Origin of the sequence: Sulfuritalea sp. (assembly GCF_017302275.1) — a bacterium.
Lineage (GTDB): Bacteria > Pseudomonadota > Gammaproteobacteria > Burkholderiales > Rhodocyclaceae > Sulfuritalea.
Genome location: NZ_JAFLDR010000012.1, coordinates 57,672 through 114,482, shown reverse-complemented (window position 1 = coordinate 114,482; position 56,811 = coordinate 57,672). Strand labels below are relative to the sequence as shown.

The window sequence follows — 56,811 nt, the reverse complement described above, 5'->3', positions numbered from 1 at the left end:
CCCACGATAGTAGCGTTCTACATCACGGACGCATTGCATGACTGTTCGCGGATCGACGCGAAACATGACCTTCAGTCCCTATCCATACCCGGCGAGTCGGTGGTTACCCTGATTCTAGGAACCGGCTCGCTGGGACGCTAGGCGCTTCGATAAACCGCGTCGAGCGGCATATGAAGGGCTCCTCTCACCGGACTATTTCAACCGTTCGCGTATGTCTATTGCATTCTTCCTGATTCTGCAGCGGTCCTGCCAATCCTTCATCCCCAAACGGTTAGCCAGAAAGGTCGAGAAATACAGGGGCATACCGTAAGCTCCGATCTGGTGCCTTGCTCTCCGCCATTTTCCAGTCAGATACAGTTCGCTCGCCAGTAGCGGACCGGGAATCTGGACCGGGTAGCCACTCAGTTCATATCCTCGATCCACGAGCATCTTTCCTATTTTGCCTTCGACCAGTCGCAACTCGTCTATAGCGTAAGACTTTCGCCACTGGTAACACAACTTCCGATCCGGGGGGCCATAGGTTGAGTTGGTCGAATAGTCCAGCATGCGCTCCGAGTAGGGAACCCCGAGAAACGTGCATATCGATCCAAGAACTCCTGGAATATCGTCAACCAAATGCTCATATCTGATTTCGATGAATTGTTCGCTAGCAAGCGAGGAACGCAGCCTTTCCCAAGATAGTTCCGCATCGCGCCAGATGTCTACCGTGTGATAGACATGGCCTCCCCATCCCATCCGAAGGCACGACATCGCCACGTCGCGAGGATCGCGCAACAAATGGATGAATCGTGCTGTCGGAAATACCGCCAACGCACGATGAAAATGACGATGCAAGTTCATGGTCAGCATGGCATTCTCGCGCCGCAGCTGATCTACAAACGATTTGACGAGGGCTTCGGAAGAAAGCCGCGCGTCAATCTTCAACTTCTTTGCGAGGTATATCCGGTTTGTGGACAACCAGCGAACATACGACTCCGTATCAGGAAACGCCCCATCGTCACCCAGCATGTCAAGTAGGAAATCACACTCCCCAGGGTTGGAAATGCCCGGATGAGAGTCGAGCATCAGCCTCAGCAAGGTACTGCCCGAACGAACTGGAGAAACCAGAAAAACGGGTGACGGGTTTCTCTCGGAGCTAGCTATTTCAATTTCCATATCGCAATTCCTCAAGTACGATCGCAACTGGGAAATCACAGCTTGTTTGCACAGCCATAGATTTCAGGCAAGGACAGAAAATCATAACGCCAAGCATAGTTACAAGAGAATTTTAAAAAAAAGCTATAAGAAAACCTTAAAAGCTCTCGACATCTGCGGTGGCCGAGACGAAAAAGCGGAACCATTTCCGATCTACTGACCCATCGCGGTAGAGGGGGTCAGCGTCGTTTATCTTGATAACCATTGGGATAACGCTGGTGCCACTTCCAGGCCGTTTCGATCACGGAGGAAATGTCGCGATACCTTGGCTTCCAACCAAGCCGCGTCACCAGCTTGTCAGGATTTGCCACCAGTGCAGGAGCGTCACCCGGACGGCGTTTCACGACCTCAAAAGGTATCCTTCGACCTGTCACGGCCTCACAGGCCGCGTGAATCTGTTTCACCGACTGGCCTTGTCCAGTGCCAATGTTGAATACCTCGGCGGTCCGTGCGGTAGTTGCCGCTATCGCCAGCAGATGCGCCGAAGCCAGATCATCGGTGTGCACGTAGTCGCGAATGCAGGTGCCGTCAGGCGTTGGATAGTCGTCGCCAAAAAGGTATATCTTGTCGCGCTTGCCCAGCGGCACCTGCAGCACCAACGGAATCAGATGCAGTTCCGGATCATGGTCCTCTCCAAACTCACCATCAGGGTCGGCACCGGCGGCATTGAAGTAGCGCAGCAGGGTAAACCCCAGGCCATAGGCTTGCGCAAAGTCCCTGATCATCCATTCCACGGCAAGCTTGGTTCGCGCATAGGGACTACAGGGAATCTGTGCCGCAGTTTCATCCATCGGCGGTTTTGGATTGTCGCCGTAGGTTGCGCAGGTACTGGAGAACAGCATACGCTGCACTCCGGCCTCGCGCATCGCGCGCAACAGACTGAGGGTCCCGCCAATATTGTTGCTGAAATGATAGTCCGGGTTGGTCACCGATTCGCCAACGTCGGTGGCAGCGGCAAAATGCATCACTGCCTCGGAACCATGGTTCTGCATTGCCTTGGTCAGGGCTACCGTGTCGTGGAGGTCACCTACGACCAGCCTCTCGGCAGGTATCGCCTCACGATGGCCTTTGTAGAGGTTGTCATAGGCTATCGCGTCATGGCCCTCCGCCAGCAACAATCGCAAGCAGGCGCTACCCACATACCCTGCACCGCCAGTCACAAATACTCTCATTGTTTCGTTCCTTTCAATTTGCCGCCACGACCGGCAAGCAGTACTACCTCCCTAGACGCGGCATTCAGTGCATCGATCGTGCCGATATCCCGATGGTAACCATCGTGGATGTATCCCCTCATGCGTCCCACGAACTTCGGCAGGACATCAAAGCCCAAATCAAATGCGTTCATTGCGGCCATTTCACGCCAGGCCGTTGCGGTGACCGCATACACGCCGGCATTGGCTAGGTCGGACTTGGGCTCCGCCGGTTTCTCCTCGAACCCGATCACGCACCCAACATCGTTCAGTTCGGCAATGCCACAGGCTTTCGGATTCGGTGCATGAAACAGCAACATCGTAAAGGCGTCGCCGTGGCCGCGATGAAAAGCCATGAAGTCCAGCAAATCGAGGTCCGAAAGATTGTCCGCGTAAATGATCAACACGTCATCCGCATCGTCCGCCCATCCCGGATTTGCGGCTACGGTGCCTGCCGAACCCAGCAACACCGGCTCGAAAAACTCGACCGTGCGAAATCCCCGTGATGTTTTTTTGGCAAGGAATCTACGCACCGGTTCGGGCAGATGGTGTGTGTTTATCAGGATGTCTCGAATGCCGGCCGTCGCCAGAGCATCAAACCAGTAATCCAGTAATGGACGGCCGGCTATTTCCACGAGGCACTTCGGTATTGCTGCAGTGATGGGACGCAAGCGGGAACCAATTCCACCGGCGAGCAACAGTGCCTTGGTTCGCTTCCGGGTTTCGCCGCCAGTCACGCCTTCGAAACCTCGCGCACAACATTCAAACTGACCATCTGCTGATTGCAGTAGTCGAGTATGCTGGCGGCGTTGTCTGCGGTGGCCAGCCATCCCTTGTAGGCCTCGACACTATTGATGATCGTTCGCGTCGGCTTCCAGCCGAGGCGTTTCAACTTGCTGACATCCGAACAGATATGACGAGTGTCGCCGAAGCGGAATTTTCCGCAGGGAATCGGTTGGTAGCCATCTACGCCAAAGACATTTGCAACGGCACCGGCGAATTCAGAAACCGTGTATGGCCGATCTCCACCAACATTGAACATTTCGTAATTTGCGCGCTCATCGCGCAAAACCAGCAGGTTGGCATCAACCACATCCTGAATATTCACGAAGTCTCGAATCTGCTGCCCATCCTCGTAAATCATTGGCTCGCGGCCGAGATGGAAACTCAGGGAAAACACCCGACACGCACCACTGTATGCATTATAGAAGCTCTGCCGCGGCCCCTGCACGATGGAATAGCGCATGGCAACGGTCGGCACCTCATACCTTTTGCCGAGCGAAAGGGCAACACGCTCCTCGGCGATCTTGCTCAGCCCATACTGGTTTTGAGGATTGGCGACGGACTCGTCCGTCGGTAGCCATTGCAACGGCCCGCTGTAGCCGGGCGGCGCCTCGAGTTCCCACCGACCCCGCTCCAGCTGGTGGGCTGGTCGTATGTCCGGCAACAATGTCCTGCCATTTGCGTCCTGGTAAAGTCCTTCGCCGAGAGTCGCCTGGCTCGACGCAACGATCACCTTCTTCACCGGCAGCCTTTCACGTACGATCAGTTCATAGATCAACGCCGTGCTCGTCACATTGACATCGAAGAAGCGGCTGAATGTCGGCAAATAGTCCTGAAACGCCGCAAGGTGATAGACGAAGTCGCAGCCACGCAAAGCATCGAGCAGGATCTTTTCGTCCCGAACATCCCCCCGCACGAACTCGATTTGCCCGTCCAGATACTCCGGTACCCGACGGCCGGGATGAACCGGTTCCTCAAGAGAATCCAGAACCCGCACGGCGTAACCTTCCTGTAGCAAGGCGTCGGCTGTGTGCGAACCTATGAAACCTGCTCCCCCAGTCAGCAATACCCTCATATCCAGTACTTTCAAGAAAATTGTTTTTCGATCTCCGCGATCGACAAAAAGTGTGGTTTGGATTCGTTCGCGACTATTGATTGTGCAAAAGGCGTTGATGATCGCTGATGAAGATCACCCGACCGCCACGACGATCGATGCCGAAGGTCAGCTCACGGGGATTACCCAGTGCATCCCGGATCAAGTCGTGACGTTCCGGCGGTGCGATCACCAACAGGAAACCACCACCGCCGGCGCCCAAAAGCTTCCCGCCCTGCGCTCCCAATTTCCTCGCCTGCTCGTACCAGGCATCGACCGACCCGGTACTGATGCCGAATCCGAGGGACCGCTTGAGCAACCACCCCTCGTGCAGCAGCCGCGCAAACTCGTCAAGGCCTCCACCTCCACCGAGCGCAAGCCGCATCTCGTGCGCCAAATCGCGCATTTCCCGCAGAACCGCCATGCGCTCGCGCGTTCCCTCGCTTTGCTTCTTCAGTATCTTGTCGGCGTCTCTCTGCTGTTCCGTGTAGAAAAGCAGCACTCGCTTCGTAAGTTCCTGCATGATCTCCGGAGTGGTCGGGACCGGCTCCACGTCCACACTGTCGTCAGGATTGAAACGGATATAGTTCATCCCGCCAAACGCGGCAGCATATTGATCCTGTTTTCCGATCGGCTTGCCGAGCTCATCAATCTCGATACGACATGCCTGCTTGGCCAGATTTTTCGCGCTGACAATTTGCCCCTTGTAGGCATACAAGGCCAACAAAACACCTACAGTAAGGGAACTGGACGAACCCATTCCGGTGCCGCCCGGAACGTCGCCTACCGTTGTAATCTCGAGGTGTCTTCCCAGGCCAGTCATCTTCAACGCCTCACGCACCAATTCATGCTGGAGGTCGACAGGATTGTCCACAATTTCTGTTCGCGTATACGCTACCCGTGTCGATGGCTCGAAACGCGGACTCACCGTCACATACATATGCTTGTCGATCGCCAGTGACAGCACTGCACCGTATTCGTGACGGTAATACGCCGGGAGGTCCGTGCCGCCGCCAGCAAAGCTCACGCGGTACGGTGTCTGGGAAATGATCATCGATGCTTCCGCCTAGGTAAAAAATCTAAAAGTCGGCGCTGACGCTACGTCAGCCAGCGGCAACACCGGCAAGTTTCAGCCGATAGCGCGCAATCAGTGGTTCCAGGCAGTTCTTGAGATTGAATCTTTCGATAACCCGAGCCCTGCCCGCTTCGGCGAGTCGCCCCGCAAGAACCTTGTCATTCATGAGCCTCGAGATCGCGTCGGCCAGCGCAACCGCGTCGTTTGGTTCGACCAGCAGCCCGGATACCTCGTGCCTGATCAGGTCGGGAATGCCGACCAATCGGGTCGATATCGCAGGAAGACCACAGGCCATTGCTTCCATCAACATTTGCGGCAAGCCATCGACGTCATCATCCGCTGCCCATACGCAAGGCAACACGTATACATCACCACCATGCATGAACTCGATAATCTTTTCCTGCACCAGCGTCTTGCCGGTAACGGTTACCTTGTCGCCCAATCCAAGTTCAATCACACGGACCTTCAACTCGGCTTCCAGTTCGCCGCTGCCTCCGATTATGCATTCGAATGCCTCGCCGCGATCGGCAAGTATCCGACATGCCTCAACAAGATACGAGAATCCCTTTTTTTCCACCAACCTGCCGGATGAAACTATGCGGTATGGCCTACTGCCGGCCACCTCGACCACCTGTCGGGGATAAAACCATTCAGGGTCGATGCCGCAGTAGGCAACGAATAACTGGTCTTGTCGCGCGCCATGTTCGAGGTAGAAATCGCGATGAAATTCCGAAATGCAAACGATGAATTCCGCGCGACGAATCTTGTCTTCCAATGCACAGCGGTCCCGAAACAAGTCCGTGGCGTGGCCAGTGAAGCTGAAAGACGCGTCGAGTAGCCAGGCACCATACATGGCTATGGTGCCGCAAGAATGGGCCCATTGCGAGTGAATGTGCGCCGGGCTCTCATACTTGGCGCGAACATTGCGGGCCCAGTGACAAGCAACAAGCAAATGCGCGATGCCGGCCACCCGGGCCCGAAGGTGTTCCCGCTGTCCGAACAATGCGTTGCCGAGGGCCGCAAAAAACCTGCCGCGAAACAATATTGGCGCCAACAGAACGGACAAGATCACCTGCAATGCCGGTAGCGGATAGATCACCATGGTTTGCTGGTTCATCCGCAGCGCCCATTCCGAACCATGCAGAAGTTTGTCCGGACTTCGCATTGCATGTAACACGAACGGGACCCGAGCAGCATCTATCCTGCTCAGTTCGTTGGCGACCCAGGCATTGCCGATCCCGTTCGAAGTTATGTAATGGATCATTGCGTGGTGCCCCGACCTCGGGATGCGCCGGATGGGAAGGTACCGGGCTCCACCTATTTTCGCTGCTTAAGGTAGAAGGCCAGGATAGAACCCGCGGCCATATGGAGATCCTCGATCACGCCATATTGATCGCTATCGATGTGCAGGCAGATGTCCACCAGTTTGCACAGCTTGCCGCCGGTGAATCCGGTCATCCCAACGGTAACGGCTCCGGTCTTCCTTGCGTATTCCGCCGCTTTGATGACATTGGGGGAATTGCCGGATCCCGTGATGATCACCACCACGTCTCCAGGATTGAGCAAATTCCGCAGTTGCCGGACAAATACTTCGTCATACCCAAGATCATTGGCTATCGCCGTCATGAACGGAACGTTGTCGTTGAGGGAGATGCAACGGATCAGCGGCTTTCCTACCCGCTCTGCGGTCTTTGACCAGTCGGTCGCAATATGCGACGCGGTAGCCGCGGATCCCCCATTGCCCATGACAAAAATCTGCTTGCCTTTCTTTTCGGCCTTCTCGATCGCTCCCGCGATGTCGGAGATAGCATTGAGATCCATTTCCTTCCACTTTTCGATCTCCAGGTCGCGGTACCACTCGGCAAACTTGCGGGCAGACAAACCACCCGGGCCGGTTCCGGTCATGTTCGAGGCTGCCAAGCCGGGTGTTTTTTTCTCCTTGATCATGCGCACTACTCCTTTTCCAACCATCAATTGATAGGCTCAACCACCAGAACGCTTCGTTGGCAATTCACCGGCGCCACCATCAATAAATCGGCGAACCACGTCCAACAGCTCCTCAGATGCGTACTGCCCCACCGACGCCTGCCCGACAAGACCGTCGATCTCATCCAGGCGCAACGCGAGTTCCTGCTCGTTCCAGGCCACCGTAACCGACGGAAACTTGCGGAACTGTTCCGCGGTGGCTACTTGATGGTCATTACGCGTTTCCATCAGGCTTGCGCGGCGCGGCATGATGATTATCGGCTTTCCCATTTGCAATGCCGTAATGATCGACCCGGTACCCGCATGCGCAACGATAGCCGACGCCGTCTTGTAGCGACTCCTAAATTCCTCCGGTTCGAGTAGCTGCCGGCATTCTATTCGTTGCGGACGATAGCCGGACTGCCCGATCTGGGCAAACACGTCGACGCGATTGCGTGTGGATGCCCATTGGTCAACGGCCTCGACCAGGCGATCAAACGGCATCTGGGCTCCAACGGTGACGAAAATCACAGCACGCTGCCCCTGTATAGCGGCCCATCCGGCTTGGCGAGGTGCTGCCACTGCGTAAGCCACAAATCCGCGTGGCGGCCAATCATCTTCCCCGACATCGACAACTCGTCGACGTTGGCAATGCTATCAAGCCAAATAGTTCTGGCACCAAACAACTTTGCGAGGCGCAATGCGAAGTAACCTGGCAACGCTCCGGTAGAAACGACTACGTCCGGTCGCTCGCGAAGCAGTATCCATAACAGTTTGAACAGCGTTTGCGGCCACCGCCACTTATCCCAGCGCGTCACGTCCCGGACCGTGTAGAACCTCGCTGATCCGGCGTCGCCACGGTACGCCCCATCAACGGTAACCAGCACCAAGTCATGGCCGGTGAATGCCGGAACCAATCTCACCAGTTCAACCCAGTGGCCGCCACCGCTGGAAACAGCCATGATTCGCCGCATTCGCCAAAGCGAACTGGACGGCTGCGTCCGTGTTTCAACCGAAACTGGCAATCAGACCACCTATCATCCCAACGATACCCGCAGCATAGAGCAAGCGAGATTCAGCGCTCCTGCGCGCGCGAATGCTTGCAACCGCAAGGAAAGCCGTGAGGATGCCACAAACAGGAAGTATCAGCTTGCTGCCGGGAATGACTGCAGCCAGTTGTCCCGGTATCTGCCAGCAGAGTCCAATAGCAAAAAGATAAAGGCCGGACCACAAGCCGATAACGCCTAAACCAAACCGATACTTGCCGAATCTTGGATAGCAATGTCCGAATTGCTCATCGTCTGTCGAAATCGGAAACGCGATAGGGCGAAACTGATTCTGAAAACCGAAATGTCTGACGAGCTTCTCGCCATTTTCGGAGACGAAATGTCGCAACATGGCCTTCTTCCGCGAATTGATAGCCTCACCGCAAACAATGTATGCACGGCTACCGCGAATGAAGCCCGGAAAGGCCACGTTGCTCATATCACCGCCCAAGCGCCAGACAAGGGGCAAGGCTTTCAAAAAATACTTGGCTACCTTTCCGGGCGAACGCACAAGACTCAGAGTCGGATTGTATTCAGGAGCCTCGAGGACGAGCAGATCACTGCGTCCGCTGTCGCTGATCGCCTTGATGCCAATTCGACGAATCATTCGGTGGTCGGCATGTATCTCGCCGGCGGCCGGCACCAACACGGCTGTTCCGGGCTCGGCGGTTAGCACGATATCTATTATTTTCGCGGTCGCCACGTCAAGGTCGGATGCACTAACGACGCAAGTTCCGTTCATTGGGGACTGGCCGTAACCAAGAAAGTGCAGATTTGTCCCGGGCACGCCGACCGAGCCCCACGCCGCCACCGCCTCGCCCTCTCGCGTTTTCGCGCGCGGCGAGGCCGGATCTCCCGCCCCGGAAGTGAAGTAAACAATTTCCACCTTCATCCCATGATCAAGTACCCATAGTGCGTATTCCCCAGCGAGAACGACGCAATCATCGGGATGCGCAACCAGCACAAGTGCATTCGTAGGTGCGGATTGCCAAATTACTGGCCTGAGCGACAGGTATCGGAATAACGAGACCGACAAAACTGCAACGAGCAAGCCGCCAGCGAATAGCATGATCCAGAGCGCTATCGTCATATGCCGAACGAAAAACTGCCGAAGCCTGCAGACTTCACCGGCTCGTTCAAACAATTCGCCGCAATCGGACAATGCCTGGCTGCGCAGCGCTGCTCCAGAAAAACACAACGTCGATGATGACGGGATAGTATCAATGCGACAGCGACACTGCTCATTCCGGTTTGGGTGACAGGCGAATCTTGCGATGGTAAAGATCGGTTGTGTTCCGCTTCCCGAGAAGGAGCGAGCGTAGTTCGAAACGTCTCAAGAAACGACGGAACGCCTTGTCGCCAAATCGGGGAGTCTTGGAAAACATGGCCTTCAGATAACCCCAGAAAATCCCACAGCCGCCAACGACATAGGGCTTCTCGAACATCCGGTATACCGCCACCGCCGCGACGAAATAAGGCGCGGACCCCATAAAGTACTTGCCGAACCCCCAGCGCAGCCTGCCCACCCAGATGCTTTGCTGACTGCTTCCCATCTGTCGCAGATGGATAAACCTGAGTTCCGGACGATCCTCGGATCGCGCAACCCATCCTTTCATTCTGCACATGTGGCCGTCGATTCCGTCCCAGCTTACCTGTCTGACAAACCCACCGATCTCCTTGAACGCGGCGGTTCGATAGAACTTCGTTTGCCCAACTGCGTTCTCGTCGCCCAATCGTTCGGAGACGAGAGTTCCATCCGCCTCCCTCAAATACGCCTTCCCCGAGAAATTTCCCAGGTAAGGATCACTCTCCATTTGCTCGATGATGCTCTTGAAATAGTCCGGCGGAAGTTCCAGGTCAAGATCGAGTTTGCAAAGATACTGAAACTGATCAATATCGACAGTCTCCAGCCCTGCGTAGAAGGCGTCTATTACCCCCGGGCCGACGGCCCGATGGCCACGGTCCAGTCGCGTGACCACCGAAATCCAGGAATACCGAGCGGAATACTCTTCAAGAATCCTCGGCGTATCGTCCGTCGATCCATCGTCAACAATCACCCACTTTGCCGGCAATGCCGACTGCGCGACGACACTGTCAAGCGTCTGACGCATGTAGTCGGCCTCATTGCGGCACGGAGAAACCAGGAGATAGTTCTTAATAGTAGTCATCAAGATTGGGTCTGCAAATCGATGAGGGAAATTCCGGTTGCTGAATTCCAGGGTCCCCGGAAATAATTGGATCGCGCAGGATGGCGAAAGGTCCGAAACGGTCGGTGCTGGATTTCCTGCAATTTTTCATGGCCAGGAGAAGCTTGTGAGGCAACGCGACTCTACCCAAAACAGTACCGGCTGGTCAATGTCAGCTGACAGGCTCACGAAATTCAAAGGGTTGCCAAGGGCGCTGCAAGCCGAAAATTAGCTATCGACCGTCGACAAAAAGTGACGCAGGCGGCGCCAAGACCAGGGCATACCCTCCGTCCTCGATTCAATAGGAATGGGACAAATCCGGGAAGACAGATCGTCAGCCAAAGACTGGAGGGGATATTTCGCACGTCCGGAATTCATTTGTATTCGATCAACATGCCTTTCCGGCGAAAAAGTCGATCGCGAAGAAAGTACAACGTACCAATCCCCTCAGGGAAGCGCCCGAGGACCTGAAACACGGCACGCCACCAAACCATGCGGTTGGCCATCCGGCTTTTTGCAACGATCCTCAAAACCTGCAATGGATAAAGGAGTAGCAAGCCTAGATATACCGGATCGACTATGGTCGCCGCCGCAATCGCTACCGGCATTGCAAGGCCCCACAGCAGCGCCCGCCGCGCTTGCGGAACATAATGTCGTTCCGGAGGCGCACCATGGAGATTGGCGCCTTCTGCAAAAGCGTATCCGGCTCGTTTTGCTCGCTTCCACCATTGGCCAATATGGGTCATAGCCGCATCGTGCAACGTCATCTCAGCGCCAAGACGCCAGATTTTTCCTCCGCTCGCGCGCAAGCGGACACAAAGCTCCGGTTCCTCACCAGCAATCAGATCCGCACGAAAACCACCCACAGACTCAAATGCATCGATCCGCATCATGGAATCGCCACCGCACGCACGCGCCTCGCCAACAGGTGTATCCCATTCCATGTCGCACAGCGCGTTGTAGATGGATTGTTCAGGGAACCGCTCACGCCGTCTGCCACAAACCGCGACTACCTCCGGGTTCCGAGTCAGGAAATCCACTGCCTTGCCCAGCCACGCGGAATCGACTTCGCAATCTCCATCAACGAATTGCACAAAAGCCAGTCCTGGCCCAACCTCTCGCAAATGCGCGAATCCCGCGTTCCGAGCCCTTGCGGCGGTAAAGGGAACCGTCATGTCAATTTCGACCACAGACACATTTCTCGAGCGGGCCATCGCCACCGACCCATCGGAAGAACCTGAATCGACATACACGACCGGCCCAGCGACGTTCGCTACTGAATCAATGCAACGCCTCAGGCGCTCGCCTTCGTTTCGACCGATCACGACTACCCCGCAGGTCGTTCGGGGATCGGCGCTTTCAGCCATGTTTGGCGCTCCAACCCAGTTCTGAAGCACCGGTAAGATCCTTGAAGTTTTCGCAACTCAAGTCCTGCCCCAGCCAGCCGCCAAGGCGCTGCAGATCCCTATTGAACCGTTGTTCAAGATCCCTGGCCAACATCGGATCAAGGTGAGGCCGTTGCCTCATGGTCAATTTCTCCTTGACCCAATTGCGCAGATCGCGCGGCACAAGCGTTCGCCGAAGCTGCGTCGCCAGCGCGGACTTCACCACGACATCGAACAAGGGAAATCGCCTAAGTCGTTCGCTGGAAACGTTGCTTGGCTTTAATTCATCAAGCCATTTAGGGGTACCGCTATAGCCGATGAACTTGCAAACGCGCTCCAGTTCTGACTGCGGTTCTCGCGTCAGGCGATCGAAAAATACCGGCAGGATGCTGTCGCGCCCATACGCGTCGAAATACGGAGCAAGTTGCAGGGAATATTCGCCATAGGCGATCATCTCTGGATACTTCCTGACCGCTTCGTTGATGTTGCAATGAATGTTGCCCATGCTCCATTCATGAATGTAATGCGAGACAAGGCGATCGATCGGATGCCGCATCACATACACCAATCGCGCACCGGGAACGACGGCGTGCATGCGCGAGATGGTTGCGTCATGGGTAGGCAACTTGGAGTAGTGGGTACTCGCCTCCCCTTTCAAGTCTCCCGGGCTCGCGGGTGAAAAAAGACTTGAGTACCAACTGATGCCTCGAACATATTGGGAGTCATCGCTGAAAAAATTTGGCTCCTTGGGATCGCACATGAAGATCCCTGGTTGCCGCGCCAGCTGTTCCTGAAGCGTGCTGGTAGCCGATTTCATCGCCCCAATGATGATGAAATCGGGAAGGAGGGTCGGTGGCTGGACTGGGTTCATGGCTTCTCAATAAGCGGAGGTTGTAGCGATTGCCACCTGCATGTTCAAGGTCAATTGACTGCAAAAACCAGGGAACGCTGACGACCGCCCCATTCCAGTCGCTCAGCAAGTATTCTTTCCGTGATCCAGGCAGTGCCAGATAGCTCCGGCGAATGGTAGCGCAAGGAATGCTTCGGTGGCCGTTCAGCGAACCGACGTCGGCCCCCCATTGGTTGCCAGGTCCAGCGAAATAGGTATTGGCGTCGCATTGGGGACTACCACCGCCTTGTAGTGATTCAGTGGCCTGCCTTGCGCCTGAAGCATGAGGATCCTGATCACTGCAACGTGGGTAACGATGGCAATCGGGGCGTCCCCATGGCGTTCCCGCGCATCTAGAACACCCTCGATTGCGCGGACCCTCAATTCCTCCAGCGTCTCCCGTCCATCAAGATGAAGCTCCGCCGGCCTCGAGTTCCATACCTTGAACTCGACAGGGTAGCGAGCCTCGACTTCAGCCTCACTCAGCCCTTCCCACGGCCCCATTCGCAACTCGTTGAAATACTCCGAAACCAGCGGATCCAGATTCAGTTTTCTACCAAGAATCATGGCGGTCTCGAATGCCCGCTTTAGCGGACTAGTCAGCAGCGTTGCCACTTGCAACTGGCCTATCGCCTCAGCTGCTTTCTCGGCCTGCAACAATCCCCTGGAATTTAATGGTTCGCTGCTTCGTCCCGAGTAGACCTTAGCCACGTTCGAGTCAATCTCACCGTGGCGAATCAAAATCAGATTCATGCCCTTCCAACTGCCTTTCAAAAAAGTGACAATGCCGAAATGGCGTTATGAGTCGTTCATGGATCGAATGCAACCCGGGAAGGCATCCTCCACCCGAACCGGTTTTTCATTGAAAACCTGTGCCAGCAAGCTGCAATCCAAAGACGTATCGGCAAGCAGTTCGGGCGGTGCGTTGGACGGGATGCGCTCCGGAATCAGTCGGGTTGGATCTTCTCCCATACCGGTCAAAGCCTTCCGCACAAAATCGAAAACGCTAATACGGTCGCCGCCGACGTGCAGCACTCCTTTGAACGACGATCGACTTGCCCAGACGATCACCTGCGCAAGCTGATTTACCTCGATCGGAGACTTGTACATATCAACATACCGGCCAAAGGGTGTTCCCTCGCGCAGAGCCTTTCGCGCCAAGGCTAACCTGGGATCCAGTTGCCCGCCTGAATACCCATAGATATAACTAGGTCGCACAATGCAAATATCCCCTGCTTCCGCCATTAGCATGTCCTCGCATGCTTTCTTGTTACGTCCATACAATGTCATGGGATTTCTCGAATCCGATTCCAAGTACATCCCCTTTCTACCATCGAAAACCGCATCGGAAGACAAGTAGACAATCCTCATGTCGCGACAGAACCGAAGCAACGACTGCATTGCCGCTACCACACCTGCAGAATCGCAAATATGCTCCACCTTGGCCGCGATAATCAAGGTTCCGACGCCCGATAAAGAAACGACCTCTGGCAAGGTCTGCTTGAGCAAATCGAACCTGATTGAATCCGGAAAAACCCGATGTTGCCGAAATGTATGCTTGGGTCGGGATCCGGATCTGCGAAGCGCATGCACCACCGCCCGCCCTAGGAAACCCGTGCCGATTACGATGGTTCGCTTGGCCATGATGCAAACCCTTTCCTGGTCCGGAACCAGTCCAATGCCATGCCGGCAGCCCAGAACACAACCAACCGCGCCAATTTTAATCGGACATTCCGCTGTTTCGATGAGCTATCATCAACCGAGTCTGAGGTATTTTGGAGAAAGCTGGGTTAGTGAAAGCTTAGCGAGTCGAATGCCGTTTGCGCCAACCAGCATGACTCCCCTTGTCTGCGAACTGTCCGGTCGCCGCTCCCCGATCGCTCAATCCAGGATCACATTCACGAATGTTGCCGCCCGATACCCCAGACAACCAAACCCCTAAGCCCAATCAAGATTTCGTCACGAGAACCGAGGGGGCCGGCAAGGACCGTAGCGGCGCGACGTCCCAACCCACGAGTTCAGAATCCGTGTCCGCACCCGGAACTGCGACGGGCCTCGGGCGCGCGCCATTGAAAAAGCTTGCCTTGCACGGTGCCGCCTGGACTGTTCTGGGCTTTGGAACAGCCCAAGCCTGCCGCCTGGCGGGAAATCTGGTCTTGACCCGTCTGTTGGCACCGGAAGCCTTTGGAATCATGGTGCTCGTTGAAATGGTGCTTGCCGGCATCCAGATGTTCTCTGACTTCGGTATCGGCGCCGGCGTTGTTCGGAATCGCCGCGGCAACGATCCGCAATTTCTGAATACCGCCTGGACGCTTCAAGTCATGCGTGGCGCTGGGCTCTGGCTCACCACATGTATCGCCGCGATACCGATCTCGATCATTTACGAAGCGCCGATACTGATGCAACTGATTCCGATTGCAGGAATGTCGGCTCTGATAGGCGGTTTCACATCGACTAGCGTTCTCTCACTTCGTCGCGATGTAAATCTTAAGCCGCTGGTGCTCTGGGAAATATCAAGCCAGATATTCGGTCTGCTCTGCATGATTGCGCTTGCATGGTATCTGCGGTCGGTCTGGGCACTGGCTCTCGGTGGCGTCATACGAGTCGCGGTCGCCGCAACAACGTCGCAGTACCTTATTCCTGGCCGCAAGCCTCGCTTCGCATGGGAGCATGCCGCGGCCCTCGAACTAGTCAACTTTGGCAAGTGGATATTCCTCAGCACGGCATTAACTTTCCTGATTCAATGGGGTGACCGTAGCCTGCTGGGCCTATTCATGACCAAACCCATGTTGGGACTGTTCGCCACCGCAACCATCTGGTCGAGAATCGCCGTTGAAGTCTTGCTGCGCCTCAATACCCAAGTGATGTTTCCGATCTATGCAGACTTGTTCAACCGCGGCGACCCGCTACTGCGGAAAAAGCTGTTCAAGGCACGCCTCGGATTGGCTATCGCCTTCGTCCCCCCCATGTGGGCGCTTTCGCTCGGCGGGCAATGGATGATCGATCTGCTATATGATCCGCGCTACGCGGAGGCCGGATGGATGCTTCAGATACTTGCGGCCGGAGCAGTCGGTGCCGTGATCAGCGTTCCGGCAAGCAGCATTCTGCTCGCCGTAGGCGATTCCAAACGTCATATGATACTTCAGGCTGGACGCGGACTGGTCCTAATTGCTTGCATATCGGCAGGCGTATACCTCGGCGGAGTAACGGGAATGATCATCGGCGTCGCAGCCTCGAAAATAGTGGATTACCCACTACTCGCATGGTCCATTCGACGCTATCAGGTTTGGATGCCGGCTCTGGATTTGGGTGCTTTTCTACTTTCTGGAATGGTAATTCTTGGAGGCCATGCTTACTTCGGCAACATATAGAAACGGCACCTTTTAGCCATGAGCGACTTCATAATTCAAATAGGTGAAATGCTTACACCCGAGCAAGTTGCTGAAATGCTTAGAGACAGGCCTGGCATGAAGAATCGTCCGCTCGTTATTCGACGATTTGATTGGGGATCTGCGGTGATACAGCCACCACCCGGTAGAGGGTACCAACCATTTGAAGAAAATGGGAAATTGTTCGCGTGCACCGGACGCCCAAGAATGATCGGGATTTCGCACGAGAACTCCGGCGAGAATGGATTTTGTCGTGAACTGGCGCAGAGCCTCGAACATGATCTCGCCACGGAATTGCCGGCATCGATTACCGGAATGTTTGCTCTTGCAATGTTCCAGAGCGATGGCTTTCGCGTAGTAACCGACATGCTTGGATCGCAGCCAGTTTACAAGGCAGAGAATGCAAGCAAGGATGTCGTCTGCGTCGGGACCAATGCGGATCTCGTTACCGCAATCGTGGGCCATCGCCGTGAACTGGACCTCGTATCCATTGGAGAGTTCCTCGTCTACGACCAGATATCGTTCCCCTTTACCACCTATCAGCGGACCACAGAAATCGACCCGGCATCGGTCCACCAGTGGCACTGCAAGAGCGGACGCACGATAGCATCCAGCAATGCCTATTGGCAGCCTAGCGAACCAACGATCTGGCCAAGCCGTGACGACATAGCGGATGAACTGGAATCGGCTCTTCGCTCGGCCGCGGAGGAAATTGCACGCGGAACGCACAGAATTGCCGTTACGTTAAGCGGTGGGCGCGATTCACGCACCGTTCTTGCCCTGATGCGCGCGAAGGGGCTTGAAGCAGCGCTGACCTATTGCACTAGGGAAAACCGTGAAACCGAAGTCGCAACTCAAGTCGCTCGAGTTGCGGGTGTGCGTCATCTGCTGGTTAGGCGTGACCCGCATTTCTATGGGAACGTTCTCGAACGGACCATGGCGCTGATTGGCTCTGAGGTCCGTGGCGAAGCTCATGGATTTGCAGTGGCGGACGCTCATCTGGCTGAACATTTCGATGTAATCGTCGGAGGTTACCTGTCGGATACCCTTCTCAAGGATCATTTCATGCCTTTGGCACAGCGCGAGCGACTGCGAAAGAAGTCTCTCCGCGAACGAATGATCTCCGTTTTCCGTGCACAGACTCGCCCCCCGACAAGCACGCGGTGGGCAGCTTCACGAGATATGCTTTGTCCGGATATCCGTGATCAAGTTGAATCGAGGCGCCAAAAGCGGCTAATCCAGATCGCAGATATCCGGCCTCAAAGTAGCGAAGAATGGCAAGGATTCTGGCCGATCAGCCGTCAGCACGATGTTGGGTCGGCACTAGCCAATAGCCGATTGTTCTGCGCCGACGAACTGTTCTATTTCCGACGTGTCCTCGAAGTTGCTACCCGCATTTCTCCAGAGGATCGCTACTCAGGTACGGTTGCCCACCTTACCTTTAACCGTTTGTGCGGTCCCCTGAATGCGCTGATAAACGCCAACACCGGCGTTGCCGCAAGCGCCGACAACGGAGAAGAAGGAAGATTCTTCAAGAAACTTCGTCGCACTGGCAGGCTTGATGAATTTCGCAGCCTTCCGGTGTCCGATGCTCCCTGGAACGACGTCCAGCATAGTTGGGCAGATCCGGTAAAGTTGCTGCTGCATTCGCCGGATTGGCAGCGCTATCGAGAAGAAATTATCCGTTCCAATGCGAATGACGTTCTGCGTTCGATCTTGTCTGCAAAAAGTCGCGACATGGTTACTCGCTTTGAACCTGACGGCGATCCGCGGGCGAGCATGGCGCTGATACAGGCCGGTTTGCATATCAAGGGCTCCTTGGCCGCGACTGCCTGAAACATGATTTCGATTTCAATTGAGTCGCCCAACCGTTTGCAGCGAATTCCTCGGCTTCGTTGTTGGGTCTCTTCGGATTCCGAGTACTAGAGTATTCCGATGCGCGCTGCGAATATATTGTTGGCTAGCCAATCAACAACTCGACGCCATGAATAGCGGTTCGATTTCCGTCACTGGCCCTGGCATTACCGGCGCTCAAGATGAAGCCTGCAATCCTACCCGGAAACTGGTCGTCAACTGGGTGCTGCCGGGAACCAGTCTTGCCGGTGGGATCAAGTCCAATCGATTGATCGCTGAAGCAATGGTTCGCCTTGGGCACACCGTGAATATCGCCTATGTCGCACTGCCGCGCCCCTGGCCGAAAATGTGGCATGTGCGCCGTTGGCTGCGACGCGCAAAGAGCGAATGGGATACTCGCAACCATAATAGTCATCACCTCGAACGTTCCACGGCGAACTTGATCCCGGTGAATGCGCGCCGGATAGAACCTGAGCACCTTCCTGATGCGGATGTAACCATCGCAACATGGTGGGAAACCCGGGAATGGATCGAAGAATGGCCGACCTCCAAGGGCATCAAGGCGTACTTCATTCGCGCCCACGAGCTTCACGGCGGTGATCCGGCGCGCGTGGCGAGGACCTATCGAATGCCAGGTCTCAAGTTCGTCATCGCACGCTGGCTAAAGAACCTGATGGCCGAAAAGTATGGCGATTCCAGTGCCGTGCTCGTACCCAATGGCGTCGATCGGTCGCAGTTCGAATCGGAGAGCCGCGATCGGGCAGTTGTCCCAACTGTCGGAATGCTCTACGGAGTGGCTACCCTGAAAGGCGCCGCAACTGCATTCAACGCATTGAGACGCCTTAAGGATCAATTTCCCGAGTTGCGAGCTATTGCTTTTGGTTCCCAGTTGCCTATGCCGGAACACGAGCCGCCGATCTGGCTCGAATATCACTTGCGCCCTTCTCAGGCGGAGATCCCGCGCCTGTATCAGCAGGCCGATTGCTGGATCGTGCCGTCGACCACCGAAGGTTTCGGCATGCCGGGCATCGAAGCGGCTGCCTGCCATTGTCCAATCGTCAGCACTCGATGCGGCGGTCCGGAGGACTACGTGGATGACGGCGTGTCGGGGTTTCTCGTTCCAATAGGGGACGCTGGCGCAATTTCCGATGCCGTAGGTCGGGTGCTGAACCTGAGCGGCGAAAAGTGGCGTGCTATGAGCCAGGCAAGCTATGAAATCTCGAAAAGATTCGACTGGGATCGATCTGCCGGCATTCTTCAGAACGAACTGCTTCGTGCTCTAGAACGACGCTGAATTGAGTTCGCGGAATTTGATCGTAAAGCCAATATATGGGGATGTCGGGAGCGCTACCCGATATTCGACGGGTAGCGTAATGACAACTTGTAGTCGCTCAAGTTGTCTCGGCGGCCGGATGCATTGTAGTAGCGGTTTCATTTTCCAGCATTCGGGCATAGCCAACTCCCAATCCCGCAACTGACCAGTAGACCACTGGAACAACCGACACACTGCTGACGGTGCCTATGATGACGAGTATGCCGACCAGGGCCGAGAAAAGCGCTTGGCCAAGAAGATAGCGCTCGTCCTCCTTGTTAGTGACACGTCTCATCGCCTTGATGATGCGGTAGATAGTGACGGCGAATACCCCGACGAAAAGGAACAAGCCAACCAGCCCGCGTGCAAGCGCGACTCCGACATAAGTATTTACTATGTCAATGAATCCACTACCTGTCGCCAGATCCTGAAATTCCGACGCACCCATAAAGTCGAACGATCCGAAGTAGGGATTGACCATGATCACGGAAACTGCGCGCTCCAGGAGGTCGGCACGGTAATCCACCGTTTTTGTTTCGGCCGTTCCGACCCACGGCAGATAGTCGAGAATCTTGTCCCCAACCGGAGTCGCCATTGCCAAAGGGAGCGCTAGGACGCCAAACAACGACAGCCGAGTCAACCCACGGACTCGATGGGGTCCGGTCAGCACGAAGACGAGCACGATCACGGCCGCGCCAAGCCACGGGCCACGGGATAGCGGGGAAACCAAGCCGGCTATCAGCAAGCCCATCCCCAGCATCCAAACACGCGGATCGGGAACCGATTTTTTCAGGTAGAGGAAAAAGGCCATACCGACCGCAATCACGTAACCCAGAACTATGGCATCCCCAGGAGTTCCGACGGCACGCAAGTCGTCCCCCCGTCCAAGATAGCTAACCAGTTTCGATCGAACATCCAACGCGTCCTTGAGTGGCGAATAAATCAGCCAGTGCCTGGCAAACTCGAATACCCCAACGGTGCTTAGCAACAACGCGGCAATCGCGAACGCCATCAGGGCTTCTCGGAAATCCCGGAGGTCGCGCAGCGAACGACTGGCAACATAATATGGAAGGAATATATCAATAAAGGGATAAAACACGCCCACGCGAGCCACATTGGTCAGAGTGCTGGCCGGCAGTATCAGACTGAACTGGAGGATGAGATAGCCGGCCAGCAGCTTGTCGGGCCAATTCGTGCCGAACCGCTCAATGCCTTTCTGCATGCGCAAATACAGATATACGGGCAGCAAAACCATCAAGGCAAGTAGCCGGGGGTGGTCGATCGCGAACAAAAAGTTCATCACCCCCATCCCCCAAATCTCGCTCCGATAGGGCGGCACCGCAAACAGCAAGAGAAAATATAGGGCGAGCTTGTTGTGTTCCTTCTTAACCGCGAAGAAAACCAATGTCCCCGCGAGCACCATGTAGACCCAAAAGCTGTGGGCCAGGAAAGCCGCAAGCGTTATCCAAAACCAGAGGTTGCGCCGTCGAGCAAAATCCGCAGGCGCAAATGCCAAAGAACTGACAGGCGCCCTGGCGAACGCAAACACTGCAGACGCCAGAACAAGAAGGACTATCAGCGTTCTGAGATGTTCCGGCATTCTTGGTCAGACCATGAGTTGCATAGTAAACACGTATCAGCGAAAACTGTGAGCCTGACGATACCGACAACGGTATCGAACGGGAATACTGGCCTCACTTCGCTGAGGCAATTCACTCTCACTGAAATCGAGTGGTCAAGCCCCGGAAGATGACTGCCTCGAATGAGCAGGGCGGAGCGATACGCCGAACACCCGGGCCAAAATGGCGTCCAGCAAAAACAGGAACAACAATGCGACGACCAGCAAAACAATGCCTGCCGCGCCATGCAGAAAACCCTGTCCCGCTTCGTCTCCCAAGTGATACGTCACCAATATCAATACCATGACGCGAACAATGTTCGCGACAAACGCAATAGGAAGGATGCTGGCAAGCATGATTCCGTTATGCAGCCAGCTCTTGCGTTCAGTGATGTACATGAACAAGACCCCAAGTGCGGAAAGACTGAACATGGAATGCAGGCCAGAACAAGCGTCGGCGACCAGCAATTGGTATTGACCGATGGTTAACACAACGCCATTGCGGGCGATCGGATAACCGACTTGATAGAGTACCTGTTCGGCGATTATTGATATCCAGTTTTTCAGTGGTCCGGTCAGCGCATCGACAAGGATTCCGGGTAACGGAATCATGAAAACAATATAAAAAAGCGGAAACCACGCAGCACGCAATATTGGCATGCCTTTGAAAATCAACATGGCGCCAGCCAAGACCAGAATCTGGGATCCAAAGTCCAGAATCGAAATGCTCTGCGAGCGTCCTAGCACGTACAGAAACACGCCCACAATAAAGCATGGCCAGCCAAGAATGCCCAAGGGCTTGATCTCTGCCTTGAGCATGGCGTCCCGAACTTCCCAAAAAAGCCAGATCACCACCAGCAGTATGATTGCTCCATGCGCGTAGTCATCTGATTGCCAGAGGTCTGTTGCAGCCCACCAGTACGTCGGCATATACATCGCCGCATAGCCCATAAGGACTATGAGCCAAGCCATTCTAGGGATTGGAGTAGGAGCAAGGGATAGCGCCATGCTTAACGGCTACCTTTTCTTGTACAGAATCGTACAAACAACCACGTCATTTCGTGATTGTTACCAGTGGCGGATCGTTCAAGACCGAACCGACTACTGCAACGCCGATGCGGGTCAAAGTTTGGGCCATGTCACGAAATGCACTCACTCTTGTCTCGATCATGCGCCCCACCAGCAAAGCTGAACCTGCACGGGCAGCAACCACCGTGGAGTCGGCCCCCACATTCATTCCTGAGGTGTCCAGGAGCACAATATCGTAGGCGTCGCGAGCTTGCGCAAGAAGGTCTTCAAAACCAGGACGGTTAAGCAATTCCTGCGGATTCGGCGGCGTTGCTCCAGCAGGAAGTACGGACAGGTTCACGAAGACCGGAATTCGAATTGTCGCTTCCTCGACGGTTGCACGTCCGGCCAAAATACTCGAAAAGCCAACCTTGTTTTCCAACTTGAATAGTTCGTGTTGGCGAGGTGCACGCAAGTTGGAATCGATCAAAAGCGTACGCTCACCCAACTGGGAAAAAACGATCGCCAGATTTGCCGCGACGTAACTGCAACCTTCGCCTGGCCCCGCTGCAACAATTGCAAGAGCAGAGTTGCCGGCCTCCTTGAGAAAGCAACGCAGCATCAATTGGCTACGAATCGCCCTCAACTGCTCCACCTCGTGACTGAACGGCTGGTACGCAGCAATTAGCTCTTCGCTGACTGGCTTGGCTTCCGTCGATGGCAAGTAAGCGTAGTCGAACTGATACGAAAGCGCGTAGCGAATATCGCTTTCCGTCAGAATTCCTAACTCGATCGCCGCATCGCCGAAACGAAGATTCTTTCCCTTTTGAAAGCGAAGGACGCGCTCTGCGTCCTCTGCCGTTAGGCGTCCTGTATCGATCAGGATCGCACCAATGGAACGCTGGGTGCTGTGAAGAGCGGCGTTCACGGCGCACTCCCAACCCGGTTTGCCTCATCGCGCAAAAGCAAGGCCCGCCGTTTCGCCGCACGGCGCTGGCGATGATTGGCCACGAACGCGCGCAAAAGGTCCAACCTCTGGCGAAACGTATATTTGTCTCTAATCGGCCCAATCACTCCAAACACTGGAACTCCATCCACGGCGAGATCAGTCTTATCACGCACGCGCCGGTCAAGGAACTCAAGGCCCAGCGCGGCAAGAATTCCGACGAGAATGCCGCCGACCAGCGATGCGGCCAGAAATCTTGGAATATTGGGACGCGACGGCTCGGAAGGTTCGATCGCAGGGCTCAGGACGCGGACATTAGCCTGCTCAGACTGGGCTTCGAGGCTCAGTTGACTCATGCGTTGAGCCACCGATTCGTAGGAACGCTGCGCCGACTCGACATCTTTGTTCAGAACCGTAATTTCGTCCCGCGTCTCGCGCAATGCCAGTACTTGCTTCTTCTGCTCCTCAATAAGCTGTCTTAGCTCGGTCTCCTTCATCGCGGTCGTACGCGTCGCGGTCGCCGCGCCCCCTGAAATTCGCCGCATCTCTTTTTCAAGCTGCTCCTTGAGGCCCGCAATTTGGCCTTCCAACTGCATTCGCACAGGATGGTTTTTACCCATGGTGCCGCTGGTCTCTATCAACCTCGCCTCGGATTTGGCCAATTCGCCCTTCAACGAAACGATAATGGGATTCTGCTGTACGTCCGGAGAAAGCTCGCTACCCGAACTGCGCTGACGACTGCTTGTGTCGACTCGCTCACCCTGTATTGCCGCGAGTTGTGCCTCCAACGCATTAAGCCTGGTAGTTTCCTGATCGACGCGCTCGTCGGACGCCACGATACCTTTTTCACGCTGATAGGCCGACAACTTGGCCTGGGCCTTTTCAAGATTGGCTCGCAGGACTTTGAGTCGCTCATCGAACCAAGCTGAATACTGGCGCGCAGGATCGACCCGCATGTCGATGAGCAAATCAATATAAGCTTGGGTATAAGCATTGGCGACCGTGGTGGCAAACTTAGGATCACGCCCCGAATACGACAGATTGATGATATTGCTGCCCCGCGCCGGACTTACCGTCATTCCGCTTCGCAACAAGCGCGCGAAATAGTTCTCCAGAGGCGTCGTGCCATTGGTTGCCTCCTTCCATTGAGCAACCAGTTGCGGATTCTGGTCGACCCGAAGGAGGCGCACCACACCGATCGCCGTTCTCTCGCTCGATATGATCTCGGTCTGGGTCGCCATGTAGGTCGGTGTGCCGACAGTCGGCAACAGAGCGCCGGCAATCGGATCCGATTTGACATCAACGACCATCGAGGTGGTGGCCGTATAGACCTTTGGCATCAACATGGTGATTGCCGCGCCGGTGGCAGCCACCAGAACAAATATCGATGCTGCCAGATGCCGTCTGGCAAAAATGATAAGAAAGAACTGTTGCGGAGTCATACGTTAACCCGGCCTAGAAAAAGCTTTCACGAACGTAGATCACGTCGTTCGGTCTTACTGGATCAAAAAGCTCCGGACTCGACTCCACCAACTGTCCTTCCTTGTCACGACGGTGCATCCGCAACCATCGCTCCAAGCCTCGCGCGCTCGGGCCTCCTGCCTGAACCAGGGCTTGCTGGACGGTCATACCTCGTTCAATCCTGAACGACCCAGGTTTCTGGACTTCTCCATAGATGTAATACACTGGCGCCCGATGCACATAGATAATGTCTCCACCAGAGACAACGACGTCATCGTCGCGCTTTGAGTCCAGATAGAGGCTTGGAACGTCGATTTCCTTGCGAAACGGCTTGCCGTCTCTGGATCCGATCAAAATGACCGAGTCATCTCCTCCTGGGGAAATGCCGCCAGCCGTAGCCAGTATGTCGGTCAACCGTGTATTGAAGGTCTCGAGTGGAAAGCGTCCCGGCTTGCCAACCATACCCAGTATCGACACCCTGTTGCCCAGTATCTGCGAAAGAGAAATGTTGACTTGGGGCTGCGGAACAAATCCGCCATCTCGCAATCCCTTGGCTATCTGCTTCTCAGCTGCATCGAGAGTCAAGCCACCTACCTTCACCGACCCTAGTAGCGGGTAGGTAACCGTTCCGGACTCCGACACGCGTGTCTCGACAGTCAGGTCTGGATTCTGAAACACCACAATTCGGATCAAATCTCCGGAACCGAGCGTAATGTCCGCACTACTCTTATCCTGAGCGACGCCCGATCCCGAAAAAACAATCAGACAATAGCAGGCCAACCAGATTCTGAACGGCATTCGCATTGGCTTCCTCGTAGACAAACATTCACAAATGTGGGTTTTCATTCTAGACCAAAAGCCAAGCAATACGATTCATGCATCGATCCTTGCAGAACAAACGATACTTTTTGGATGCTGGCTGTTCCCCATGCACTTAGTCAACCCAACTTACAGTCATCAAGGATAGGCGAAGCCTTCGACGCAAGATTTCATTCACTCGCCGCCTGCAACGACCGAATGCTGAATCATTCTGCGATCAAGGCGCGTTCCCGGCAAGTAGACAACCGGTCGCGGCACTGCCGGCGCCGGTAGTCTCCATTCCTTGTACTTCTCAAGAACGCTGGGAACATAGTTCTGTGTTTCCCGAAATGGCGGAATTCGGTTTCCGTATTTCTGGACAGCGCCTTCGCCGGCGTTATATGCGGCCAAGGCGAGATCAAGGCGATCTTCGAACATATCCAGCAGATCTCTCAAATAACGAGTGCCTGCACGAAGATTTTCTTCATGGGATTTACCTGGCACCGTCACCCCATAGCGCAAAGCCGTACCAGGCATAAGTTGCATCAGACCAGTCGCGCCCTTTGGCGAAACGGCGCTCTGGCGATGGCCAGACTCCACGGAAATCAAAGCATGCACGAGAGCAGGATCAAGATTGCTTGACTTGGCCGCAGCTGAAATCGCACTGGAATAGGGTAGCCGCGCCAGCGCTGGCATCTCCGCTGTCGCGGAACTTGGGGCACTTGGCACCCGAAAGCTTGGGGACAATCGATAAACGTCATTACCGTTGACTTGCATCTGGTACGGAGACCCCTGAGTCTGCCTCCCGAAACCTACCGATTCGGCCATTGCGAAAACCGGCGCAAGTGCAAATCCAATAGCAACTCCAAGTACACAGTACCGATTGACCTTCCGGCTGCCATTCAAAGTATGAACCGCAATCATGATCGACAAACGCCCTGCCTTTGCAGTTACCTGTTTTATAATGATAACTTAGATACTACTGGGTTACTTGGGCACAAACGGACTAGTCCATACGGGCTATTGACCGGGGCCTATCCAGTGAATATTCTGCAACCAGATGCAAAGGCAGGCAGTCATTGAGAAACGCTTAGGAGTCATACCATGAAAAACATAGTTATCCGGAACATTGCCGTGGCGGCCTTGGCAGCATCGACGGCTTCCTTTGCCCTTGCGGCTCCACTTGGAATTCAGGCTGGCGACACAATCAAGCTAAGTTCGAATCCGTGGGGTGGAGTAAACGGTGGCGGTGAGTTCCTCGCAAGCGCTCTGACGGGAAACTCACCTTCGTTCCAGACATTTTGCGTGGAGTACTCGGAACACTTCTACTACGACAAACCGCTACTTGTCTCGAAGGTGAATCACGGCGCCAAGAACGGCGGTGCGGGCGGGAGCGTGATTGACCCACTGGGTGATCCCGACGGCCCTGGCCCTTACAACAACAAGTGGGATCCGATCAGCGACAAGACCGCTTACCTCTTCACCAAGTTCACCAACCATACGCTATCTGGCTACGACTGGAATGGCACCGTGGCAGAGCATAAGCTGGACAGCGCGGCGCTGCAACTCGCGATCTGGTACCTCGAGGGCGAAATTTCGTCGACTGTCAATACATCCGTGTACAACCTCTATACAAGTAATACCCGGGCAACCGGGTGGGTAGCGGAAGCAAATCAGAATGCCACTGGTTGGAACGGCCAGGTGCGGGTACTGAACCTCCTGCGTGAAAGCACCCCCTTCTCCGGCAACTTCGACACGGTTGCTCAGGACCAGCTCTATCTAGCTCCGATTCCCGAACCAGAAACCTATGCAATGATGTTGGCCGGGCTTGGTCTGATCGGGTTTGTCGCGGGGCGACGCCGTCGCAAACTGAGCTAAACTATTTAAAAACAAGCCCTGCGATGCAGGGCTTGTTTTTTTTGCTCCATGCCATCTAGGGCGTTGTAGCTTTTCCGTTCGGCGACCCGTTTAATTCCCGGCCGGCACGGCGAACGGCTTCGAGTGCATCGCGAACTCTTCTAGGATCCTGCTCTCGAATACCCTCCGCCAAGGCTTGTGTGGCATCGCGTCGAACCTCTGCATAATGCCGCAACCGTTCCAGTGTAGCTGCGGATGGAACATCGGGACTAACATGCAAGCCAGAGAGCTGCTCAAAGCTTTGCTCATAGGATTGCACGACCTCGGCTTCGATTCGACCCGCGAGTTGATCAAACGATGCACCTGGCGCTGATCCATTCTCGGAAAGCAATGCACGGAGTTTGGCATTGGTTTTCAAGTCCGCGCCTATGAACTCGCGAATCTCGCTACGGGCCAGTTGCTCATCGGACCAAGGGTAACGAGGTTTGGGAATGCTGGAAATAAGAGCAGCGATTGCCAGCGCGAACGCTATGGTAACAACGCGTTGCGAGCGTTCTCGCCCCGAGCCACTACTCGGGACGCTCACCAATAGAATATAGCTGGAAGCAACGCCTGCAAGCAGTCCACCGAAGTGGGCTGCATTGTCGATTCCGGGTACCAACATACCGAAACTCAAGGCAAGAAGTGAAAAGGCGCTTGCACCCCAGAACATCCAGCGGAATTCAACAGTATGCAGACGCCTTCTTTCCGACACGAGAAAGACGAGCAACGCGCCATATATTCCAAAAACCGCTCCGGAAGCGCCACCTGATACGGCGCGATCTCCATGAAGAATCAGCGACACAAGATTTCCAGTAAGTCCGCTGACGAAATAGATTGCGACAAACCGACTTATGCCGAATAGTCGCTCAACAAGCCGGCCGACATCCCAAAGCGCCGCCATATTCATCAAGAGATGAACGACTCCAAAATGCAGGAACATCGCGGTTGCCAATCGCCACCATTCTCCATCGGTTGTCGCTGGAGCAAAATTCGCGCCCCATGCCAACTGCAGGGAGTCCGACGATTGCGAGGAGCTCGCACTGACAACAATCATCGCCGCAGCGACCAACAGGTTCGAAACGACCAAACACGAAGTAGCAGAAATCCACGCACGTCTGCCACGTAGTGGTTCAAGCACCGGCAAATCGTTCTTCCGTGGATCGACGAAAACTCGTTCTTTCATGCGTAATTGCTTTCCGATGAAGTCAAAACGGTTTCGATTGCGGCGGGGGCGAGATGTTCAGCTACACTCAGTCCGTCACGTAAGTACACAACAAACCTGCTCAACTTCGTCGAATTAATGACCTTAGCAAAATCAATCCTGTGTTGCAGTCTGCTCATCCCGGCGATGACGATATCACCTGCCGTTTATTCGCTGGACGCGATGCAACTTGCTGTGATTATCAACTCGAACGATCCACTGAGTGTCCAGGTCGGCGAATACTACGCGGCTCAACGCCGAATTTCCTTCCAGAACATAATTCGGGTCAAGCTTCCCACTGATAGGACCGAGCTAACTCCCGATGAGTTCGAGGCCGTCAAGCGTGCCGTCGATTCGAAGACAAGGAGCAGCATCCAGGCGTTCGCCCTTGCTTGGGCAACTCCTTACCGAGTCGGCTGCATGTCGATAACTTCAGCATTTGCGTTTGGTTATGATCCGGCGTTTTGTGAGCCCGGATGCAAGCCGACGAGGCCGAATCCATATTTCAATTCCCCAAGTCAGCGACCCTTTGCACACTTTGGAATTCGACCGGCGATGGCAATCGCTGGACTATCGTTCGAACAATCCAAAGCGCTTATTGACAGGGGCGTGGATGCAGACGGATCGTTTCCTGAAGGCACCGCCTATCTGCTTTCTACCTCTGACGAAACCAGGAACGTCCGCAGTTCGCTCTACCCACTGGCGAAGCGAGTATTTGCCAAGGAAAAAATTCGAGTATTTGCGCTAAAACGGAATGACATAAAGTATGTCGATGATGTATTGTTCTATTTCACCGGACTGGCAAATGTCACACACTTGGAGACGCTCGGCTTCGTTCCCGGCGCAATCGCCGACCACTTGACGTCATCGGGCGGACGGCTTACTGAAAACAGCGGCCAAATGAGCGCGTTGCGCTGGCTGGAGGCAGGCGCCACAGGAAGTTACGGTACGGTGGTGGAACCCTGCAACTTGCTGCAAAAGTTTCCAAATCCGGCGGTGCTTGCATCACGCTACCTGAAAGGCGAAACAATGATAGAAGCATACTGGAAAAGTGTCGCAATGCCTGGGCAAGGACTTTTCATCGGTGAGCCGTTGGCCGCCCCGTTCCGGACCAAGAAATCGGATTGACTGCTGCAATATTGGAGTTTACTGATGACTTACAGCGCTTCGCAGATTCGCAGCAATCCGGTTCTGGCGCGAGCCATTCCGTTCCTGCTTTTTATCGCGTTCTTGATGGCTAATTCCGCGCTCGCACCCGTTGCGGCTTCCATTGGGATATCACTGTCATGGCTTGCGGTGATTCGCGGTGTGATTGTTGCCTTGGTACTTGCCTGGTTTTGGCGCAGTTACACCGAACTGAGGAACACGGAAGCCGTTTCCACAACTCACTGGTTAGTGTCGATTGGCGCCGGAGTCGCGGTATTCGTTATCTGGATTGAATGGGGCCAGTCCGGCGCCGTCGTAACCCATTCGGAACGATTTGTCCCGCTCCTGCCTGACGGCAGCATGGACTGGCCAAAGGCCCTCCTACGATTGGCCGGGCTCGCATTGGTCGTCCCCGTCATGGAAGAGCTTTTCTGGCGCTCGCTCATCTTGCGCTGGATCGATCAACATGATTTTCTGTCACTGTCGCCAAGGCGGGTAGGTCTCGGCGCTTTCGTAATCACGACTGCCTTGTTCGCGGTGGAGCATGATAGTTGGATGGCCGGCGCGATCGCGGGCATCACCTACAATGCGTTATATATGTGGTCCCGCAACCTTTGGATTCCCATCGTTTCACACGCCGTGACGAACGGCGCATTGGGGATTTGGATTTTGGCTACGCGAAACTGGAACTATTGGTAACCTGCCTCCGGCAGAAGCATCGCCACAAAACTGAAGACTTCCGGCAAATGACCGGTCAAACCAGAGGCGTCGCGAAAAAGGTATCGGCTGCGTTCTTCGCCATCTGCACCTGTTTCCGCGACTGTTCCAGACGCTCCTGAGCACGGCGGCGTTGCTCGATGGCAAACCGCAACAATGCATAGCTTATTGTTGCCACGGCGATGAAGTTCAGCGTAAGGAACAAGAGCGTGGTGCGCGTCGTGACGATCGGCTTCTGGATCATCATGGGATCGGCAAGGTAATAGTCCACGCCACCCGAGATCGCCGTAAGGGCAATCCACGCGATAAACCATCCTAGAGACTCCCGAGCGCCAATACACAAGATTGCACCAATGGGCGCTAGCGCACCCCAGAGGATCACTCCACTGGAAACAATCAAGTTGCCAGCCGACCACTGCGCAAAAAAAGGAAGAAACAGGAAAAGACCAAACTGGGTGATGCGAAAAAAATCAAAGTGCCGCGTGTAGATATACAGGAGCACGTTTCCAATAAGCACCAACTGAAACAGCAATGGAAGATCGCTGGAGAAATTAAGGCCGAGCAGGTTGTAAACGGCGACCCAAACCATCATCATCAAGCACACCAGTCCCGTCGCCAGCATCAGCAGGGATTTGTTAAGTCGTAGTTCCTCGCTGTCCCCCGGCTCAATGCCGGCCGACCTCAATCGGTCCGAGAAGCTGCTTGAAGTAGGCACTGAATTCATTCTGTCGAACTGTCGAGTTCAAAATAACAGGAGTCTAGCTTAACAAAGTGTCCTGAAATTGCCAACCATCGAGCGGGCCATCGGATGGCAGCAATATGCAGAACAAACCGATCAGGAAAAAGCATCGCCGATGATTTGATCGGGAATGAAAGCTGGGGCGCAATTGTCGATCACTGTAAAATGGCCCTTACTCAGGATCAGCGCGTACAAAAAGACTTGCCCAATGAAAGTTGATAGGCCATATGTTCGACCAGCGTCTTGGCGCACGGCCTCTTGCTTCGCTGGCCGGTCAGGAGCAGCTAGTGGCAACACATACGCGGTAGCGTGAAACTGGCTCGATAGCATCGAACCAAACGTTAACAGCCCTTACAAGAAAGGTCACGCAATAGACACAAATGCCGTTCAGCGCCAGTTGAACAGCATCACGCCCAATGGCGGTTTTTCAAGGGTGTACCACTTGCCGCTCGTCTACCAAATTCTGGTAGGCGCGATTGGACTCGAACCAACGACCCCCACCATGTCAAGGTGGTGCTCTAACCAGCTGAGCTACGCGCCTGCGAAAGAGCGCGCATTGTAGTCGCGTCACCGGCGAAGTCAACCCGACGATCGCCGCCCGACAACTGAAAGCCCATGTCAGTCATGGCGCAACGCTAGATACGCATATACACCAGGTCTGCAAGCTGCGCACTGGTCGAGACACCTATCCTGGCCGCGCTGCAGCAAGGAGAACTGCAGCAAGGAGAACTTGACAGAATATATGCGTTCTGGGCGAAATTTCGCGCGACCAGCCTCGTTTCCAGGGCAATCGCATGAAGATCATGCCAAGCCGAGGAGCTGAGCGCGATAGAGATCGGAGGTGGCGGCGATGAGTCTGCGGGCTTTGATGCCACCCTTGCGTTTGATGGGATCAAGGCGGATCAGGTTGAGAGTGATGTGCTTGAGGACAGCGAGATTGTGAGCGGCATGCCCGGTACGGGCGCGCATCTGATCGTCGGCGAAGACGACATCCATGCACCAATGCAAGCTGTTCTCTACCGCCCAATGGGCGCGCACGGCTTTGGCCAGTCGCGCGGCATCAGCGGGCAGGCTGCTGATGTAGAAGCGTTGCTCGAAGGACGTCTCGCCGTTGATACAGCGCTCCGACTCGATCACCGCGAAGGATTTCAGATCGGGCCATTGCTCGGGTTTCGCCAGGCAGTCCAGTTGATCGAAGGTGAAACAGCGACGGGTTTCGAGCCGACCATGATCCTTCTCAACCGATTCAGCCACCCCGTGCGGGGTGCGCTCCGGCGCCGCCTTGAACCGGGCAACGAAGTCGCGCATCGACTCGGCCAATGTCGGCTGATTGTCCTTTATCGCCAGAATGTAGTCCGCCCCCCGATCCCGGATGGCCTGCGCAATGTTGGCCTGGGTGCCCATGGCATCGATGGTGACGATGCAGCCATCCAACGCCAAGGTGGCCAGAAGCTCCGGAATCGCCGTCTTCTCGTTCGACTTCTCCGCCGTCGCCCGTTGCCCCAGTACCAGCCCAGCACCGGCGGCAAAGGCGCTGACCAGATGCAGCGGCGTGGCATCCACCTTGCCCGAGCGTCGGCTGGTCTTGCCGTCAATGGCGACGACCGTGTCCGGCCCCAGCGCCGGCAGAATCGCACCGACCCAGCGCTGGAACGCCGCTTCGAATTCGTCCGGGTTAATCAAGCCGAACAGGCGTCCGAAGGTGTCATGGGATGGAATGCCGTTCTCCAGCCTCAGGTAGCCGCGCAACCAATCCAGCCTTTCTTTCGCCCACAACTCAATCTCGACGAACGTGTCGGCTCCGACCAGCACGGCATTGACCGCGACCACCAGCAGGTCGACCAAGTCATGCTCAACTTTTCCCGCCTGACGGGGATCCGTGATCGTTACGAATACATCCGCCAAACGCAGTTGATTTCCTGTCTCCATGGAGATTCCCAAAAAGACAGAAAACTACACAAATCAATCCCCTGTGAACAGCCCCCTTGCAACCTCTTGATCGTCAACGGGTATTTCGGGCGTCCACGACAGCGTCATTCATGCGATTGCCCTGGCCTCGTTTCGTGCCAACAGGGCGAAGGTCGAGCCCAGTAAGTATAATCACTGAAAAAAAAGGGACGGTCGAACTTGAACGCACTTTCGCCAGATGTTGATCGCAAACTTGCCACGGCCGTCGAGCGGATGCCAGCGTTCCCGCGAAGTGTGCAGCGGATCCTCGAACTTACCCGCAGCATCAACTGCCTCCCCAAGGATATCGTCGCCGTGATCGAAAAAGATCCGGTAATGACGATGAAAATCTTCAAACTCATCAATTCCGCGCACTACAACCTACCCAACAAGATCACCTCGATAGGCCAGTCGGTGGTCTATCTCGGGATCAATACGATCAAGAACCTTGCACTTGGATTTGCAGCTGCCGGCATTCTTCCGCGCATGAACGTCGATGGTTTCGATGTCCAGCGCTACCTTCTGCATTCGCTAGTGGTGGCCGGCGTTGCTCGGCAACTTGGGGGCCAGTTTGCGAAGGATGAAGTCGATCCCGGCGATTGCTACGTCGCTGGACTGCTTCACGATTTCGGCAAGGTTGTCTCCGCGCAGTTCCTGGCGGCCGAATTCCACAGGGCGCTGGAATACTCGTCAGAGCACTCGGTCCCCCTGCACGAAGCCGAACGTCTGGTTATAGGCGTCGATCACGGGGTAATTGGTGCCCTGCTGGCGAAGCGTTGGGCGTTCTCGGAACTCATGGTCGACCTGATTCGCGATCATCACGACTCAAGCGCGCCCACCTCCGCCGCGCTGGATTGCCTGCGGGTTGCCGACCAGGTGGTGCGTTACAACCAGATCGGCGACAGCGGCAATCCGTGGCGCGATTCCGAACCTGCGGCGGCACCAGAGCGTTTCGGTGAGGACATCGAGTCGCTGGTGGTCCAAATGGGCTCGCTCGACCGAATCGTTGCGGAGGCACGCATGTTCGCGCAACTCGCCAACGAGGGATGAACGTAAAGCCATGAAGATCCGATTCTGGGGCGTCCGTGGCTCGATTCCCTCGCCGGGACCGCAGACCCAGCGCTACGGCGGAAACACGACGTGCATTGAAGTGCGCGGCGACGACGGCACACTAATCATCCTCGACGCCGGTACGGGAATATTTCCGCTGGCGCAGCAACTGCTTGGGCAATTGCCGATACAGACCAACGTATTCTTGACGCATACCCACTGGGACCATATCCAGGGCTTGCCGTTCTTCACCCCACTCTATATTCCAGGCAATTCGGTACGCATTCACGGCGGTTACGACATCGTCTCCGGGCGCGGAATCGACCAGGTGATGGAAGTGCAACTGCAATACAGCTACTTCCCCGTGCGCGAGGCGGAAATGAACGCGAGGATCGAATACCGGACCGTCGCGGCGGGCGAACCGGTCAATGTGGGCGATGTCGTGGTAACCCCGCTGCTACTCAACCATCCGGTGGTCAATTTCGGCTACCGCGTGGATTGCAGTGGCAAGTCGGCATTTTTTACCGGTGACCACGAACCCTGGCCGAACATCTACGACCCGAAGGACGAGGAACATCCCGGATACCAGCAGATGATCGACCAGTTGCAGGGACAACTGGACCAAGCCTTGGCAGGCCTGGACCTAATGATTGCGGATAGTTCCTATACCTCGTCCGAATACCCGACCAAGGTCGGCTGGGGGCATGGTACGCTGGAAGGCAGCATCCACTGGGCGCGCCGCCTTGGAGTCAAAACCCTGGTGTGTACCCATCATGAGCCGACGCGGTCGGATGACGCCCTGGACAAGGCATTTGCGCAGGCGTGCGCAACTACCGGCCATCGGCCCGACGAACCCGGGGTGCCGAGGGTTCTGCTAGCCCGAGAAGGGCTTGAACTGGTTCTGTAATCGGTACTGAACAACCGACCGGAGGTTTCAGGTCTCGCGGCGATTGTTGCCGCATCCGCCGTTGCTGCCCGGCACGGCGGGCCTGAGGGATTTCGGCCAGAGCCACGGTCAAGGGTCGAATCCGAGAAGGGGGGAATGCGGAAATTTTCCCGTGATCCTCTGCTTTGCCGCGTGCGAGCACGTCCCGGACTACGTATTTTCCGCAGTTTGTCGCGTAATTCACGGATAAACAAGTGCGGTCCTTTTTGCGAGGATAGTTCCCACGGAAGTCATAGACGCCTCGCGGCTGCAACGTCCATGGCGACGTCCCCTAAACGGAGCAGTTCCCCCGCCCCGGCAACCAAGGAAGATGAATATTTTCTCGCCACCGTCCAAACCCAGGCACGATGCATGGAAGCCATGGAATATGGCCCATTTCGGCGATGCGGACAGCGTCGGTGGAAATTCTGCGGGCGCTGGAAAATCGGGATCTCAAGCGAGTTTGGCGAAATCCGACCACCATGGCGATCCAGGAGTCGCCATCCTCCGTGAAACAGCGCGCCAGGAGGGCTACCGTGCCGGGTTCGAATCCGGTCGCACCGATGGGCTAAAGGCTGGCCACGAAGCCGCCGGCGAAGCAGCAAGGGAACTCGCCGAGCGAATGGCGACGGCCATCTCCGGCTTGGAAACCGGCATCGCCGACATCGAACGCGTGCTCGCCGACGACGTCCTGGCGTTGTCACTCGAGATCGCACGCAAAGTCATTGGTCAGGCGATCACCGTGCAGCCGGAACTGATCCTGGGAACCATACGCGCTGCATTGGCGCAATTGCCGGCACATCAGGCAGCGATCCACCTCAACCCAGACGACGTGGCGCTGCTTCGCAAGCATTCCGAGGAGCAGTTGACACGCGTCGGCCACCGTATCCAGATAGACCTCCAACTCGCCCGTGGCGACGTGGTGGTCGATTCAGGGGGAGCCCACATCGACTCCCGTGTTGCGACGCGCTGGCAAAGGGTGATCGCCGCCCTTGACCAGGACACACCGTGGGTGATTGCCGCTGAATCCGAGCGATCATGAACCTCCAACGAATCGCAGGATTTCTCGACCAGTGCCGCAGCCCTGTCGCGGCGGCGCAAGCTTGGCAGATCGCCGGCCGGCTGACGCGAATCAACGGGCTGGTGATGGAAGCCTCCGGCCTCAAGCTACCGCTCGGCTCGATGGTTCGCATCGAGACCCCGGGGGCGGGAACCGTCGAAGCCGAGATCGTGGGATTCGCCGGCGACCGCTTGTTCATGATGCCAGCCGAAGATGTCTATGGCCTGGCGCCAGGTGCCCTGGTCTGGCCGCAGGAGGCACCTGTCGTCGCCCCCGTCCTGGGCCAGCGCCTGCCCGCCAAGCGCCGCTCTGCGGATCGCACCAAGCACCTGCCGGTCGGAGACGAACTTCTGGGGCGGGTGGTCGATGCCAATGGGCGCCAATTGGACAATCTCGGTCCGCTGGTCACCAATCACCGGCATTCACTTGCAAGCCGGCCGCTGAATCCCTTGCTGCGGGAGCCGATTCGGCAAAGCATGGACGTCGGCATCCGTGCCATCAACGGTCTGTTGACCGTGGGTCGCGGACAGCGACTGGGCCTGTTTTCGGGGTCCGGAGTCGGTAAGAGCGTATTGCTCGGGATGATGGCGAGGTATACCCAGGCAGACCGCATCGTGGTCGGCCTGATCGGCGAACGCGGACGCGAAGTTCAGGAGTTTCTCGAACAGAATCTTGGCCAGGAAGGTCGCGCGCGTTCGGTGGTGGTGGCCGCGCCAGCGGACGTCAGCCCCTTGCTCAGGTTGCAGGGTGCGTCCTACGCCACGGCGATCGCCGAGCATTTCCGCGACGAAGGCCGCCATGTGCTCCTGATCATGGATTCGCTCACTCGCTACGCGATGGCGCAGCGCGAAATCGCGCTTGCGGTTGGCGAACCGCCGGTCACCCGCGGGTATCCGCCTTCCGTTTTCGCGCGTTTGCCGCAGCTCGTCGAACGCGCAGGCAACGGTCCCGCCGGCGGTGGTTCGATCACGGCGTTCTACACCGTCCTCACCGAAGGCGACGATCCGCAGGATCCCATCGCCGACTCCGCGCGCGCCATACTCGATGGCCATATCGTTCTGGACCGCCGCCTGGCGGACGCCGGCCACTATCCGGCGATCGACATCGAGCAGTCGATCTCACGCGCAATGAACCAGCTCAACAGTCCGGAGCAACTCGAACTGGCGCGCCAATTCAAACAGCTCTATTCGCGGCATCAGCGCGCCCGCGACCTGATCGCCGTCGGCGCGTATTCAGCCGGTTCGGACCTTCTGCTCGACAGGGCCATCGCGCTGTACCCGAAACTCGAAGCCTTCCTGCAACAGCGAATCGACGAACGTGCCGACGGCGCCACGACGGGTCGCCGACTGGGCGAACTGCTTGCGCCGTGACCCCCGAATGCCGTAAATCCAATTCGAGTATCCCGCCATGGCCACGACCTTCCCGCTGCAAACGCTGCTTGACCTGTCCCAGTTGCACCTGGACCAGGCAACACGCGAACTTGGCGAACTGATCGCCGGCGAACATCAGGCATCGACGCGTTACGCCCTTCTGGTCCGCTATCGCGACGAATACCACAGTCGCTTCCTTGTTGCGGCGGAGAACGGCCTCGGACTCAGCGAGTGGAGCAACTACACGCGCTTCATTGCCCGCATCGATGACGCGATCGTCACCGCGGCGCAGTCCGTTACCCTTACGCAGCAGCGTACCCTCGCGGGCCAACAGGACTGGATGGGAAAACAAGGGCGGGTAAAGGCCTTCAGCACTCTGGCGGACAGGCATCATGCGGTTCTCGTCGGGGAAGAGCGTCGGGCCGAGCAAAAAGCCAGCGACGAGTACGGCGCCAGAAGCTTCTCGAGCAAGAGCGACAGCGCGAACACCGGTCAAGCCGCTGCCGCCGCATTATCGAACGCGAACCAGTCTCGCTGATTGCGTGGCATAGAGTTTGCGTGGGCGTGTGCATGACTGTCCAACCGGAAAGAAACCGCACATGGCAACCATCTTGAACGCATCGCCGGCCGCGAGTGCCCCGAACCCGTCCGCGAACCGTGGCGACGAAACGCGGGGTCGCGAGAATGGCGGCAACGAATCCGGCCCTGCTACGACCGTCACTTTTGCCGCTGTCCTCAAATCCCGAAGCAATCAAGCCGCATCCGCCAATGGCGGGAGGCCCGCGACGGCAAAAGACGGGAGTAGCGCAGTGGCGGCAGGAAAGGATGGTGCCGCCACGACTCAAGGCATCGGTGATACCCCCCCGTTCCCCACCCTGCTCAGCTTGGCCGTAACCGATCAGCCGGTTACGAGCGATCCCACCTCGCAGGCGGCCACGTCGCCAGACTCCATCATCGTGTCCGATGCGGTGAATCCGGCGACGCCGGCATTGGCCGGACTCACGCCGGCGGGCCAGACTGCCGAGCAGACCAGAACTCCTGCGGTAGCGGCGCACAGTGCCTTCGCCCTGGAATCTTCCGAAGGCACGCTGCCGGGAACCGTGCCCACGATGGCTGCCGACGCCGTGGCGCCAGCGCCGACTCTTGGAAATACCGAGGCGCGTGGTGGGAAACGCGAGGACACCCCCCAGCGCAGCGCTCAATCACCGGTTGTTCCTTTCGACCGCAAGGCTCCTGCGGAGAAGCTTGCCGTCGAGCCGGCAATTTCTGCCGAAACGGTGCGGCCCGATTCCCGGGCAAACTCACAAGTGGAAGGCGGCGCGGACTTCCGCAGCATGCTGGACCGGTTTACCGGCACTCCAGCCAATGCCACGCCGCAGGCCAGCGGAAACACGCCCGCCACGGCGCCACCGCCGAGCGTCAGGATCGAAACCGGCTTCGGACAGGCCGGGTGGAACCACGAAATGGGCGAGAAGCTGACCTGGATGGTCGGCAATGGCCGTCAGCAGGCGGATCTCGTCCTCAATCCGCCGCAACTGGGACGCATCGAAGTCACCATGGTTGTCGAGGGGGACAACGTAAGCGCGAGCTTTGCATCGCCCAATGCGGTGGTACGCGAGGCGCTCGAAAACTCCATGTCGCGCCTGCGCGAAGTCCTGGCCGAGGCGGGTGTCGCCCTGGGCAATGCGTATGTCGGCGCGGAGAGCCGGCAAGATGCCGGCACAATGTGGCAGAAGGACGATCGCAATGCGCCCGGCAATCGATTCGGCGAATCCAATGCGGCTTCCGTCGAAGCGCTGGCAAGCGGGTCCATTTGGCGCAGCGGCATCGGCCGTGGCATGGTCGACGTCTTTGCCTGAGCGCGGTCGGCGTACGCGAGTGCCGGAGTACATTCCCGTGAAGCGGCCGATCTGCCAAGATGCGAAGCGCGCGCATACCCTCAATCAAGACCGACAGGAAATTTCCGGAGAACTTTAGATGGCCGATGCAAAAAAAGCCGAAGCTGAAACCGCAGCAACTCCACCCAAGAAGAAAGGCAAGTGGATGGTGTTCGCGCTGATCGGCGTTGCCTGCCTTGCCCTGGGTGGAGGCGCCGCGTTCTTCCTGCTGAAGAAGCCGGCGCCAACCGGCGACGAGGCAACCGAAGCGGCTACCAAGGAACCTGCGAAGAAGAAAAAGGCTGAACCGGGCGCCCCCCCGGTTTTCTACAAGTTCGACAAGGCGTTCACGGTAAAGCTGCAAACCGAGCAGCAGGAGGCCTACCTGCAGGCGGAAGTCCAGCTGAAGCTGCTGGATTCGCAGGGCCTGGAACTGATGAAGCAGTTCGAGCCCGAACTCAAACACCGCATGACCCTGGCGCTGATGAACAACAAGGCGTCCATGCTCTCCACCGCTACTGGCGTGCAGCGCCTTGCCAACGAGTTACGCGACATCGCCAACCGGGTCATTGACCCGACGGCCCAGAAGGCCAAACCCCCAGCCGACGCCAAGCCAGCCACCGAAGCCAGCCCGGCTGCCGAGGCGGCGGCCGCGCCACCCGCCGACGCTGCCGACCCCGGTGCCCCCGTACAATCCGTGCTATTCTCAAGCTTCATCATTCAGTAACACATCGTCCGTTTGGGGCGTTGAATCGAATGGCCCAGGATTTTCTCTCCCAGGAAGAAGTCGACGCGCTGCTCAAGGGCGTCGCCGGTGAGCCGGACGAAGTAGCCGCAGAGGCGGGTGATGTCGGCGGCGTCAGACCCTATGATCTTGGACGCCAGGAGCGGATTGTTCGCGGCCGCATGCCGACGATGGAACTCATCAACGAGCGCTTCGCGCGTTACCTGCGCATCGGCCTGTTCAACTACATGCACAAGGGCGTCGAAGTTTCGGTCGCACCGATCAAGGTGCAGAAGTACAGCGAGTTCATCCGCAATTTGGTGGTACCCACCAACCTCAATCTGATCCAGGCCAAACCGCTGCGCGGCACCGGCCTGATCGTGATGGACCCCAACCTCGTCTTCCTCGTGGTCGACAACATGTTCGGCGGGGACGGCCGCTTCCATACCCGCGTCGAGGGCCGCGACTTCACACCCACCGAGCAGCGCATCATCCAGAACCTGCTCGAGGTCGTCTTCGAGGAGTACCAGAAGGCTTGGCAGCCGGTGTATCCGCTGAGCTTCGAATATGTGCGTTCCGAGATGAACACCCAGTTCGCCAACATCGCGACGCCCTCCGAAGTGGTGATCTCTATCACGTTCAACCTCGAATTCGCCGGCAACACCTCGGAACTTCATATCTGCCTGCCCTATTCGATGATCGAACCGATCCGCGACATGCTGCACAGTTCCATGCATAGCGAACAGACCGGAACGGACAGTCGCTGGACCGGCATGCTGACCCGCCAGTTGCAAACCGCCGAAGTGGAACTGGTCGCGACGCTGGGTACCACCACCCTGACTTTTGGCCAGATCGTCGCGATGAAGGTCGGCGACGTGATTCCGCTGACGATTGAGGCGACCATGCGGGCGGCGGTTGACGGGGTGCCCGTCGTCGAGTCGCGCTACGGCGTCCACAACGGTCAATACGCACTCAAGATCGAACGCTTCCTCGCGGAGGCGGAAACATGATTATCATGACCGACGTCCCGTTTGCCTCAACGATGTCTGGAGCATGAAATGAACGACCCCACCGCCGCCGAACAGCAGGTTTCCGATGATGACTGGGCCGCCGCCATGGGCGAACAAGCCGCGGCCGAGGCGCAACCTGCACCCGGCGTCCAGCCGGCACAGATATTCGAGCAGTTTTCCGAAGATGCCGGGGGTTCCCAGGCCCCGCGCGGCTTCGACATGATCATGGACATCCCCGTCGCGTTGACGGTGGAACTGGGGCGCACCAAGATTTCGATCCGCAACCTGCTGCAGCTAGCGCACGGATCGGTCGTCGAACTTGACGGACTGGCCGGCGAGCCAATGGACGTCCTGATCAATGGCACGCTGATCGCCCAGGGCGAGGTGGTGGTCGTCAATGACAAGTTCGGCATCCGCCTGACAGACATCATTACCCCCCAGGAACGCATCCGCAAGCTTAATCGCTGATAAGTCGGCGCTTAGCCCCTTTGCTTGCGCGCTACCGCAAGCAGCGCACGCCGTATCCTCGCACCAGTCCATAGTCGCCGACTCATCACGACGCGGCGTCGTGTTTTCAGGTGCGCATGCGCAAAATACTATTCCCTATCATCGCCTTGTTTCTGCCGGTCGCGGAAGCGACGGCACAGGTCGTCGCGCCACCCACAGTGAGCGGCAACCTGGTGCAAATGCTGCTCGGGCTGGTCGGCATACTCGCCCTGCTGGTCGGCAGCCTGTGGCTCTTGAAGAAACTGACTCTGCAACGAGGTCCCGCTGCAGGATTGATGCGGATTGTCGCCACCACGCCGGTCGGCGGGCGTGAGCGCGTCGTAATCGTCGAGGTGGGCAGCACGTGGCTGGTGCTGGGAGTCGCTCCGGGCCGCGTGTCCGCCCTCGCCGAAATCCCCCGCCAGGCCTTGCCGCCTGCCGCTCCCGGCCCGACGTCCACAGCGATGCCGGCCTGGCTTGAGCAACTCATGCGAAAGCCGCGGTCATGAAGGCACGCTTTTTTGCCTTGCTCCTGCTGACACCGGCACTGGCATTTGCCCAGGCGATGCCCGCCGTCACCAGCACGCCTGCTCCCGGCGGCGGCGTCCAGTGGTCGCTGTCGATCCAGACCCTGCTGCTGCTGACCAGCCTGACCTTTCTCCCGGCGCTGATCCTGATGATGACCAGCTTCACCCGGATCATCATCGTCTTTTCCCTCTTGCGCCATGCGCTCGGTACGCAGACCTCGCCGCCGAACCAGGTCCTGGTCGGTCTCGCGCTGTTCCTCACTTTTTTCATCATGGCGCCGGTCGGTGACCGGATCTACGCGGAAGCCTACCTGCCGCTGAGTGAAAACAGGATCGGCTTTCAGCAGGCGCTGGAAAAGGGCGCGGTCCCCTTGCGGGCCTTCATGCTGAAACAGGTGCGCGATGCGGACCTGGTGACATTCACCAAGATCGCCAAGCAGGCGCCGCCGTCCAAGGCCGACGAGATCCCGATGCGCATCCTGATCCCTGCCTTCGTCACGTCGGAGCTTAAAACCGCATTCCAGATCGGATTCATAATCTTCATTCCCTTCCTGATCATCGACATGATCGTCGCCTCGGTCCTGATGTCGATGGGCATGATGATGATGTCGCCGGTGATCGTCGCCCTGCCCTTCAAGATCATGCTGTTCGTGCTGGTCGATGGCTGGAACCTGCTGATCGGCTCGCTGGTGCTGAGTTTCGGACAATGACCCCGACCACGGTCATCGAGATCGGCCGCGGCGCGGTTGAATTGACGCTGCTGATATCCGCGCCGCTGTTCATCGCCGCGCTGGTCACCGGCCTGATCATCAGCATCTTCCAGGCGGCGACCCAGATCAATGAAGCAACCCTCTCGTTCGTGCCGAAGCTGATCGCGATTTTCGTCACCCTGATCCTTGCCGGTCCGTGGATGATCACCATGCTGACCGACTACATGCGCCGGCTTTACGAGTCAATACCGGGGGTCATTGGCTAGTGATCAGCATCAGCTCGGCACAGCTCGACGCCTGGCTTGGCCTTTTTGTATTTCCCCTGACGCGTGTCCTCGGCCTGCTGGCGATGACTCCCGTCTTCAACAACGCGGCGCTGCCGGTGCGCGTGCGCCTGGTCATGGGGCTGGGAATCACATTTGCGCTAGCCCCGGCCCTGCCACCAACACCCGCGATCGAGGCAGGTTCGTGGCTGGGACTGGCGGTGATCGCCGAGCAGATGCTGATCGGCGTCATGATGGGCTTTGCCCTGCGCATCGCACTGGCGGCGCTCGATGTGACAGGCGAACTGATCGGGCTGCAGATGGGCTTGTCCTTCGCGACCTTTTTCGACCCGACCAGCAGCAGCGTGACGCCAGTGATGACCCAGTTCCTCGGATTCCTCACGGCCCTGATGTTCCTTTCCATGAACGGCCACCTGCTTGCGCTCACCCTGCTGGCAGAGAGCTTCACGCTGCTGCCGGTCAGCACCACGCCTTTCCATGCGGTGGCGCTGTGGTCCATCGTGACCTCGGCGGCGATGATGTTCAGCCTCGGCGTGATGCTGGCGCTGCCGCTGATCACGGCCTTGCTGGTCACCAACATTGCTCTCGGCGTGCTGTCGCGCGTCGCGCCCGCGCTCAACCTGTTCGCGGTCGGCTTCCCGGTGACGCTGGCGCTGGGTTTCGTGGTGCTCTGGCTGACGCTGCCCTATATCGGCGCCGCCATGGAATCGGTCTTCAACCGGGGCTTCGAACTGCTGGAGCTGTCGGTGCGGGCCGCCGCCGCCGGCTGATGCCGGCGTCGATCAGTTGCGTACCAGCTGGATCACCCCGCGCGCGACGCGCTGCGAACCCAGAATCGAGGATTCCAACCCCTCGCTGTACTCGACCACGGCATAGCTGTCGAATCCGTTCTGCCGCATCAGGTCCTTGGCCCGCTGGTGGAACACGACACGGGCCTCGCCGGCGCCGCCCGCATATACCCGTTTCATCTTGAGCGAAAGGTGGAAATGGCGCTCCGGAAAACTGGCCTGCTCGATCTCCCAGTTGGGCGCCAGGGGATCGAGGATCAGCCAGGCCGCCCCCGCATAAAGCCCCCAGTTGACGATTTTTTCGAGAGGCACCTGCACCGATTTGGTCAGGTTCAGCGCGGTGTCGGGCAGGATCGGGCCCTGGGCCGGAAAGTTGCCGTCGAGGGCGCTCGGTCCGGGATAGTTCATTGCGCCGCATCCGGAAAGCAGCCCGGCAAGCGCGGCAAGCAAAAGTCGGCGCTGGCGGTACGGTGTCATCACAGGTAGTTGAACAGAGAAAGTTGGGAAACCTTGAGGAAGGACTGTTGCGCGGCTTCCAGTTGCACCTGCTTGCGCGTCAGGTCCGAAATCGCCTGTGCATAATCAACGTCCTGCAGCTTGGACAAGGCTTGCTGGTACTGGAGGCCGAGGTCATCGTTCAGTCCTGCCAGCGACTCGATCTCGTTCATGCGCGCGCCGATCCTGGCCCGCGCGCCGAGGATGTTGTCGCTGGCGCGGGCGAGGTCGTTCAGCGCGAACGCGACTTCGTTGATGTACCTGGCATTGTCGGCCGGAGTCGCCGCGACGCCTTCCAGCGCGCCGACGAGGTTGGAAATCGTCGCGAAAACGCTTTGCGAACTGCTCGGGTTTACGGAGAAACGGTCGCCGCTCGCCGGGCTTCCGCTGACGCTCAGGCTGCCGCCGAGATCGAAGGCCGGCTCGAGCCCCTGGGATTTCAGCACGATCGGTTGCCCGGGCTGGAACGTGCGCTGGCTGACCAGCGGCGCGGGCGCCGCGGCACCGGTCAGGAGCGAATTGCCGCTCGCGGTGTTGACCAGGTCATAGGTGGTGACACCCGCACTTACGGTGAACCGGATGTCGATATCGCGTGCGGTGGCCGCCTGCCAAGCGGCGGGATCTGTCACGGTGCCGGAACTGACGATGCCGGTCCCGGTATTGCCGGCGGCATAATCGGTGGCGAAATAGCCGTTGCCGCTGCCGATGCGCTGGAACAGGTCGCGGCCCGATTCGCTCACCTCGACGAAACGGCTGGGCGATACCTGCAGGCTGCGCTGGCCGTCGTCGCCCTGATAGATGATCTCGCCGCCGGCAATGATGTTGTCGACGTTCCCGCCGAAGGGAGTCGTCCCGCTCATGAAGCCGGCGAACAGGTGGTTGCCGGAGCCGTCGGTCGAGTTGGCGATGGCGAGCATTCGATCGAAGCTGGCGCGCATCTCGATGGCGATGCCCTGCCGCGCGGTCGCGGTAAGGCTGGTGTTGCCGGCCTGCACCGCGAGTTCGCGCACTCGCGACAGGATTTCGCCGGCGCTGGTCAGTTGCGCCTCCTGGAGGCCTAGCGTAGCCGATGCGTAATCGTGGTTCTGCTTGAACTGGGCGACGAAATCGGCACCCTGCTGGATTTCGAGGGTGCGCGCGGCGGCCACCGGGTCGTCGCTGGGCCGCAGGATCCGCCTGCCGGACGACACCTGCTGCTGGGTCGCCAGCAACGAAGAGGTCTGCCGGTTGATGGCCGAGACTCCGGCATCGAAGATCATTCCGCTACTGACGCGCATGGGTTCTCCCCTTGATCAATGCCATTTCAGCGGCCGAGTGCCAGCAACTCGTCGAACACCCGGCTGGCAACTTCCAGCACCTTGGCCGAGGCCTGGTAGGCCTGCTGGTATCGCAGCAGGTTGGCGGCCTCCTCGTCCAGATTGACGCCCGAAAGCGATGCCTGGGCTTCCTCCGCGCTGGCGACCAGGCCTTGCCGGGCGGCGCCGACCGCATTCACTTCGTTGGCCTTGCTGCCGACCGTGCTGACGATCTGGGCATAGGCCGACTGGTAGCTGGCGGTCGCCGCGCCCCCGGCGCTGGCACCCATCGTGTTGCGGGTCTGCAAGGCGCCGATCAGCACGGCATTGCGGTTGTCGGCAACGCCATTGGTGTTTGCGGCGATGGTGAACACGTCGCCGCTCGCCGGATTGCCGCTGATCTGCGTGGTCCAGCCGTTGTAGCTGATCGACGCTCCCGTGGCATAGGCGACGCCGCTGGCGAGCGTGGTCGCGGCGGTCGTATCGACGACGTCAAAGGTCGTTGCGCTGGTAAAAGTGATGGTGACCGTATTCTTCAGGTTGGCCGCGGTCGGTGGCGGGCCGTTGACGACTCCGCCGCCGATGCGTGCCGTGCCGGTATTGTCCAGCGCGGCCGAACTGCGTATCGGGGCCGCAGCCGCGATCTGCCGCGGATCGGAAAACGTCATCGAGAGCGTCTCCGCGCCCCGTCGCGTCGGCTGGATCAGGATGCTGTCGTTGGCGTTGGGCACCCAGGTTCCCGCCGCGATCGTCATCCCGTCCACCGTCTGCGGCAAGGTGGCGAAGGTCTGCACCTGGCTGTCCGCCAGGCGCGTCAAGCGGTAGTTGCCGCCGACAAAGCTGAGCCGGTAGTCGCTGGTGGTCAATTCCGCGATGCTCGTTGCATCGATACTGACGGCCGGCGCTCCGGCTCCGGTATTCAGGCTGCTGGCACGGACCGATGGTGATGCGACGCTGAAAAAGGCCTGGCCCGGCGCGCCGGCCAAGTCCTGGCCCAGCCGATGCTGCTCATTGACATCCCTGGCCAGGGTCAGGGCAATCCGGCCCAGTGCGTTCTGCGCTTCGTCGAGCGACTGGCTGCGAAAGGCGAGCACGCCACCCAGGCTACCCCCGGTAATCTGTGCGTCCGACAAGACCTGCACCGTACCGCCGGCGCCGACTATTCCGACCGAAACGCGCTCCGGCTCCTCGGGTGCGCTGACCGCCCGCAGTTGATAGGACTGGCTGCCGACCACCAGCGGCTGGCCGCTGCCGACAAATACATTGATGCTGCCGTCGCCTTGCGTCACCGTGCTGACCCGCACCAGTTTGTTCAGATCCCTTAACATCTGGTCGCGCTGGTCGAGCAGGTCGTTCGGCTGTTGTCCGGTGCCCGCCGCCCGCGCCAGGATGATGCGCTGGTTGATGTCCGCCAGCTGGGTGCTGAAGGTGTTGATTTGCGTGATCTGGGCGGCTATCTGCTGGTTGACGCCCTCGCGAATATCCGTCAAGCGCTCGTCAAGTCCCTGGAAGCGCGCGGTCAGGGCCTGACTCGCGGAAAGCATGGACTGACGCGCAGCGACGGAAGTCGGATTGGCGGCAACATCCTGCACGCCCTTGAAGAACGAAGCCAGCGCCGACGAAAGCCCGGCAGCCGGATCGGCCAGCAGATTGTCGATCTGGCTGATCTGGGCAGAATAGCTTTCCATCTCGGCCGCGCCCATTTCGGCATTCAGCACCTGGCGACCGAGAAACTCGTCGTAGACACGCCGCACGGTCTCCACGTGCGCGCCCTGCCCCAGAAAACCCGCGCCGGTGAACAGGTGGGAATTGGTTCCCTGGACGATCACCTGCCGGCTGTAGCCCGGCGTGGCGGCATTCGAAATGTTGTGGCTGGTCGTCAGCAAACCGGCTTGTGCCGCGCTGAGCCCGCTGACGCCGATACCGAAGATACTCATGATCGCTCCACGATTAAACCCATATAACGGCAAGAATTGCCGCTAGTTGAGCACTCACGGGAGATTTAGCAACTGGCGTGCCAAGCAGGCAGACCAGGCAAGCTGATCAGCCGTTCATGGCCTGCTGCAGCGCGGGCCCGCCGATGATGCGCTCCAGTTTGCTGGCGTACTGCGGATCGGTCGCATAGCCCGCCGCCTGCAGGCCGCGCGCGAAGCGGTCCGGCTCGCGCACGCCGAGCACGTCGGCATAGCGCGGATTGTCCTTGAGGAGCCTGGCGTAGTCGTTGAACGACTGCTCGTAGGACGCGTAGGCGCGGAAGCGCTCGACCCGGGTCTGCGCCAATCCCGCCACCACTTCCGTGGTGCTTGCCTCGACCGTCGGGCCGTTCCAGCCCGCACCGGCCTTGATGCCGAAGATATTGAAGCTGGCGCTGCCATCGCGCCGGACGGGCTCGTGGCGGCCCCACCCGGTTTCCAGCGCGGCCTGCGCCATCATGAAATGGGCCGGTATGCCGGTACTGCGTTCGGCGGCAAGCGCCGACGGCAGCAGGCGATCGACGAACTTTCGCTGCGCCGTGGTGACTTCCATCACGGAAGTCGGCGCTGGCGACACGGCAACGTTTGCGTCGGAACGCGGATTGATGGCGGCCTCGATGCGCATGGGCAGCGCCTTCTGCTCCGGCAGCGGAAACGCGCGCGGTGCGCGCTGCAGCGGCAGGCCCTCGGACGAGGTCGGCAGCGGCGCAATCTGGCGATTCAATTGCGCCTCGATCATCTCCGCCAGCCCGAGCCCGCGTTTGCCGCCGCCGAGGTTTAGGCTGAGCTGCTGGTCGAGCAGCGACTCGTAAAGGCGCCCCGGCTCGCTGTCGAGCAGCCCTTCGCGCGGCGTCGCCGCGCGCATCGACTTCAACACCATTTGCATGAAAAGCGCTTCGAACTGCTTCGCCACGGCCTTGTTGGCCGCGGGATCGCCGGATTTTGCCTGGCGCTTGAGATTGACCAGGGCGCCGGTATCGAGGACGTTCGAGGACACGCTGATACCGGCGGTGGAATTGGCGGTGGTCATGGCAGAGAGCAGGATGCCGCGCTCACGAGGCCGGCAATCGAGAAAGAAAAGCCGCAATTGCCTCCATTGCCGCCACGCTCAGATGATTTCCAGTTCGGCGCGCAGCGCCCCGGCCGACTTCATGGCCTGCAGGATCGCGATCAGATCCTGCGGATTGGCGCCGAGCGAGTTCAGTGCCCGGACGATCTCCGCAAGACTGGCGCTGCCCTTGACGTTCATCAACGCGCCCCCTTCCTGCTTGATCTCGATTTGCGAGTTCGCTACACCCGCGGTCTGGCCGGCGGATAGCGCACCCGGCTGGCTCACGGTGTTTTCCGTGCTCACCGAAACCGAGAGGGCGCCATGGGCCACCGCACAGCTTTCGAGCAGCACGGCCTGGTTCATCACGACCGATCCGGTGCGACTGTTGACGATCACCTTGGCCGCCATTTTCGCCGGCGTCACCTCGATGCTTTCAATGCGCCCGATGAAGCTGACCCGCTCGTCGGGATTCACGGGTGCGCGTACCTTGACCTGACGACCGTCAGCAGCCGTGGCGGTACCCGGCAAGGCGCGATTGATGGCCTCCACCACTTGCTGGGCGGTGCCGAAATCGGTCGTGTTCAACTCGAAATGGACGAACTCGCCCTGCCCCAGCGGCATCGGCACTTCCCGTTCCACCGTCGCGCCCGCGGCGATGCGCCCCACCGACAGGTGATTGACCGTCACCTTGGACCCGGCACTGGTGGCGCCGGCGCCGATCACCGCGACATTGCCCTGGGCCATCGCGTAAATCTGCCCATCCGCTCCCTTCAAGGGTGTCAGGATCAAGGTGCCGCCCTTCAGGCTCTTGGCATTGCCGATCGACGACACGGTGATGTCGATGGCCTGCCCGGTGCGCGCGAAGGCGGGCAGGCTGGCGGTGACCATCACGGCGGCGACATTCTTCAACTGCAGGGACTGGCCGGGCGGCAGGTTGACGCCCAGTGCCGACAGCATGCTGATCATGCTCTGCACCGTGAAGGGGGTCTGCGTAGTCTGGTCGCCGCTGCCGTCGAGACCGACAACAATGCCGTAGCCGACCAACTGGTTGGCGCGCACGCCGGCGACGGAAGCAATGTCCTTGATACGCTCGGCGCGCGCCGCGGTGCCGGTCGCCAGCAGCGCCGCGCAAAGGCACAGCGCGACGAGAAGACGGGTCTGAATGCTTGTCATGGCGAAATCCTCAGAAGGGCAGGAAGGTCAGGAAGAAGCGGCCCAGCCACCCCATGACCTGCGCGGAATCGAGGAAGCCATTGGCTTTGTACTCGATGCGCGCATCGGCCACCTGGGTCGACACGACGGTGTTCGCCGAGCTGATCGTGTTGGGATTGACGACGCCCGAGAAGCGGACGAATTCCTCGCCTTCCTTGAGGCCGATCTGCTTCTCCCCGGACACCAGCAGGTTGCCGTTCGGGTAGATCTCGATCACCGTCACGGTGATGGTACCGGTGAAGTCGTTGGACGAGGTGTTCTCGCCCTTGCCGCTGAAATTGTTGGTGTCGCTGGCCGACAGCGCGGTGCCCTGCGCGCCCTTGAACGGCAGGCCGGCGATGGTCGGCACGGTGACGTCCACCGCATGGCTGCGGGTCGACTTGTTCTCGGACTTCTTGGAGGCCTGCACCTTCTCGGCGATGCTGATGGTGATTGTGTCGCCGACGAACCGCGCGCGACGATCCTCGAACAGCGGGCGCGCGGAGGCGACGTTGAAAATGGCGCCATTGGTCGTCGGCGCCAGGCTGCGGGCCTCGGGGCGCTGGCTCATCGGCTGGTGGATTGCCGTCGTCGGCGCCGTGGTCACGCAACCAGCCAGGGCCGCCAGCAGGGAAACGCTTGCTAGTACATTTTTCATGGTGTCACCCGTTGCCTTAGATTTGGGTCAGGCGTGAAAGCATCTGGTCGCAGGTCGTCACTGCCTTCGAATTCATCTCGTAGCCGCGCTGTGCGACGATCATGTTCACCAGTTCCTCCGCCACGTTGACGTTGGAGGTCTCGACATAGCCCTGGTTGATCAGCCCCGTGCCGTTGGTTCCCGGCGTGGTCGCCGTGCCGGTGCCGGACGAGGCGGTTTCGACGAACAGGTTCTGGCCGCTGCTCTGCAGGCCCGCGTTATTGATGAAGCCGACCAGCTGGATGTTGCCGCCGGGCTGCGGCGCATTGTTGCCGGGCTGGGAATACGTGACGACGCCGTCGGGGGAAATGGTCACACTGAGCGCATTGGCGGGAATCGTGATCGGCGGGCTCAGCGGGTAGCCGTTGGCCGTGACGATCAGTCCGTTGGCATCCTTGGTGAAGGATCCGTCACGGGTATAGGCCAGCGAGCCGTCCGGCATCTGGATCTGGAAAAAACCGTTGCCCTGGATCGCGAGGTCGAGCGGATTGTCGGTCTTCTGCACCGTGCCCTGGGTGAAAATGTGTTCCGTGGCGACCACGCGCACGCCGGTACCCAGCGTCAGGCCGGACGGTACGGTCGACGCCTGCGAGGAGGCGGCGCCCGGTTGGCGCAGGGTCTGGTAAAGCAGGTCCTCGAACACCGGACGCGAACGCTTGAAGCCGGTGGTGCTGACATTGGCGAGGTTGCTGGTAATGACATCCATCGACGTCTGGTGGGCATCCAGGCCGGTCTTGGCAATCCAGAGGGAACGCATCATTTGGAACGACTCCTGATGATCAACATCGGCAAGCGGTGGCCGACGGCGGAAGAAATGGCGGACAAGGTCCGCGAATCGAAAGGCTTGCGGATTTTCACGATGATGTGCACGAGACCGAACATCAACCCGAACGCATGTTCGCGAGGTTCTGCAAGACCTGATCGAGGATCTTGAATGTCTGCGCGCTGGCCTGGTAGTTGCGCTGCTGCTCGATCAGGGCCACCAGTTCCACCGAGAGATCGACGTTCGACTGCTCGACGGCGTACCCCTGCAGGGAACCCATGCCCTCCGCAAGAGCGCTGTTGCCGACCGTGCCGCCGGTCTTCAGCGTCGAAAAGTTGGGAAAGCCCAGGGTCACCGCTCCCGTGCCGCGCAGCGGATCGTCATTGGTCGTCCACTGGTTGTCGCCGAGGTTGACCAGGGCGTTGGGATTGGTGAAATTCGCGAGCACCACCTGCGCCACGTTGCGTCGCTGCCCGTTTGAATAACGCGCGCTGATATGGCCGTCGGCGAGCACCATGAACTCGCTGGCCTCCTGGATCTTGCCTTCGCCGTATCCATCCTGGGTGATCGAGTTCATGGCGAACGAGGTGCCGACCTGCGTGGTGCCGCCAAAGTCCAGGCTGACCTGCAGGTTGCCGTTGGAAGTGGCCAGGGTGATCGGCGGCATCGGCATGGCGGTACCGAGCACGCCCTGCGTATCGAATGCCAGGCCGAGCGGGCCCGAGACGACCGGGGCCAGCGGCGGGATTGCGTTGGCGTCGAAGTCGAGCGTGGTATAGACATCCCATGCGCTCGCCGCGCCCGGCTTGACCAGATATACGCGCAAGTCGTGCGGCTCACCCGCCGGATCGAAGACGGTGGCCAGGGTCGACCTGTTGTAGGTCAGCGGCTTCGTCGGATCGAACGGCAGCGCAGGGGCGGCGACGCGCGAATCGAGATTCATGTTCAACTGGATCGCGCTGGTCGGCTTGGGCGGAAAGTAGGGATCGACCGCGATCGGCACCGGGGTCGGCGTGGTGTCGATGGTGCCGTAGGGATCCGTGCTGAAGTCAGGCAGGTTCCCCGTCAGGGCGAGCCCGGAACGCGTCACCAGCCTGGGAAAGCTGTCGCCCTCGTAGGAAAGGCGGAACTGGCCGTCGCGGGTAAAGGTGACCCGGTTGTTTTCCGCATCGTACAGGCGGAAGAATCCGAGCCCGTTGATCGCGATGTCGAGCGGACTGTCGCTCAGCGCGACATCGCCCTGGGTGAATTGCTGGAAGATGTTGTCCGCGCTGACACCCGCAGCGCCGCCCTTTGCCGTCGCGCCGCTGGCATTGCCGACAGCCGTGACGCTGGTAAAGCGGGCGATGGACGACTTGAAGCCTATCGTCTGGGAGTTGGCGATGTTGTTGCCGACCACGTCGATGGCCTTGGCCGCTGCGATCAGTCCACTCATGCTGTTTGCAAGGGTCATCTTCTATCCTTTCGCTTGTTCGGCCGTTCCGACCTTCGCCAGCGGCGCCATCGCGGGCGCTAGCGGGACGCCAGAATCTGCGTCGCGGCGCGGTCGTTGGCATCCGCGGTCGACAGCATCTTCATTTGCATTTCGAACTGGCGGGCCAGGGAGATCATGGTGACCATCTGTTCCGCCGCATTCACGTTGCTGCCTTCCAGGGTGCCCGACAGGATGCCGACCGTTTCGTCGACCGGCGCGGGGTCGCCGCCGCGCACCCGAAACAGGCCGTCCTCGCCGCGGACCATGTCGCCATTGGACGGCTTGACCAGCTTGATGCGCCCGATCACGCTGGGTGTGTTGCGCGGACCGGTCTCGGGCAGCGCCGAGATCGTGCCATCCTTGCCGATGCTGAGCGTGACTTCCGGCGGCACCGAGATCGGACCGCCGTCGCCCTGTACCGGAATTCCGCCGCGGGTCTGGAGAATGCCATTCACGTTCAACTCGAAACTGCCGTTGCGCGTATAGGCTTCGCTGCCGTCCGGCATCTGCAGGGCAATCCAGCCCTCGCCCTGCACCGCCATGTCGAGGGGACGCCCGGTGTGGGCCATCGGCCCCGCCGTGAAGTCCGTATGGGTGCTGGCGTCCACCGCGAAACTGCGCGTCGGCAGTCCCTTCTGCGCCGCCTGCGACTGCACGTTGGCCGCGCGCAGGCGGTGCTCCTCGGCCCGATAGCCGGTCGCATTCACATTGGCCAGGTTATGCGCCACGGCGGCCTGACGACTCATCGTCTGGCTGGCTCCGCTCATCGCGGTGTAGATCATCCGGTCCATGGTGTCCGCCGTCTCAACCGCAATCAGTCAGGATCATCAACGCAGGTTCACCAGGGTCTGCAGGATGCTGTCCTGGGTCTTGATGGTCTGTGCGTTGGCCTGATAGGAGCGCTGCATGGTGATCATGGTGACCAATTCCGCCGTCAGGTCGACGTTGGACTCTTCAAGCGCCGCCGACTGGAGCACGCCGTACTGTCCGGAGGCACCCGGCTTGTCAACGATGGCCGTGCCGCTGGCCGGGGTCACGTCCCACATGTTGTCGCCGAGCGGGCGCAGGCCCTGCGGATTGCGAAACGCGGCGAGCGTGATCTGCCCCACCGGCGAAGACTGTCCGTTGGTGTAGCGCCCGAGGATGACGCCATCCTCGCCGACATTGAAGCCGGCCAGCGTGCCGGATCCATAGCCGTCCTGGAGCAGCGCATTGACCGAGAATCCCGAGCCGTATTGGGTGGACCCGGTAAACGTGACCGGGAAAACGAGGTTCGAAACCGCGCCTGCATAGCCCAGTTGCGCGGCCGTGATGCTGGGCGCACCGGCGGCAATGGTCGCCGAGGCCGGAGTGATGTTGCCCGCCGTGTCGAACGCCAGGGTGCCGAGCAGGCCCAGGTCGGTGGAGGCGACCGATGCGCCGGCCGGGTTGGCCACCGATGCATAGACATGCCAGCTGTTCGGCGCCAGACCATTTTTCACGAAATACATCGAGTAGGTGTGCTGGTTGCCGAGGCTGTCGTAGATCGTCGTCGCCGTCGATTGGTTGTAGGACGACGGGTCGGCGGAGGAGAACACCGGCGTCAATGGCACGTCCATCCGCGCGTCGAAGTTGACGTTGGCCTCGATGCCCCGGCTGCCTGCCGTACCACCGGTCTGCAGCGGGGCGCCGGCCAGGCTCTTGGTCGGATCAAACAAGCGCAGCGGCTCCGGCGGCGAACCTTGCGGAATCACGCCGTTGGTGGCCATGATGCCTTTCAGTTGCATGCCATTGCCGTTGACGATGTAGCCGGCCTGGTTGAGCTGGAACTGCCCGTTGCGGCTGTACAGCGTCGAGCCGTTGCCGTCGTCCATCTGGAAGAAGCCACCGCCGTTGAGCGCCAGGTCGAGCGGATTGTTGGTGACGCCGATGCTGCCCTGGGTGAATTGCTGGACCACGGCGGAGACCTTGGTGCCAAGTCCGACGGGCGCCGATCCGGCGCCACTCAGGGATGCCGCGAACACGTCGGCGAACTGCGTCGATCCGGTCTTGTAGCCGATCGTGCCGGAATTGGCGATATTGTTGCCGATCGTATCGAGTGCCCGCGAAGAAGCATTCAGTCCGGCCAATCCTTGTTGAAAGCTCATGGTTTTCTCCTGCTTAGAAAATCTGCTTGACGTCGCTGAACCGGACGAGGCCCAGGCGTCCCAGATCCAGGGTCACGCCCTGGGTGCTACGATTGATGTTGGACACGGAGGCAAGCTCGAGTGTCTCCGCTGTCACTTTTTCGGTGCCCCGATGGGCCGCCACCGCTATGCCATAGTTGCCATTGACCGCCTGCACGCCGGCATCGGTCTTGCCGTCCCAGGCGAAGTTGTGCGTGCCGGCGTCGAGGTTGCCGAGGTTCAGCGTTCTCATCGCCAACCCGTTCTGGTCCTTGATGGTGACCACCACACGGTCGGCGCCGGATGTCAGTACCACGCCGCCGACAGCGCCCGTGTCGCCGAGTTGCAGGCCGCTGCCGGCCACCATCACCTGATGGCCGACAAGGGCTGCCGCCTGCATCGCCTCGCCGTCAACCGTGCTCGACAGCAGCTTCTGCAACGTGGCGTTGAGCTTTTCGATGCCGTCGACCGTGCTGATCTGGGCCAGTTGCGAGGTCATCTGCGCGTTGTCCATGGGATTCAGCGGATCCTGGTTCTTGAGTTGCGTGGTCAGCAGCCTGAGGAAGCGGTCTTGCGCATCTGCAGTCGTGCTCTTGGCCTTGGCCGCCGCCCCGTTGGCCGCGTCGAGCAGCGACTGGGCCGTGGTGGATACGCCGGAAGTGGAAGTCGTCATGGTTTGCTCCGAGTAATGGTTACTGGCCGATCGCCAGGGTCTTTTGCACCAGTGACTTGATTGCGTTCATCACCTCGGCATTGTTCTGGTAGGAGCGCGAGGCGGAAATCATGTTGACCATCTCGTCCACCACGTTCACGTTCGGCATCGCGACGTAGCCCTGCTCGTTCGCCGCGGGACTGGCGGGGTCGTAGGTCAGGCGCGGCGGCGCGTTGCTCTCGACAACCTGCACGGCACGCACGCCGAGGCCACCGCCGTCGACCGGTGTGGCGCGGAAAACCACCTGCTTGGCGCGATACGGCTGACCGTCGGCACCCGGCAGGCTGTCCGCATTGGCCAGGTTGCTGGCCACCGCATTGAGTCGCGCCGACTGCGCGGTGAGTGCCGATCCTGCGACAGAGAGGATGTTGAACAGGCTCATGGCATTTACTGGGCAAGCGCCAGTTGCTGGCTCTTGAAGCTGCCGTTGATGAAGGTCAGCGCCGCCTCCAGCCGCAGGGCGTTCTCGGCAAACGCGGCACGTTCGATATCCATGTTTACGGTGTTGCCGTCGATGCTGGGCTGAAACTCGGTACGGTAGCGGGCCGTCGTGGCAAGTGCCGACGCGGAATCTGCGCCAATATGCCCGCGCGACGTAACCGAGAGGCCGAGACTGGCGCTCTTGCGGCCGGCAACCGCTCCGGCAAGCGCATCCCGAAAGTCGATGTCGCGCGCCTTGAAGTGTGGCGTATCAGCGTTGGCGATGTTCGACGCCAACAGTCCCTGACGATAAGTCAGGACGTCGAGCGTGGCACGCTGGATGCTGAGTTGGTCGTCGAGTCGGGTGGTCATGATGTCGGGGATCCGTCGCAATTAGTCATTTCATGCGATTCAATGCACCATCCATGCCAACCATCGCAAGCCACTATTTCAACTACGGAAACTGCCAATCTCCGGCCGTGTCAGCGAGGATTTCTGAGCCCGTCAGGCAAAAGCGGCGCCTGCTTGCGGCAAAACTTGCCGGACGCAGCAGCACCGCTTGCGTAGCGCACGCGGTCAGGGCAAACGCGGTAATCTCCGCCCATGAAAAAATTGGCAAGACTCCTCGTCATGGCGCTCATCACGAATTTCCTGTTCGCCGCCGCCACCCAGGCCGCGGACGGTGAGCCGATACGCCGCGCCATTGCGGACTTTCTCAAGGCCCGCTCGGCAAGCCTGCCCGGACCCGCGCGTTTCGAGATCGGCCCGATCAAGGCCGACGGCCTCCCCGAGGGTTGCCGCGACATCGAGGTAGCGATGGATGCCGCGAGCCGGCCCTGGGGTCGCGCCCATGTCGGCGCGCGTTGCGCCCGGGGCGCGACATGGAGCCTGTACGTCCCGGTCCGGATTCACGTCGAGGCGAATTACGTCGTCAGCGTCCGTCC

The 56,811-nt window shown here is 58.6% G+C and carries 59 protein-coding genes and 1 tRNA gene (2 of these 60 running past the window's edge); 21 read left to right on the top strand and 39 right to left on the bottom strand.

The features are described 5' to 3' along the window. A protein-coding gene (locus tag J0M27_RS08945; RefSeq protein WP_294990141.1) for a glycoside hydrolase family 30 beta sandwich domain-containing protein crosses the window boundary here: on the top strand, nt 1-141 show its end. It extends 1,413 nt beyond the left edge of the window; 141 of the gene's 1,554 nt are visible here — the last part of the coding sequence; its start codon lies beyond the left edge, outside the window; its stop codon occupies nt 139-141. 51 nt (nt 142-192) lie between these two features. Here the strand turns inward: J0M27_RS08945 and J0M27_RS08940 are convergent, their stop codons facing one another. The 15 genes from J0M27_RS08940 to J0M27_RS08870 all read right to left on the bottom strand — a co-directional run bounded on the left by J0M27_RS08940 (nt 193) and on the right by J0M27_RS08870 (nt 14,450). Continuing rightward, complete coding sequence (locus tag J0M27_RS08940; RefSeq protein ID WP_294990138.1) at nt 193-1,155, bottom strand: sulfotransferase; 963 nt, start codon at nt 1,153-1,155, stop codon at nt 193-195. 218 nt (nt 1,156-1,373) lie between these two features. Beyond that, entirely contained in the window at nt 1,374-2,366 is a 993-nt protein-coding gene (gene galE, locus J0M27_RS08935; RefSeq protein WP_294990135.1) for a UDP-glucose 4-epimerase GalE, read from the bottom strand. Then, nucleotides 2,363-3,121, bottom strand: coding sequence for a nucleotidyltransferase family protein (locus J0M27_RS08930; protein WP_294990133.1), 759 nt, complete (start codon nt 3,119-3,121; stop codon nt 2,363-2,365). Before J0M27_RS08930 ends, galE begins: the two co-directional genes overlap by 4 nt. Then, nucleotides 3,118-4,257 (bottom strand): NAD-dependent epimerase/dehydratase family protein, encoded by a 1,140-nt coding sequence (locus J0M27_RS08925; RefSeq protein ID WP_294990130.1) that lies wholly within the window; start codon nt 4,255-4,257, stop codon nt 3,118-3,120. The genes J0M27_RS08930 and J0M27_RS08925 overlap by 4 nt, the downstream gene beginning before the upstream one ends. A gap of 58 nt (nt 4,258-4,315) precedes the next feature. Then, nucleotides 4,316-5,314 carry a hypothetical protein gene (locus J0M27_RS08920; protein WP_294990127.1) on the bottom strand — a complete coding sequence of 333 codons (999 nt, stop codon included), beginning with the start codon at nt 5,312-5,314 and terminating at the stop codon, nt 4,316-4,318. A gap of 49 nt (nt 5,315-5,363) precedes the next feature. Continuing rightward, nucleotides 5,364-6,599, bottom strand: coding sequence for a glycosyltransferase (locus tag J0M27_RS08915; RefSeq protein ID WP_294990124.1), 1,236 nt, complete (start codon nt 6,597-6,599; stop codon nt 5,364-5,366). Nucleotides 6,600-6,652: 53 nt separating this feature from the next. After that, nucleotides 6,653-7,282, bottom strand: coding sequence for an SIS domain-containing protein (locus J0M27_RS08910; protein WP_294990122.1), 630 nt, complete (start codon nt 7,280-7,282; stop codon nt 6,653-6,655). A 36-nt stretch (nt 7,283-7,318) separates the two neighbouring features. After that, the gene (locus J0M27_RS08905) at nt 7,319-7,831 is read right to left on the bottom strand and encodes a glycosyltransferase (protein WP_294990121.1); all 513 of its coding nucleotides are present in this window, start codon (nt 7,829-7,831) and stop codon (nt 7,319-7,321) included. After that, on the bottom strand, nt 7,828-8,262 hold the full coding sequence (locus tag J0M27_RS08900; protein ID WP_294990119.1) for a hypothetical protein: 435 nt from the start codon (nt 8,260-8,262) through the stop codon (nt 7,828-7,830). Before J0M27_RS08900 ends, J0M27_RS08905 begins: the two co-directional genes overlap by 4 nt. A 46-nt stretch (nt 8,263-8,308) precedes the next feature. Beyond that, nucleotides 8,309-9,415: a PIG-L family deacetylase gene (locus J0M27_RS08895; protein ID WP_294990150.1), complete on the bottom strand. Its 1,107-nt coding sequence runs from the start codon at nt 9,413-9,415 to the stop codon at nt 8,309-8,311. A 172-nt stretch (nt 9,416-9,587) separates the two neighbouring features. Then, entirely contained in the window at nt 9,588-10,514 is a 927-nt protein-coding gene (locus tag J0M27_RS08890; RefSeq protein ID WP_294990116.1) for a glycosyltransferase family A protein, read from the bottom strand. A 392-nt stretch (nt 10,515-10,906) separates the two neighbouring features. Continuing rightward, nucleotides 10,907-11,899, bottom strand: coding sequence for a glycosyltransferase (locus J0M27_RS08885; RefSeq protein WP_294990113.1), 993 nt, complete (start codon nt 11,897-11,899; stop codon nt 10,907-10,909). Continuing rightward, nucleotides 11,892-12,788, bottom strand: a complete 897-nt coding sequence (locus tag J0M27_RS08880) for a sulfotransferase (RefSeq protein WP_294990110.1) — start codon at nt 12,786-12,788, stop codon at nt 11,892-11,894. The genes J0M27_RS08885 and J0M27_RS08880 overlap by 8 nt, the downstream gene beginning before the upstream one ends. A 183-nt stretch (nt 12,789-12,971) precedes the next feature. Beyond that, a complete protein-coding gene (locus tag J0M27_RS08875) occupies nt 12,972-13,559 on the bottom strand; it encodes a histidine phosphatase family protein (protein ID WP_294990107.1) in 588 nt (195 codons plus the stop codon). 45 nt (nt 13,560-13,604) lie between these two features. Next, on the bottom strand, nt 13,605-14,450 hold the full coding sequence (locus J0M27_RS08870; protein ID WP_294990104.1) for a sugar nucleotide-binding protein: 846 nt from the start codon (nt 14,448-14,450) through the stop codon (nt 13,605-13,607). Nucleotides 14,451-14,875: 425 nt separating this feature from the next. On the opposite strand from J0M27_RS08870, the gene J0M27_RS08865 reads away from it, so the two are divergent. From J0M27_RS08865 to J0M27_RS08855, 3 genes are all read left to right on the top strand, one after another. Beyond that, complete coding sequence (locus J0M27_RS08865) at nt 14,876-16,177, top strand: oligosaccharide flippase family protein (RefSeq protein WP_294990101.1); 1,302 nt, start codon at nt 14,876-14,878, stop codon at nt 16,175-16,177. 225 nt (nt 16,178-16,402) lie between these two features. Then, nucleotides 16,403-18,031 carry an asparagine synthase-related protein gene (locus J0M27_RS08860; protein WP_294990098.1) on the top strand — a complete coding sequence of 543 codons (1,629 nt, stop codon included), beginning with the start codon at nt 16,403-16,405 and terminating at the stop codon, nt 18,029-18,031. A gap of 148 nt (nt 18,032-18,179) precedes the next feature. After that, a complete protein-coding gene (locus tag J0M27_RS08855; RefSeq protein ID WP_294990095.1) occupies nt 18,180-19,343 on the top strand; it encodes a glycosyltransferase family 4 protein in 1,164 nt (387 codons plus the stop codon). A 97-nt stretch (nt 19,344-19,440) separates the two neighbouring features. Here J0M27_RS08855 and J0M27_RS08850 read toward each other — a convergent pair whose 3' ends face one another. The 6 genes from J0M27_RS08850 to J0M27_RS08825 form a co-directional block, all read right to left on the bottom strand. Then, the gene (locus J0M27_RS08850) at nt 19,441-20,910 is read right to left on the bottom strand and encodes an O-antigen ligase family protein (protein ID WP_294990092.1); all 1,470 of its coding nucleotides are present in this window, start codon (nt 20,908-20,910) and stop codon (nt 19,441-19,443) included. 186 nt (nt 20,911-21,096) lie between these two features. Then, a complete protein-coding gene (gene xrtB / locus J0M27_RS08845; protein ID WP_294990090.1) occupies nt 21,097-21,987 on the bottom strand; it encodes an exosortase B in 891 nt (296 codons plus the stop codon). A gap of 46 nt (nt 21,988-22,033) precedes the next feature. Beyond that, entirely contained in the window at nt 22,034-22,915 is an 882-nt protein-coding gene (gene epsG / locus J0M27_RS08840; protein ID WP_294990087.1) for a chain length determinant protein tyrosine kinase EpsG, read from the bottom strand. Continuing rightward, on the bottom strand, nt 22,912-24,375 hold the full coding sequence (gene epsF / locus J0M27_RS08835) for a chain length determinant protein EpsF (RefSeq protein WP_294990084.1): 1,464 nt from the start codon (nt 24,373-24,375) through the stop codon (nt 22,912-22,914). Before epsF ends, epsG begins: the two co-directional genes overlap by 4 nt. A 13-nt stretch (nt 24,376-24,388) precedes the next feature. Further along, the gene (gene epsE / locus J0M27_RS08830; RefSeq protein ID WP_294990080.1) at nt 24,389-25,192 is read right to left on the bottom strand and encodes a polysaccharide export protein EpsE; all 804 of its coding nucleotides are present in this window, start codon (nt 25,190-25,192) and stop codon (nt 24,389-24,391) included. 195 nt (nt 25,193-25,387) lie between these two features. Further along, nucleotides 25,388-25,888, bottom strand: coding sequence for a lytic transglycosylase domain-containing protein (locus J0M27_RS08825; protein WP_294990077.1), 501 nt, complete (start codon nt 25,886-25,888; stop codon nt 25,388-25,390). A 408-nt stretch (nt 25,889-26,296) separates the two neighbouring features. On the opposite strand from J0M27_RS08825, the gene J0M27_RS08820 reads away from it, so the two are divergent. After that, entirely contained in the window at nt 26,297-27,070 is a 774-nt protein-coding gene (locus J0M27_RS08820) for a PEP-CTERM sorting domain-containing protein (protein WP_294990074.1), read from the top strand. 55 nt (nt 27,071-27,125) lie between these two features. Here the strand turns inward: J0M27_RS08820 and J0M27_RS08815 are convergent, their stop codons facing one another. Then, nucleotides 27,126-28,274, bottom strand: coding sequence for a rhomboid family intramembrane serine protease (locus J0M27_RS08815; protein ID WP_294990071.1), 1,149 nt, complete (start codon nt 28,272-28,274; stop codon nt 27,126-27,128). 6 nt (nt 28,275-28,280) lie between these two features. On the opposite strand from J0M27_RS08815, the gene J0M27_RS08810 reads away from it, so the two are divergent. Next, the gene (locus J0M27_RS08810) at nt 28,281-29,420 is read left to right on the top strand and encodes a TIGR03790 family protein (protein WP_294990067.1); all 1,140 of its coding nucleotides are present in this window, start codon (nt 28,281-28,283) and stop codon (nt 29,418-29,420) included. 24 nt (nt 29,421-29,444) lie between these two features. Further along, entirely contained in the window at nt 29,445-30,137 is a 693-nt protein-coding gene (locus J0M27_RS08805; RefSeq protein WP_294990065.1) for a CAAX prenyl protease-related protein, read from the top strand. A gap of 55 nt (nt 30,138-30,192) precedes the next feature. Here the strand turns inward: J0M27_RS08805 and J0M27_RS08800 are convergent, their stop codons facing one another. The 3 genes from J0M27_RS08800 to J0M27_RS08790 form a co-directional block, all read right to left on the bottom strand. Continuing rightward, on the bottom strand, nt 30,193-30,870 hold the full coding sequence (locus J0M27_RS08800) for a hypothetical protein (protein WP_294990062.1): 678 nt from the start codon (nt 30,868-30,870) through the stop codon (nt 30,193-30,195). A gap of 488 nt (nt 30,871-31,358) precedes the next feature. Further along, a tRNA-Val gene (locus tag J0M27_RS08795) sits at nt 31,359-31,435 on the bottom strand. A 260-nt stretch (nt 31,436-31,695) separates the two neighbouring features. Beyond that, nucleotides 31,696-32,823, bottom strand: coding sequence for an ISAs1 family transposase (locus tag J0M27_RS08790; RefSeq protein WP_294990059.1), 1,128 nt, complete (start codon nt 32,821-32,823; stop codon nt 31,696-31,698). Nucleotides 32,824-33,021: 198 nt separating this feature from the next. Here J0M27_RS08790 and J0M27_RS08785 point away from each other — a divergent pair, with 198 nt between their 5' ends. The 13 genes from J0M27_RS08785 (at nt 33,022) to fliR (ending at nt 43,634) form a co-directional block, all read left to right on the top strand. Further along, on the top strand, nt 33,022-33,891 hold the full coding sequence (locus tag J0M27_RS08785) for an HDOD domain-containing protein (protein ID WP_294990056.1): 870 nt from the start codon (nt 33,022-33,024) through the stop codon (nt 33,889-33,891). 10 nt (nt 33,892-33,901) lie between these two features. Next, nucleotides 33,902-34,798 (top strand): MBL fold metallo-hydrolase, encoded by an 897-nt coding sequence (locus tag J0M27_RS08780; protein WP_294990053.1) that lies wholly within the window; start codon nt 33,902-33,904, stop codon nt 34,796-34,798. A gap of 406 nt (nt 34,799-35,204) precedes the next feature. Next, complete coding sequence (locus J0M27_RS08775; RefSeq protein WP_294990050.1) at nt 35,205-35,858, top strand: FliH/SctL family protein; 654 nt, start codon at nt 35,205-35,207, stop codon at nt 35,856-35,858. Then, nucleotides 35,855-37,246 (top strand): flagellar protein export ATPase FliI, encoded by a 1,392-nt coding sequence (gene fliI, locus J0M27_RS08770; protein WP_294990047.1) that lies wholly within the window; start codon nt 35,855-35,857, stop codon nt 37,244-37,246. The genes J0M27_RS08775 and fliI overlap by 4 nt, the downstream gene beginning before the upstream one ends. Nucleotides 37,247-37,283: 37 nt before the next feature. Next, nucleotides 37,284-37,784, top strand: a complete 501-nt coding sequence (gene fliJ / locus J0M27_RS08765) for a flagellar export protein FliJ (RefSeq protein WP_294990043.1) — start codon at nt 37,284-37,286, stop codon at nt 37,782-37,784. 16 nt (nt 37,785-37,800) lie between these two features. Next, entirely contained in the window at nt 37,801-39,105 is a 1,305-nt protein-coding gene (locus J0M27_RS08760) for a flagellar hook-length control protein FliK (RefSeq protein ID WP_294990040.1), read from the top strand. Between the two features lie 118 nt (nt 39,106-39,223). Next, nucleotides 39,224-39,850, top strand: a complete 627-nt coding sequence (locus tag J0M27_RS08755) for a flagellar basal body-associated FliL family protein (RefSeq protein ID WP_294990037.1) — start codon at nt 39,224-39,226, stop codon at nt 39,848-39,850. Nucleotides 39,851-39,879: 29 nt separating this feature from the next. Further along, nucleotides 39,880-40,857, top strand: a complete 978-nt coding sequence (fliM, locus tag J0M27_RS08750; protein ID WP_294990034.1) for a flagellar motor switch protein FliM — start codon at nt 39,880-39,882, stop codon at nt 40,855-40,857. A gap of 48 nt (nt 40,858-40,905) precedes the next feature. Further along, complete coding sequence (gene fliN / locus J0M27_RS08745) at nt 40,906-41,325, top strand: flagellar motor switch protein FliN (RefSeq protein WP_294990030.1); 420 nt, start codon at nt 40,906-40,908, stop codon at nt 41,323-41,325. 116 nt (nt 41,326-41,441) lie between these two features. Then, complete coding sequence (gene fliO / locus J0M27_RS08740; protein ID WP_294990027.1) at nt 41,442-41,852, top strand: flagellar biosynthetic protein FliO; 411 nt, start codon at nt 41,442-41,444, stop codon at nt 41,850-41,852. Then, entirely contained in the window at nt 41,849-42,580 is a 732-nt protein-coding gene (gene fliP, locus J0M27_RS08735; protein ID WP_294990025.1) for a flagellar type III secretion system pore protein FliP, read from the top strand. Before fliO ends, fliP begins: the two co-directional genes overlap by 4 nt. Next, nucleotides 42,577-42,846, top strand: a complete 270-nt coding sequence (gene fliQ, locus J0M27_RS08730; RefSeq protein WP_294990023.1) for a flagellar biosynthesis protein FliQ — start codon at nt 42,577-42,579, stop codon at nt 42,844-42,846. Before fliP ends, fliQ begins: the two co-directional genes overlap by 4 nt. After that, a complete protein-coding gene (fliR, locus tag J0M27_RS08725; protein WP_294990021.1) occupies nt 42,846-43,634 on the top strand; it encodes a flagellar biosynthetic protein FliR in 789 nt (262 codons plus the stop codon). Before fliQ ends, fliR begins: the two co-directional genes overlap by 1 nt. 12 nt (nt 43,635-43,646) lie before the next feature. On the opposite strand, the gene J0M27_RS08720 is transcribed toward fliR, so the two are convergent. The 14 genes from J0M27_RS08720 to J0M27_RS08655 all read right to left on the bottom strand — a co-directional run bounded on the left by J0M27_RS08720 (nt 43,647) and on the right by J0M27_RS08655 (nt 56,508). Then, complete coding sequence (locus J0M27_RS08720) at nt 43,647-44,060, bottom strand: hypothetical protein (RefSeq protein WP_294990018.1); 414 nt, start codon at nt 44,058-44,060, stop codon at nt 43,647-43,649. A gap of 68 nt (nt 44,061-44,128) precedes the next feature. After that, the gene (flgL, locus tag J0M27_RS08715; RefSeq protein ID WP_294990015.1) at nt 44,129-45,424 is read right to left on the bottom strand and encodes a flagellar hook-associated protein FlgL; all 1,296 of its coding nucleotides are present in this window, start codon (nt 45,422-45,424) and stop codon (nt 44,129-44,131) included. Between the two features lie 26 nt (nt 45,425-45,450). Continuing rightward, a complete protein-coding gene (gene flgK, locus J0M27_RS08710; RefSeq protein ID WP_294990012.1) occupies nt 45,451-47,379 on the bottom strand; it encodes a flagellar hook-associated protein FlgK in 1,929 nt (642 codons plus the stop codon). Nucleotides 47,380-47,485: 106 nt separating this feature from the next. Then, nucleotides 47,486-48,445, bottom strand: coding sequence for a flagellar assembly peptidoglycan hydrolase FlgJ (gene flgJ, locus J0M27_RS08705; protein WP_294990009.1), 960 nt, complete (start codon nt 48,443-48,445; stop codon nt 47,486-47,488). 78 nt (nt 48,446-48,523) lie between these two features. After that, a complete protein-coding gene (locus tag J0M27_RS08700) occupies nt 48,524-49,639 on the bottom strand; it encodes a flagellar basal body P-ring protein FlgI (protein ID WP_294990006.1) in 1,116 nt (371 codons plus the stop codon). 10 nt (nt 49,640-49,649) lie between these two features. Further along, complete coding sequence (locus J0M27_RS08695) at nt 49,650-50,315, bottom strand: flagellar basal body L-ring protein FlgH (RefSeq protein ID WP_294990003.1); 666 nt, start codon at nt 50,313-50,315, stop codon at nt 49,650-49,652. Nucleotides 50,316-50,331: 16 nt separating this feature from the next. Continuing rightward, a complete protein-coding gene (gene flgG / locus J0M27_RS08690) occupies nt 50,332-51,114 on the bottom strand; it encodes a flagellar basal-body rod protein FlgG (RefSeq protein ID WP_294990000.1) in 783 nt (260 codons plus the stop codon). A gap of 121 nt (nt 51,115-51,235) precedes the next feature. Further along, nucleotides 51,236-52,570: a flagellar hook protein FlgE gene (locus J0M27_RS08685; RefSeq protein WP_294989997.1), complete on the bottom strand. Its 1,335-nt coding sequence runs from the start codon at nt 52,568-52,570 to the stop codon at nt 51,236-51,238. Between the two features lie 59 nt (nt 52,571-52,629). Then, complete coding sequence (gene flgF, locus J0M27_RS08680; RefSeq protein ID WP_294989993.1) at nt 52,630-53,382, bottom strand: flagellar basal-body rod protein FlgF; 753 nt, start codon at nt 53,380-53,382, stop codon at nt 52,630-52,632. A gap of 36 nt (nt 53,383-53,418) precedes the next feature. After that, nucleotides 53,419-54,717: a flagellar hook protein FlgE gene (flgE, locus tag J0M27_RS08675; RefSeq protein WP_294989990.1), complete on the bottom strand. Its 1,299-nt coding sequence runs from the start codon at nt 54,715-54,717 to the stop codon at nt 53,419-53,421. A 13-nt stretch (nt 54,718-54,730) separates the two neighbouring features. Next, entirely contained in the window at nt 54,731-55,408 is a 678-nt protein-coding gene (locus tag J0M27_RS08670) for a flagellar hook assembly protein FlgD (RefSeq protein WP_294989987.1), read from the bottom strand. Between the two features lie 19 nt (nt 55,409-55,427). Beyond that, the gene (gene flgC, locus J0M27_RS08665; RefSeq protein WP_294989984.1) at nt 55,428-55,829 is read right to left on the bottom strand and encodes a flagellar basal body rod protein FlgC; all 402 of its coding nucleotides are present in this window, start codon (nt 55,827-55,829) and stop codon (nt 55,428-55,430) included. A gap of 5 nt (nt 55,830-55,834) precedes the next feature. Further along, a complete protein-coding gene (flgB, locus tag J0M27_RS08660; protein ID WP_294989981.1) occupies nt 55,835-56,239 on the bottom strand; it encodes a flagellar basal body rod protein FlgB in 405 nt (134 codons plus the stop codon). A 110-nt stretch (nt 56,240-56,349) separates the two neighbouring features. Beyond that, a complete protein-coding gene (locus J0M27_RS08655; RefSeq protein ID WP_294989978.1) occupies nt 56,350-56,508 on the bottom strand; it encodes a hypothetical protein in 159 nt (52 codons plus the stop codon). Between J0M27_RS08655 and flgA the strand changes: the two genes are divergently transcribed. Continuing rightward, nucleotides 56,498-56,811: the start of a flagellar basal body P-ring formation chaperone FlgA gene (gene flgA / locus J0M27_RS08650; RefSeq protein ID WP_294989975.1), read on the top strand. 352 nt of this gene lie beyond the right edge of the window; only the first 314 of its 666 coding nucleotides appear in the window; the start codon lies at nt 56,498-56,500; its stop codon lies off the right edge, out of view. The two genes, J0M27_RS08655 and flgA, sit on opposite strands and share 11 nt — an antisense overlap.

Excerpts from the sequence above, each read along its gene's own strand:
- J0M27_RS08695 (WP_294990003.1), bottom strand. The coding sequence starts at position 50,315 with ATGAAAAATGTACTAGCAAGCGTTTCCCTGCTGGCGGCCCTGGCTGGT.
- fliN (WP_294990030.1), top strand. The coding sequence starts at position 40,906 with ATGAACGACCCCACCGCCGCCGAACAGCAGGTTTCCGATGATGACTGG.
- J0M27_RS08825 (WP_294990077.1), bottom strand. The coding sequence starts at position 25,888 with ATGCCAGCGCTGGCGCGGCTACCCTATTCCAGTGCGATTTCAGCTGCG.
- epsF (WP_294990084.1), bottom strand. The coding sequence starts at position 24,375 with ATGACTCCGCAACAGTTCTTTCTTATCATTTTTGCCAGACGGCATCTG.
- xrtB (WP_294990090.1), bottom strand. The coding sequence starts at position 21,987 with ATGGCGCTATCCCTTGCTCCTACTCCAATCCCTAGAATGGCTTGGCTC.
- flgC (WP_294989984.1), bottom strand. The coding sequence starts at position 55,829 with ATGAGCCTGTTCAACATCCTCTCTGTCGCAGGATCGGCACTCACCGCG.
- J0M27_RS08815 (WP_294990071.1), bottom strand. The coding sequence starts at position 28,274 with ATGAAAGAACGAGTTTTCGTCGATCCACGGAAGAACGATTTGCCGGTG.
- J0M27_RS08870 (WP_294990104.1), bottom strand. The coding sequence starts at position 14,450 with ATGGCCAAGCGAACCATCGTAATCGGCACGGGTTTCCTAGGGCGGGCG.
- fliJ (WP_294990043.1), top strand. The coding sequence starts at position 37,284 with ATGGCCACGACCTTCCCGCTGCAAACGCTGCTTGACCTGTCCCAGTTG.
- J0M27_RS08720 (WP_294990018.1), bottom strand. The coding sequence starts at position 44,060 with ATGAACTATCCCGGACCGAGCGCCCTCGACGGCAACTTTCCGGCCCAG.
- flgJ (WP_294990009.1), bottom strand. The coding sequence starts at position 48,445 with ATGACCACCGCCAATTCCACCGCCGGTATCAGCGTGTCCTCGAACGTC.
- J0M27_RS08880 (WP_294990110.1), bottom strand. The coding sequence starts at position 12,788 with ATGAACCCAGTCCAGCCACCGACCCTCCTTCCCGATTTCATCATCATT.
- fliM (WP_294990034.1), top strand. The coding sequence starts at position 39,880 with ATGGCCCAGGATTTTCTCTCCCAGGAAGAAGTCGACGCGCTGCTCAAG.
- J0M27_RS08655 (WP_294989978.1), bottom strand. The coding sequence starts at position 56,508 with ATGAGCGCCATGACGAGGAGTCTTGCCAATTTTTTCATGGGCGGAGAT.
- fliP (WP_294990025.1), top strand. The coding sequence starts at position 41,849 with ATGAAGGCACGCTTTTTTGCCTTGCTCCTGCTGACACCGGCACTGGCA.
- J0M27_RS08820 (WP_294990074.1), top strand. The coding sequence starts at position 26,297 with ATGAAAAACATAGTTATCCGGAACATTGCCGTGGCGGCCTTGGCAGCA.
- J0M27_RS08860 (WP_294990098.1), top strand. The coding sequence starts at position 16,403 with ATGATCGGGATTTCGCACGAGAACTCCGGCGAGAATGGATTTTGTCGT.
- J0M27_RS08670 (WP_294989987.1), bottom strand. The coding sequence starts at position 55,408 with ATGACGACTTCCACTTCCGGCGTATCCACCACGGCCCAGTCGCTGCTC.
- J0M27_RS08780 (WP_294990053.1), top strand. The coding sequence starts at position 33,902 with ATGAAGATCCGATTCTGGGGCGTCCGTGGCTCGATTCCCTCGCCGGGA.
- J0M27_RS08875 (WP_294990107.1), bottom strand. The coding sequence starts at position 13,559 with ATGAATCTGATTTTGATTCGCCACGGTGAGATTGACTCGAACGTGGCT.
- J0M27_RS08920 (WP_294990127.1), bottom strand. The coding sequence starts at position 5,314 with ATGATCATTTCCCAGACACCGTACCGCGTGAGCTTTGCTGGCGGCGGC.
- flgK (WP_294990012.1), bottom strand. The coding sequence starts at position 47,379 with ATGAGTATCTTCGGTATCGGCGTCAGCGGGCTCAGCGCGGCACAAGCC.
- J0M27_RS08685 (WP_294989997.1), bottom strand. The coding sequence starts at position 52,570 with ATGACCCTTGCAAACAGCATGAGTGGACTGATCGCAGCGGCCAAGGCC.
- J0M27_RS08885 (WP_294990113.1), bottom strand. The coding sequence starts at position 11,899 with ATGGCTGAAAGCGCCGATCCCCGAACGACCTGCGGGGTAGTCGTGATC.
- fliI (WP_294990047.1), top strand. The coding sequence starts at position 35,855 with ATGAACCTCCAACGAATCGCAGGATTTCTCGACCAGTGCCGCAGCCCT.
- J0M27_RS08775 (WP_294990050.1), top strand. The coding sequence starts at position 35,205 with ATGGCCCATTTCGGCGATGCGGACAGCGTCGGTGGAAATTCTGCGGGC.
- J0M27_RS08805 (WP_294990065.1), top strand. The coding sequence starts at position 29,445 with ATGACTTACAGCGCTTCGCAGATTCGCAGCAATCCGGTTCTGGCGCGA.
- fliO (WP_294990027.1), top strand. The coding sequence starts at position 41,442 with ATGCGCAAAATACTATTCCCTATCATCGCCTTGTTTCTGCCGGTCGCG.
- J0M27_RS08755 (WP_294990037.1), top strand. The coding sequence starts at position 39,224 with ATGGCCGATGCAAAAAAAGCCGAAGCTGAAACCGCAGCAACTCCACCC.
- J0M27_RS08940 (WP_294990138.1), bottom strand. The coding sequence starts at position 1,155 with ATGGAAATTGAAATAGCTAGCTCCGAGAGAAACCCGTCACCCGTTTTT.
- J0M27_RS08700 (WP_294990006.1), bottom strand. The coding sequence starts at position 49,639 with ATGACAAGCATTCAGACCCGTCTTCTCGTCGCGCTGTGCCTTTGCGCG.
- J0M27_RS08790 (WP_294990059.1), bottom strand. The coding sequence starts at position 32,823 with ATGGAGACAGGAAATCAACTGCGTTTGGCGGATGTATTCGTAACGATC.
- J0M27_RS08890 (WP_294990116.1), bottom strand. The coding sequence starts at position 10,514 with ATGACTACTATTAAGAACTATCTCCTGGTTTCTCCGTGCCGCAATGAG.
- flgB (WP_294989981.1), bottom strand. The coding sequence starts at position 56,239 with ATGACCACCCGACTCGACGACCAACTCAGCATCCAGCGTGCCACGCTC.
- flgL (WP_294990015.1), bottom strand. The coding sequence starts at position 45,424 with ATGCGCGTCAGTAGCGGAATGATCTTCGATGCCGGAGTCTCGGCCATC.
- flgE (WP_294989990.1), bottom strand. The coding sequence starts at position 54,717 with ATGAGCTTTCAACAAGGATTGGCCGGACTGAATGCTTCTTCGCGGGCA.
- J0M27_RS08855 (WP_294990095.1), top strand. The coding sequence starts at position 18,180 with ATGAATAGCGGTTCGATTTCCGTCACTGGCCCTGGCATTACCGGCGCT.
- fliQ (WP_294990023.1), top strand. The coding sequence starts at position 42,577 with ATGACCCCGACCACGGTCATCGAGATCGGCCGCGGCGCGGTTGAATTG.
- J0M27_RS08895 (WP_294990150.1), bottom strand. The coding sequence starts at position 9,415 with ATGCTATTCGCTGGCGGCTTGCTCGTTGCAGTTTTGTCGGTCTCGTTA.
- flgF (WP_294989993.1), bottom strand. The coding sequence starts at position 53,382 with ATGGACCGGATGATCTACACCGCGATGAGCGGAGCCAGCCAGACGATG.
- galE (WP_294990135.1), bottom strand. The coding sequence starts at position 2,366 with ATGAGAGTATTTGTGACTGGCGGTGCAGGGTATGTGGGTAGCGCCTGC.
- J0M27_RS08900 (WP_294990119.1), bottom strand. The coding sequence starts at position 8,262 with ATGGCTGTTTCCAGCGGTGGCGGCCACTGGGTTGAACTGGTGAGATTG.
- epsE (WP_294990080.1), bottom strand. The coding sequence starts at position 25,192 with ATGCCGTTCAGAATCTGGTTGGCCTGCTATTGTCTGATTGTTTTTTCG.
- flgG (WP_294990000.1), bottom strand. The coding sequence starts at position 51,114 with ATGATGCGTTCCCTCTGGATTGCCAAGACCGGCCTGGATGCCCACCAG.
- J0M27_RS08910 (WP_294990122.1), bottom strand. The coding sequence starts at position 7,282 with ATGATCAAGGAGAAAAAAACACCCGGCTTGGCAGCCTCGAACATGACC.
- J0M27_RS08915 (WP_294990124.1), bottom strand. The coding sequence starts at position 6,599 with ATGATCCATTACATAACTTCGAACGGGATCGGCAATGCCTGGGTCGCC.